Source organism: Caballeronia arationis (genome assembly GCF_001544975.2).
Taxonomy (GTDB): Bacteria; Pseudomonadota; Gammaproteobacteria; order Burkholderiales; family Burkholderiaceae; genus Caballeronia; species Caballeronia arationis.
Window position 1 is genome coordinate 1 of sequence record NZ_FCOG02000041.1, and the last position, 54,642, is coordinate 54,642.

The window sequence follows — 54,642 nt, forward strand, 5'->3', positions numbered from 1 at the left end:
AAGGAAGCGCGCGAGATCTACAAGATCGGCGTGCAGTACAAGGATGCCGACGAGACGCTCGCGCAGATGGGCATGGCGCCCAACCGCAAGGCTGGCATGAAGAACCTGCCGCTGCGCGCGGCCTGAACCCCGACACATGCGGGCGCGGCCTTGAACGCCGCGCCTGCACCTTTAACTCAACACTCCAAGGCGAAGGCCGGCAAGCAAGGCTTGCCGGCCAGAACAACAAACGGCCCGCTGCGCGCTAAAAGCGCATGACGCGGCCACACGCCTGATATCGGAGGAGACGATCTTGGATATTCATTGCATCAAGCCGGCCCCGAGCAGCACCGCTGCTCCGGCCATATCGCGCAAGTACGCGTGGATCGTGTTCGCGCTGACCTTCGGTCTGCTGCTGTCGGACTACATGTCCCGGCAGGTCCTGAACGCGGTCTTTCCCCTGCTGAAACAGTCATGGGGTCTGTCCGACACGCAACTGGGTTCGCTCAGCGGCGTGGTGGCGCTGATGGTCGGTCTGCTGACCTTCCCGCTCTCGGTGCTCGCCGACCGCTGGGGCCGCGTGCGCAGCCTGATTCTGATGGCGGCGCTCTGGAGCTTAGCCACGCTCGGCTGCGCCATCGCCACCAATTACGGCGAAATGCTCGTCGCGCGCGCCTTCGTCGGTCTCGGCGAAGCGGCCTATGGCAGCGTCGGCATCGCGCTCATTCTCAGCATCTTCCCGCCGCATCTGCGCTCCACGCTCACCGGCGCCTTCATGGCCGGCGGTGCGTTCGGCTCGGTGCTCGGCATGGCGCTGGGCGGCTTTGTCGCCGTGCACTTCGGCTGGCGTGCGTCATTCGCCGCGATGGCCTGCTTCGGCATCGTGCTGGTGATCGCCTACCGGTTGATGGTTTCCGACAAGCGCATTGCAGCCCGGTATCCGAACGCTCAGGCGACCGAGCACAACACCGGCGGCATGCGCACGAGCCTGCGCGAACTGCTGGCGGGCCTCTTCTCGACGGTCTCGGTGGTGTGCGCCTATGTCGGCAGCGGACTGCAGCTCTTCATCATGGGCGCGGTGATCGCGTGGATGCCCAGCTTCCTGAATCGCTACTACGGGCTGCCCGCAGACAAGGCGGCCGCCGGCGCGGCGGTGTTCGTGCTGCTGGGCGGAGTCGGCATGGTCGCATGCGGGATCGCCACCGACCGGATCTGCAGAAAGGTTCCGGCGCGCAAGTGGGTCACGGCCGTCGCTTATTGCCTGATCTCGTTCGTGTTGCTGTCAATCGGCTTCCGTCTCGACGCCGGGGCATTGCAACTCGTCCTGCTGGGCGCGGGCATTCTCGTGGTCGCGGGGACTTCCGGCCCGGCCGGGGCGATGGTGGCCAATCTCACGCCGTCGACGATCCACGCGTCCGCCTTCGCGACACTCACGCTTGCGAACAACCTGCTCGGTCTCGCTCCTGGTCCGCTCGTCACCGGCGCGATCGCCGACCGGATCGGCCTCCTGGGCGCCTTGCAGATCATTCCGCTCGTGAGCCTCGCGGCGATGCTGGCGTTCGCAATCGGCCGGTCGCGGTATGTACGCGACCTGAACCGCATCGACGCCTTGCGCGGACAAGCAGCGAAACCATGAGCCTTCACGGGGAAAACAGAGCCATTTCGTGAATATCGGCGCGGCCGGCCATCTGAACCCCGCTTCGGGACACGGCGAGTCGCCGCGCGCCGAGGAATTCGTGGCCGAGTTGAGCTGAAGCGCAACTACAGCAGCAATCACCGAATCCATTTCGATGTTGCGGGCATGCCGACGGCTGCTCGCAGATTGCAGGAACGCAAAAAATGTCTACTTACGAAAAAGCCGGCGCACTGGAAAATGACGTCAATAGCCTCAAACCCGGCCACGACCTGAAACAGGATCGAGCCTCCGTCGAGCGAGCCGGTGAATCGGCCGCGCACACCTGGGCGTGGGCAAGAACCACGGAAGTGTATGACTGGATAGACGCGCACACTCCCGCCGCCGCCACCAGCGCATGGCGTTGAGCGGGAAATCAGCGTGACCTGCCGCAAGGCAGGTCACCGTGCTGCGCCGTATCGCGCATCATGACGCTGCCGTTGTCCACGCATCAGCAGCGGCGTAACCGAACTCGCACACTATAATTCGGCTAACACCGAGAAGGACGCATCACAACGATCCCTGGCGCCCGCCCTAGCGGCAATGAGGTTACGCGATGAACCGCATCGTGAATCGACTGCTGGTTGCCGTTGTTGTCGCCTTGTTTATGTCCGGTTGCGCCACAACGCCGCCGGCCGATAGCGGGCTCACCTACAAGAGCCGCGCCGTGACCCGCACCGAAGGCGGACTGCGGGTATCGGCGTCGGTGCTATCGGCAAAGGAGAGCGCGTCCGTCTACGGCGTGCCGCTCGCGGATAAGGGGATTCAACCCGTCTGGATCGAGATCTCCAACGACGAAGCGCTTAATTACTTCCTGATGTCACCGGGCCTCGACCCGAATTTCTTCCCCGCATCGGAAGCAGCCGAGGCGTTCGGCAACAGCGATTCGGCGAGCGGAACCGGCGCACTCACCCAGCGCTTCCGCGACCTGGCCTTCCAGAACCCCATCCAGCCCGGCGAGACCAAGTCGGGATTCGTGCTGACCCATCTCGACGAAGGCGCCAAGCTCGTCCAGCTGGACCTCGTCGCGAGCGCGCGCGCGAGCACCTTCTCCATCCTAGTGATCGTGCCTGGCTTCTATGCCGACTACCACGTAAGCGAAGTCTTCCGGCGCGAGATGTATCCGCCCGACCAGATCGTGAACTACACGGATGACCAGGCGTTTCGCGCCGCACTCGAAGCCCTGCCGTGCTGCGCAACGAACAAGGATGGATCGAAGACCGGCGATCCGCTCAACCTGGTCGTCGTCGGCGGACTCGACGACGCTTTTCCTGCACTGGTGCGACGCGGCTGGAGCCCGACCGAACAAAAGTGGTCGGGCGCGATCATGCGTACGGTCACTTCCGCGCTGTCCGGCGATCGTTACGTCAATGCGCCCGTGAGCGACCTCTATCTGTTCGGCCGCGCCCAGGATCTCGCGTTGCAGAAAGCGCGCGACACCATTCACCAGCGCAATCATCTGCGGCTCTGGCTGAGCCCCATGCGCTACCAGGGCAAGCTCGTGTGGGTGGGCCAGATCAGCCGCGATATTGGCGTGCGCTTCACGTTTCATTCGCCGACGTTCACCACGCACAAGATCGACCCGGACGTGGACGAGGCGCGCAGAGCGCTCGGAGAGGACATGGCGTATTCGCAGAACCTCGTCGAGATCGGCTTCGTCAAGGGCGTGGGCGCCGCCCCGCAGAGCGCGCCGAAGGAAAACCTCACGACCGATTCGTACTACACCGACGGATATCGCGAGGTGCTGGTGTTCGACCGCCATCCCACCTCGCTTTCAGAGATCGGGATTTTTCCGTGGGAGGTGAACGCCAAGCCCAGCAACACTGAGCGCTCGGGAGCGAAGCAATGAGCGCCCCCCTCAGGTGGCATCGGGCATTGAAAAATACGGCCGCCGGCGTGCTCCTCCTCCTCTGTCTCGCCGCCTGCGGGACGTGGACGGCCCCCGCGAGCGTCGACGATGCGCCGCTGCGCAAGCGCGCCGTCAGCGCCACCAAGCAGGACGTGCAGGTGAGCGCGGCCGTGCTCTCATCGGAAGACAGCAAACGGATGTTCGGTGCCGACGTCAACAAGAACAACATGCAGCCCCTCTGGATCGAAGTTCAGAACCGGACTTCGCAACCGTTGTGGCTGCTGCATTCAGGAACCGATCCCGACTACTTCTCGCCGCTTGAGGTCGCGTGGTCGCTGCACACGCTGCTCGGTTTCACAACGAATGCCAGGATCGACAATCATTTCAACAAGCTCGGATTCAGGAATCCAATTCCTCCGGGCGAGACGCGCGTGGGAATCGTCTTCACCAACCCGGATCGCGATCCCAAGCTCGTCAATATCGACCTGTTCGGGAGCAAGACGCTGGTTCCCTTCTCCCTCTTCGTAAGCGTGCCCGACGACGTTCCCGACTCCCGCTTCGCGCTGACGCTGTTCCAGTATCGCGATACGGAGATCGCCGACTACCACGACCTAGCCTCGCTGCGTGCCGCGCTCGAACGGCTACCGTGCTGCGCCACCGATCAGCACGCAACGACCGGCGCGGACCCGTTCAACATCGTGGCCATTGGCAGTCTCGGCGACATCGGAGCGGCGCTGGTGCGGCGCAGCTATCGGCGCAACCTGCGCGAGAGCGATCTCGATCAATGGGCCTTCGGACGCAGACCGGATGTCGTCCTTCGCAAGGAGGCGCAGGCGGGCACGCCCGCGACTTCGATCCGCGCGTGGCTCACACCCCTTCGCTTCAATGGCGAGTTCGTGTACGTGGCGCAGGTCGGACGGCCGGTCGGCGGCCGCTTCGCGCGCAGCGGCACGACCGGCGACGTGTTGTATGGAGATGTCGACGAGGCCAGGAATTTTCTCGTTCAGGACATGATGTATTCAGGTGGCCTCGAAAAGCTCGGCTTCCTGAACGGGGTCGGTCCGGCACCGCAGGCACATCCCCGCACGACGCTAAACGGTGCGTTTTACCACACCGACGGATTGCGCGCCGTGATGTTCTTCGCAACGCGGCCCCTCAGTTTCACGAACGTCGAGATTCTGGACTGGGTGCCCTATCTGGACCCTCGCTCCGCAGCACGCAAGGAGAACAGTGATGCAGGCAAGTAGCGTCATCGCGCGATCATGCGGCGATGACGCTGCGCGGGCAGTTCGTTTCCTGCGTGCGCTTTGGAGTGCTAGTGTCAGAATCGTCGCGGTCGTGGCCTGCCTAGCGTCAGTCGCGTGTGCCACGAAGCCGCTCGCCCCCTTTTCGACCGATACGCCGCCGCTCGTGCTCGTTCCGGCATCGCAGGCTGGCGTGCAGGACAAGCGCGCGCGGTTCCGCGAGATCTACTGCGCGGTTCTGGAGGCGCACGGTTCCGCGCTCGCCGATCATCGTCCATGCGAGGATGCGTTGACACGCGTGGGTACCGAGCCCGCCGGCTCGGGTGCGCCCGTCGATCTGGGGCAATCCCGGCGGCATCTCATTGCGGTCGTGGTGGCGGGCGTCGGATACGATTGCTTCAAGCCGTGGCTGAACTCGCCGGGCACCGTCGTGACACACCTGCGGCAATTCGGTTACGACGCGATCATGCTCGACGTCGACGGGTTGTCGAGTTCGGCGAACAACGCACGCCAGATCCGCGATGCCATATTGGCCATGCCGCTTTCCTCAGACGCATCGCGGCTAGTTCTGATCGGTTACTCGAAGGGGGCGCCGGACATCCTGGAGGCGGTGGTCGACTATCCCGAGATCCGCAGTCGCGTGGCGGCAGTGGTGAGCGCGGCCGGCGCGATCGGCGGGTCGCCGCTTGCGAACGACGCCGAGCAATTCCAGGCGGACATGCTGCGATACTTTCCTGGCGCAACCTGCACGTCGGGCGACGGAGGTGCCGTGCAAAGCCTGCGACCGGCGACACGCCAGGCGTGGATGGCACATAACCCGCTCCCGCCCGACGTCCGCTACTACTCGCTCGCGACGTATCCTCAGCCGGAGCGCATCTCTTCGATACTCAAGTCGAGCTACGAGAAACTCGCGCGCATAGACGCGCGCAACGACAGTCAAATGATCTTCTATGACCAGATCGTGCCCGGCAGCACGCTCATGGGCTACGTCAATGCGGATCACTGGGCGCTCGCCGTGCCCATTGCGCGATCCCACGCGATGATCGGCTCGCTGTTCGTCACGCAGAACGAATATCCGCGTGAAGCGCTGACGGAAGCGGCCCTGCGCTTCATCGAAGAAGACCTCGCTACGTCCGGAAAGTAAGACGACGCGTCCGTATGAAAGCGCACACCTGATGCGAAACGGCGGCTTTTTCGCGTTCTGTGTGAATCCGACATACGTGGCGGAACTCAGCAGAAGTTCGGCGAAAAAAGCCTACGGGGAGCAGTTGCGCGGCGCCCCCAGCGGCTGCAAGATCGCCCAAAACGATAAATAAAAAAGTTCGTTGCGCTGAGTGAAAGCCGGGCCGTTCAACAAAACTGATAAATACGTGGGGACACCTCGATGCGCGAAATTTCTTACGAAGAACAAACAGTTAAATCAGGAAATCCGCTTGCCCGCTTCGCTCATCGAACTCGCATGACGATGGCGATCGATCTTGTCACCAATCTCTGTGCGACGAGCGGCACGGTTGTCGATTTTGGCGCCGGGCCGGGACTCTTTCTGCATACGCTGGGCGAAACGCGTCGCGACGTGACGCTCGTCGGCCACGATCCGTACATGGCGCCTGCTTTTCCGGAAGTCAGGTATGCAGAATCGCTCGATACGGTCGCGACGCAGAGTGTCGACGTGCTGACCGCGCTTGAGGTCTGCGAGCATCTCTATCGGAACGAACTCGACGCATTGCTCGACGACGCCGCGCGCATCCTCAAACCGAAGGGGGCGCTCGTCATCTCGGTGCCGATCATGTATGGGCTCGCGATAGCGCCGAAGGTGTCGAACTGGATGATTCGCAGCCGCTCGTTCAAGTCGGAATACTCGCCGGCGGAGCTGCTCAAGTCGATGGTGGGCATTCCCGTTTGCCGGCCGCAGAATCCGCGCACGACGCACAAGGGCTTTGATTTTCGCGAGTTGCGGGAGATCGTGAGCGAGCAGTTCTTTATCGATGCCGTGCATCTCAGTCCGGTGCCGCACACGCACTGGTGGCTTTCGTCGCAGTATTTCATGATCTGCCGGCCGCGGGCCAGAGTCTGAGCAAGGCTGCTGCGTTTCGATGCACGTTTCAATCCGGAATCCGCCGCCCGGGCGGAGCGGTCACTTTCTTTGCAGCTGCAGGGAAAGTGACCGCCGGAAGCAGCCTTGGCGGCCCAACGCTTCAGTGCCCGGCTGATTCCACCGCGCCGATTCCGGTTTCCGACCGAACCGTTTGCGCTTCGAACCCGGCCTTGTCGATGCGCGCCCGCGCGGACTTGTCGGTGACCGAGAACAGCCAGATTCCAAAGAAGCCCGCCGCCATCGAGAACAACGCGGGGGAAGCGTACGCAAAAGGCGCGCTCGCATAGTGGAACACGTCCACCCACACCGCTTTCGAGAGCAAGGTCAGAACCACGGCGGACAACAATCCGAGGAATCCGCCCACGGCGGCGCCTCGGGTCGTGCATCCCTTCCAGAGCACGGACATGAAGAGCACCGGAAAGTTGGCCGACGCGGCCACTGCAAACGCGAGCGACACCATGAAGGCGATGTTCTGCTTCTCGAACACGATGCCGAGTACGACCGCCACGATGCCGAGCACGACCGTCGTCATGCGTGAGACGCGCAATTCGCTTGCACTTGTCGCCTTGCCTTCCTTGAAGACGGTCGCATAGAGGTCATGCGACACAGCCGACGCGCCCGCCAGCGTCAAGCCGGCCACCACCGCGAGGATGGTCGCGAAGGCCACTGCCGAAATGAACCCGAGGAACACGTTGCCGCCCACGGCGCTTGCGAGATGCACGGCAGCCATGTTCGCGCCGCCGAGCAACTTGCCCCCGCCATCCTTGAAGACCGGATTCGTACCGACCAGCACGATCGCACCAAAGCCGATGATGAAGGTCAGGATATAGAAATAGCCGATCCAGGTCGTCGCCCAGAATACCGACTTGCGCGCTTCCTTGGCATTCGGCACGGTGAAGAATCGCATCAGGATGTGCGGAAGGCCGGCGGTGCCGAACATCAGCGCGATGCCGAACGAGATCGCGGAAATGGGGTCCTTGATGAAATTGCCCGGGGACATGATCGAGTCTTTCTTCTCGTGCACCTCGACAGCCTTGGCGAACAGCGCCTCGGGACTGAAGCTGAACTGTGCGAGCACCATGAACGCCATGAACGAGGCGCCGGCGAGCAGCAGACACGCCTTGATGATCTGCACCCAGGTCGTCGCGGTCATGCCGCCGAAGAGCACGTACACCATCATCAGCGCGCCCACGATCACCACCGCGATCCAGTATTCGAGCCCGAAGAGCAGCTTGATGAGCTGACCCGCGCCGACCATCTGCGCGATCAGATAGAAGGCGACGACCACCAGCGTGCCCGAAGCGGCGAACGCGCGGATCGGCGTCTGCTTGAAGCGGTACGCGGCGACATCGGCGAAGGTGAAACGCCCGAGGTTGCGCAGCCGCTCTGCCATCAGGAACGTGATGATCGGCCAGCCAACTAGAAAGCCGATGGAATAGATGAGGCCGTCGTATCCATTTGCGTAGACCGCGGCGGAGATGCCGAGGAACGAAGCTGCCGACATGAAGTCGCCGGCAATGGCAAGGCCGTTCTGAAAGCCCGTGATGCCTCCTCCGCCGGTATAGAACGCTGCTGCGGACTTGGTCTTCTTCGCCGCCCACTTGGTGATGAACAGCGTGCCGATGACGAACACGACGAACATGCTGATGGCGGTCCAGTTCGTCGCTTGCTGGACGGTCTGGCCGAGATCGCCGCCAGCGGCGAAGGTGGTTCCCGATAATGCGAGCAGGCTACCCGCGATGAAAATCCGTTGCGAATTCATGCGACCTCCTGCTTGATCTGTTCGGTGAGTTCGTCGTAGGTCCGGTTGGCGTGACGCACATACAGACCGGTAATCACCACAGTGAAGAGGATCACGAACAGGCCGATCGGAATGCCGAGAGTCATGACGCCGTTGCCGGTACGCGTGGCGAGAAACTCCTTGTTGAACGCGATCAGCAGCACGTATCCGTAATAGACGACGAGGACCGCAGCGGTCAGCGTCCATCCGAGCCGCGAGCGGTCTCTGACCAGTTTCGAGTACTGTCGGGTCTTCTTGATTCTGCGCACTTCGTCGTCAGTCATCCTTGTCTCCTATCGTATTCTCAGGCGATGCCATACGTCGCTCGACGATGGCCGGGGCCAATCCTCGTACGGGGAATCATGACGAAAACCCGCACCAAAATTTTCACCTTCAGCTTATGGGCCTGCGCTTACCTGTTTCTTACGGAGACGGTCTAATTGTTGCGGGGTATACGCGGAGTGTGAACGTTCGATCGATTGAGCGCGGAGCGCTCGATCAGACGTTCCGTACGAACGTACTAAGGCATGCTTGCTGAGCCGACGCCTTGCCGAACGTTCCTCGACATGCGCATCGCCGAGGAGTCGTGGTCAGCGAGTACGCCAGGTGAAGGGGCGTGAAGGATGGCCTTCACCGGTCACCAACCGACACCATCGTTCAGTGCCGCAGTTCCCGACGCTGGCACGTTCAGCGTTCGATTACCACCACCTGGCAAGTTCTCCCAAGTTACGCTGCCATCGGCATTCTTGCGGTAGTACTTGTATTGAACGCTCGTGGCCGCGCGCAGATTCACCGTATTGCTCCAGACCGGATAGCGGGCCGGATCCAGCGGCAGGCCGAGATCGGTGTTCCAGTTCCCGAGCATGGCGTTGTCGCCGGTGACGTACACGTATTGCCCCGGCTGCGTCACTGCATTCACATTGATCGTGACGCCAGTCTCGCCGCTCGACGGGGGCAGCACGCAATTGCCATAGCGCGCACATACGACAGCCGGAATATCGACCACCCTGCCCGCCTGAATCGATGCCAGCAGGCTGATGTATTCGCCCATTGCCCAGTTGAGCGGCGCCATCGAACCAGTCGGCGCACCTGCCGTCACGCTCGTCGGCGTCACCACCTGCCAGCTATCGGGCAGAGTCGTGGTCTTCGTCCAGATCTGCTCGGGAATGAAGCCCTCAGGCGTCGCGTAAGTCTTGATGCTGTCGAGGTAAGGGGCACCGCTGCTGCCGGTTCCGCTCCTCGCGATGCTGTACATGCCGCGCTCGGCGGTAAAGATGGGCCACGCGCGTCCGACGCCGGTTCCATCGAAGTTGCTTCCGTCGTTGTGTTCGCCGTAGCCGTCGAAGTTATAGCGGAACCACGCCTGGTTCGAGGCCTTTATCGTCGTCGCGAGAACGGCGTCATACGCGGCGAGCGTGCTTACGATCGCGGGATCATCGGCTCGTTTCACGCCCATGCGGACAAGTTCGAGGAAACCGCCATCGACCACCGCGCGCTCATCCCGCGTGCCGCCGCCGTTCTTGACGAGGTAGTTCTGTCCGGAGTCGGGATAGCTTGTCGGCTCATAGACCTGCGGGCCGCTGCCCGAACGCCCCATGTTCGCCGGATTGATGCGCACATAGTACCGACCGCTGCCGTAGAAGCCCGTGCTGGTGAAAGTCCAGCGCGTGACGTTCTGCTGCCAGTAATCCGCCGCGCTCAGGTATCTTCCCGCGCGCGCATTGTCGCCGTTCTCCCCGGCGATCCGCGCGGCGGCAACGAGTCCGGCGACTTCGGCTGCGATCGTCGAAGGCGAATAGCCGGAGTTCTCTTCCCAGCGATCCTGATAGGTCCACGGCCCCGTATCGAGAATGTAGTCCGCGGTCAGCCGGATCTGCGGCCACAACGGGTCATACACGCCCGGGCCCAGCCGCCACGCGAGCAGGATCGGCATCGCTTGCTCGTCCATCTGAGTGCCCTGCCAGTATGGCCAGCCGCTCACCCACGAATTCTGCGGAAAGCGGCCGACCCGGCTGAACCCTTGGGAACAGCCGTCAGCATCGTATTCGGCCGTGCCACAGTCCGTCTTCTGTTGATGGGTGTCGAACAGATAATGAACGACGGCGGCGGGTGTCGCCGCATCGCCCGCCGTGATCAGCGCGTTGGCAAACTTGAACAGATCGCGCGACCACACGAGATGATATCCGCCGAGGTTGCCGTCGCCCTGCGTCTCGCCCCAGGGCGTGCCGATACCCGCGATCATCGCGCCGTTGCTCCTGTCCTGCATGGTCTTGAGCGTCATCGCGGCAAGGTAGTACTCGTTGTCGGCGCTGCCGCCCTGCGTCGAGAGGCCCGAGGCGTAGGCATGCCAGGCGGCGTCGTATTGGGTGCGCAGCGCGTCGAGGTTGTCACCGAGCGTGGCGGCCGCCGTCTGCATCGCGTTCTTGGCGGACGTGCTGTCGAACGACAATACGACATCGAATGAAACGGTGTTGGCGTTGCCTTCGCCCGAATCCAGCCAGCCCATTTGCGCGACGTTGCCGGCCGTGGCCGACGAATAAGTCCAGTCCATCTTTCGGTCCGCCGTCGCGCCGCCGAGAAGATCGGTCCAGCCATCGCTTTGCGCGACAAAACCGTTCGAGACCATCGTCGTCGCGCCCTGCACTTTCCATGGCAGTGAAACGGCGAGCGCCGAATAGCGCGCGTTCCGGTTCGCGAGCAGCATCGTGCGGCCATCGACGGCGGTCGCGGTCCATGCGGTGTTGCCGGAACCGGCGTTGTCGATATGCGGCTTGGACAGCAGATACAGGTTGTGATCGCGCAGGTGCGTGCCGTTCAGTGCGCGGAAAGTCACGCGCTCGATCAGGGAACTGCGCTTCGGGTCGCTGTAGACAGTCTTGTCGACCTGCCAGTTGTGTGCGACGTTGCCGGTCGTCACTTGCCAGCTCATCGTATGCGGATCGGTCTGCGCGGCCGTGTATGACTGGAGCTTCTCCTCGTCGATGAACGAACCGGCGGCATCGCCGACCAAAAACTGCAAGTCGACCGATTCTGTCGTGTCGAGCACGGGGTAATAGACCTCCGACACGATGCCGCGATACCCCGTGAAATACACCTGCGAAGCGGATGTCAGCGCCGTACCGAGGAGTGACTTGCGCGCCGGGCCATGCAACGCGGTAGCGCCCGGACTGCCGAACGCCTCCCCGGACGTCTGTGCGTGCACCGCGCCAAGCATCAATGCGGCAAGCACCGCGAAACCCCACCGAAGCACGCGTTCGAGTTTCATGGTGTACCTCCTCGCGATGCTCGCGCGCTTGAATCATTCAACGCATCGCCGGGGCGTCGAATCTATCGTCCGATTTCCGGAGAGCCTATCGCGTACTTCAAGCGTCGAACCTGGTCGAGATGAAAGATGAAGGACGGCCGGGACCGGACCAGGAGCATCTTGAGATCGGCACTGGTCGTCGACCGGATGAAGGTGTCCGTGGCATTGACCAACCGGCTAAGCGAGTCCACCTCGCGATCGAGGTACGCTTCGTCGAATCCCCGCGCGTCGGCTCCGTTGAGTCTCGCGAGGTCGTCATTATTCTCTTTCGTTAGCGCATCGCTTGTGCCACTTCGTTGCAGGTTGGCCGCGAGTCTCTGCGTCAGTGCGATGATTTCCTGATTGACCTGCCCGTGCTCGGTGACGATCCGCCTTGCGAAGGCCTGCACGCTTCTTGAGCGGGTTCTGCGCAACGCCGACTCGCCTGCTGCGATTTCCCCCTGATTCGCCACGAACACGACGCCAGCGATTTGTGCATCGGACAGACGTTCCGCCTGCCCGAACGCGTGACTCGTGCATACGAGAAGAAACAGCAGCACCGTGCCAGTGCGTGTGACTTTCATCCTAGACTCCGTAAAAGGCCCGCCATGCGCAGGATGAGACTATTGCGGCATGCGTCCCCTTTGAGGCTTTCCAATTTACCTCAAAACCGGTCGGGCTTACTTTCTGGTCAAAAGAGCGTGGTCTGTCCCGTATCATCCTGCCGCGCGTTGCTGACGGGCCGTCCTCCAACGATCCGGAGAAAGGCGTCCCTGGAGCACCCGGGTGTCCGCAGTTCTCCGCGTCCGGCCAGCGACACGTAGAGTGCGACAGCATACGCCTGGCAGTTGACGGATCGCTCCGGATTGAACTCGATGTCGCTGAATGCCGAAAAGCCCTCCAGTTGCCGAATCAGCGCGGGGTTCTGCATCAAGGCAGTGATGTAGAGCCAGTCGTAGAAGGCGGTCTGCGGCTCCAACGGCCAGTCCACACTTGCAAACCGGAATCCGGTCAGCCGACCCGAACTCTGGAGACGCTCGTCCCGCTTCGCATCGCGCGAAGACATCGCAAAGATGTCGACGTATGGACCGCCGTGCTCAAACACCTTGCTACCCTGAAACGCGCATTCCACGCTGAGACTCTGCGGATGATCCGGCGTTCTCAACGTAAGGTTGAATGCACTCAGGGCCGTGCCCAGTTTCTCCCTTGATTTGCTCGAAATATCGAGGATCCTGCTGACACCCGCTAACTGGCGTCCAGCAGCGTGAAGCGAATCGATCGATCTCTGCCTCTGCGAAAGGGACAGCCCCGCCAACCACTCGAACGTAACACCGACCGTACGGACCAGCAAAGGGCCATCGAAGCTTGGAATGAAGATGGGACGCTGCGCCATGCGATCAGCTGCTCCATTTCCGGGCGTAGCCGCGCGAAGCAAACGGACCGGTGTCTCGGTCGAAAACCGCACAGCGGCGGTCACCGACGAAATGAGCACAAACGGCCTGCACTTCGTGGCTATCAAAGGCGACGCCCTCGATGAACTGAGGCTCGATGGTTTCGAAGACGAGCACTTCCGCCTGTGGGTCCGTTGGATCGAAATCCATCAACTTCTGCTCTTGCCGCGTCGGGAGATCTTCGACTGGATCAAACATGCCGCGAAACGCGCTCGCGTTCATGAGGCTTGGAAGCGGCAGCGTCCTGACACGGTGGTCGGAAGCATTGCGCTGACAGAACCCACAGTTCTTCTTCCACAGTATGGCGGGATCGATAAGCAGGACCACCCACTCTTCATCTGGATGCTTCTGCCGGTAGCTGTAGAACATCTTGTGGTTCGGAAACGCGATGGAAAGGGAGATAGCGTCAGGGCGGCCGTCCAGGCGGACGACGTCGTTGACGCGCGGCTTGATGCCTGCATCTTGCGCCTTCACGATCGAACGCAACCCGTGCTCGAGAATGGACTCGAGATTACATGCGCGTGTGAAGTGTGCAAGCAGCGGCACCTTCAATCCGATCACCGTTTCCTCGATCTCGCGCCGCAACTCGCTGCGTGGCGATGGGTCCGCCTGCGCGAAGGCACGATCCGCCAGGTGCGTAGGTACACGATGAATCAATGTCTGGACGGTGGGAGAATCGAACCTCAAATCGAGCCGGGAGGGAGCGTACGAAGGCGGTTTCTCCAGCGCCGAACGTCCTTTTTCGATGTTGGCGATATAGCGCCATTCGAGTCCGGCCTCGAAGCATCGAATACGCGTCAGGATGTCCTGGCAATGCGCATCACGCATTTTCTCATCGAACATCCTGCGCAAGTCTGGCCTCTGCAAACGGCCGAGCACTGCTTTGAGGAACATCGAATAATCGTCGATGGCCATCGTCAGCTTGCGCCGGATGCTCTCGTCGATCGCCGGGTCGGGATGCGTTGGGGGGAAACTGAAATCCGCGCAGGCAATCTGCACGGGCCGCTCTTCGGGCTTCGCATCACGCGATTGTCGCCTGCGCAGCGTCCCGCCTATGCTCGCGTAGCGCTCATCGTAGAGTTCCTTGAACTGTGCGTCCTTCGACAGTTCCCGGTAGAGTTTGAGCTGACGCTCGGCCTCTTCCAAGGCACTCTCGATGTACATGCGCTCGATGTCACATGCGCTTAGCACCGGAGAGGTGGCGTCTTGCACCGCTTGCTGAAGAGTGACGTAGTCGTTCAGTTCGTGCAGCGCGTCGTTGACCTTCCCGAGCACGCTTTTACGCGGGCGGCCATTCAAACACCCACCAGACTTCGCGTCCGACTCGATGACCGGCGGCGCATTAGAAAGCAGTGAATCCCCGTAGATGCGCTCCGAAGGCTCGAATCGAGCGGACGCTGCATCGGCCCGCGCCTTGACATCGGCATCACCCGATACGGACGTCCCCTTCTCTGCGGTGGATTCAGACGGCTTGATCAGGACGAACGTAATCCAGACAACGAGTAACTGGAGAATGATGAGAGGCGGCCAGAACAGATTCACTACCGTAAGAACGGTCCAGATCAGGCAGGCCGCCTGCAGCCGTTTCGGTGCCAGAATTCGAGTCAGGATCAACGTCCCGATGATGGTCAACTGATACAGCAATATCGGCACGTTTTACTCCGAAGGTGCGGTCTTTTTATTCAGGTCAATGGCGAGGTCCGCTTTTCACCCGCTCGCGTCAACTTCCTGCTGGTCCTTTTTTTGGTTTATCCAGACCGCCCGGGCATGACACCTTACGAGCGATCCACATGTCGTTTACGGCAGCAAAGGAGATTTCTTGACGGCATTTTCAAAACGGCGTCCTCATCCGATACGAATACGCACTGGTCGGCGTCACATACCGGGCCTGAGCCATTCGAAGATGTATCCATGACAATTATTTGATTGCAATTGTCTCTGTGAATAACATGTCTTCATCGCCCATTCGACACGCACCGAGCACGACACCATGCACATCGCCATTCTCACCTTCGAAGGCTTCAACGAACTCGATTCGCTGATCGCGTTCGGCATTCTCAACCGCATCAAAAAGCCAGACTGGCGCGTGTCGATCGCAACCCCGCACGCGCGCGTCAAATCGATGAACGGCGTGGTGATCGAAGGACAGATATCGCTGCGTGAGGCCAATGCGGTTGACGCGGTCATCGTGGGCAGCGGGTTGCTGACGCGTGACGTCGTCGCCGATGAAGCGCTGATGGCGCAGATGCAGTTCGATCCGACGCGTCAGCTGCTGGGTGCGCAGTGCTCGGGCACGCTCGTGCTTGCTAAGCTCGGGCTGCTCGGCGGCGTTCCCGCATGCACGGACCTGACGACGAAACCGTGGGTCGAGGAAGCCGGCGTTGCCGTGCTGAACCAGCCATTCTTTGCCAGCGGCAACGTCGCGACCGCCGGTGGCTGCCTTGCGTCGCAGTACCTTGCGGCCTGGATCATTGCGCGCTTCGAGGGCGTCGAGGCAGCCGCGAATGCCCTGCATTACGTGGCGCCTGTCGCCGAGAAGGAAGACTATGTTTCGCGCGCGATCAAGAATATCGCGCCGTATTTGCAGCAGGCAACCGCGTCCATCTGAGACCGCCTTCGCGTCGTCTTTGCCGCAGAATTCTGGCCGGCGGATCGGGCAAGCCGGCCTAACGACGCGCTGGCACGCGAACACGTCAGCCCCCGCGATACGTCGCGTCGATGCTGTCGCTCGGGGCGCGCCGGCCCGATTGCGAATGGCCCGTTTCGTCGCCGCCGACGCCACCGCTCATCCCGTCGACCGCGCTGCCCTGGCCTTCTTTCATGACCTTCGTGTGAGCGGTCTGCGCGTGGTGCCGTACTGGCACTCCGGTGCATTCGCGACCCTGGGAAGCCTGGCCGTAACTGCCGGCAAAGCAGGGAACCGCCAGCGATGCGGCACTTGCGACCAACAGGACGGCGACGGATTTCGCTTTCATGACGACTCCAATAAGCTTTTTGAAGATTCGAATGCACCTGGATAAGGTCCATTGCGGAGCGCCGTGCTCGATGTCGACCGCGTGGTCGTCGCAGCGCCCGCTGCTCTCAATGCAGAGGCTGTGCCAAGCTGCGGCCGCTCACCCTCCGCGCGACCCTAACCGGTTGAAAACAAACAACATCGTCGGCGACCATGAGGACTTTCACAGCGAGGCCGACGAGCCACACTGTCTGCGCGCCCACAACGCTTTTCGAGCCGGCTGTATGCGCTCACCCAACACGCTCGAATGGCGGAATTCGACTGAATGACGTCCGCACTTCTGTAAGGCCGACCACAGATCGCAGGCCCGCTGTTATGCACAATCGAAGCGATATGCCGGCTACTCGACGGCTAATAGCCAAAGCGAATCTGGAGAAGCAATGGGTTGGAAAAGCCTGCTGACGGAAATGCCGGTCTGGTTGATCGGCCGGTTCTACCCTCCGCGACATGACCCGCATCGCGACACGCCGCGCGAGATCCTCGTGCTGCGCCCGAACGATTTCGGCGAGTTGCTCACTACGACTCCGCTCTTCGAAGCGCTGCGCAAGCGCTTTCCAAAAACGCGTCTCATCGCGGGCGTGGGCAGCTGGGGACGACCCATCCTCGAGAACAATCCGTTCATCGATGAAATCGTCGACATCGACGCGCCCTGGAACAACAAGCTCGTCGAAGACCGGTCGCACGGCAACGTATTGCGCTACCTGTGGAAGTCGCCCCAGGTTGCGGCGCTGCGCGCGCGAGGCGGTTTCGATGTCGGCATCGACGTGCTCGGCAGTTACATGGGCGCATTGCTGATGATGCGTCTGGGCGTGCGATATCGCATCGGCGTGCGCGGATATCGCGGCGGCCATAGCGCGTGCCAGGAGTACATCGATTTCGCGAGACGGCAATGCGGACGCGCCGCGCTCGCGCAGGCGGAATTACTCGGCGCGACCGGGCTGCCGGAAGCGCGCCCGCAGCTATTCCTGACCGAAGACGAACGCGCCCACGCAGCGAAAATCTGGAAGGCCGCCGTGCCGGGCCAGCGCACCGTGCGCCTGCTCGTCGGCATCGGGGCCGGCGTGCCGACCAAGGTGTGGGACCCGCGTCAGGCCGGCGCCGCGCTCGCGCAGATCGCCCGGGCACTCGAAAGCGCAGGCGACACTTGCGACATCGTGATCGTGGGCAGCGAGGCCGACAAGGCACGCGCCGCCGAGGCGATAGCCGCAGCCGGCCCGGGCGTGCCCGTCCGCTCGATGGCGGGCGCTGTGCCAATGCGGCTCGTTTTAGCCCTCGCCGAAGAGGCCACCGCCGTGCTGACGAACTCTTCCATGCTGATGCACGTCGCCGCCGCGTTTCGCCGGCCGACCGTCGCGGTGATCGGCGGCAGCATCACGCGGCCAACGGTTCACGACGCGATCTGGGGTTATCCGGAGCACTATCGCAGCGTGTCGCCGGACCATTACGTTGCAGACCAGCATGCAAGGAACTGGCCGAGCGTCGAACGGGTCGTGCAGTCCGTGCTGGAGTCGGTCGGCACGCAGCGAACGCGCGTCCGCGCTCCGGTGTGACGGCGCGGCGTCGCTTGAACCGATCCTGCGGAGCACATGAAAGCATGCCTGGCCACGCGCGTCGGGAACACTCTGCTGGTGGTCGGAGAAGATGCTTCGGATGATGCCGGCGTTACGCCTTCGTCGAATGTCGCCGAGGGCCAACTAGGCCCGCGCCTTCGTTGCAAAATACTCCGCAGCCATGAGCCTGAAGGCCGTGACCGCGGGATTGTCCTGATCGGAGCGCCACGCCATGCTCATTTCGGCCTGCATGGAATTGTTGGCGATCGACCTGAACTCGACGTTGTCGTAGTGGAAACGTTGAGCCGAGGCCGGAAGGATCCCAAGGCCGAGTCCGGCACGAATCAGGGAGAGGATGGTCGGCGTCTGGTCGATGTATTGCGCAACGTTAAGATTCACGCCCTCGTTCGTGAGCATGCCCATGATACGGTCGTAGAAGTACTTCCCGTGCGTGGGTGAATGCATGATGAACGGCTGGCCGTCGAGTTGCTTGAGTTCGATCTGCTCATAACGGCACAACGCGTGTCCCTTGGGAAGCGCGACGATCAACGGCTCTTCATCGACCAGAAGAAACTCCAGATTCTGTCTCGAAGGCAAAGGCCTGAGAAAGCCCAGATCGATTGCATTCGCGGAGAAGGCTTCGATCTGGGACACGGAGATCAGTTCGAGCAGCACGACGTCGATATCGGGCAGTGCGCTACCAGCCGCAACCAGCAACTCGGGAATCAGCTCATAACCGGCCGCGCCGGTGAACCCGATTCGCACGCGCCCGGTCTTCCCCTTGCTCGCGCGCCGGACCGCGCTCTCGGCCTGCTCGGCCAGGCTGAGCAGGCGCGTCGCGTCTGCGAGGAACACGCGTCCTTCCGTCGTCAGCCTGACCGTGCGGCCGATGCGCTCGAAAAGCTTCACGCCCAGATTGTCTTCGAGCAAATGGATCTGCCTGCTGAGCGGCGGCTGAGTCATGTTCAGAAGCGCCGCAGCGCGTCTGAAATTCGATTCGGTCGCGGCAGCAACGAAGCAACGCACTTGTCCAAGATCAAGCATTCTCAGTCGACAGGAAGGTCATGGTCGACGGACATTATAGGGGCGAAGGCTTCGCGGCGCGGCTTGATTGCGCCTCCTCTCACGTCGTCAGGCTGCCCTCGGGTCGCTCGCCCGCCAGAGCCTGAGCCAGACTTGCGAGCACCATCTCGCCCATCGCGGTGCGCGACTCCACCGTGGCGCTCGCACGATGCGCCTGCAGCACCACGCGATCCATGCCGAAAAGCACGGACGGGACGTTCGGTTCGTCGACGAACACATCGAGGCCCGCGCCTGCAATGACGCCGTTCGTCAACGCTTCGACCAGATCTTCTTCCACGACCAGCTTGCCGCGCGCGATGTTCACGAGATAGCCGTCTTTCCCCAGCGCATCGAGCACGGCGGCGTTCACGATGCCGTGCGCCTTGTCGGCAGCGGCGCACAACACGAGGAAGTCACAGCCGCGGGCGAGCGACAAGAGGTCGGGAACGAACTGATGGGGCAGGTCCTCCATGCGGCGCAAATCGGTGTAGGAAACCGGACAGTTGAACGCGGACACCCGCTGCGCAATGGCGCGGCCGACCTTGCCCATGCCGACGATTCCGACGCGCTTGCCGCTCAGGCGTCGGGACAGCGGCAGCGCGCCCGGATGCGGATTCCTGACCCAGCTTCCCGTCTTCACGAATTCGTTGCCCGCGCAGATCTCGCGACAGACGGCAAGCATCAGGCCGATGGCGAGGTCGGCCACGTCTTCGGTCAGCGCACCGAACGTGCCGGTGACGGGAAGACCGCGTGCACGCGCAAAGCCGAGATCGACTGCATCCGTTCCGACGCCGTTCACCGCGATGACCTTCAAAGCCGGAAGCCGTTCGATGAGCTCGTTTGAAATACCCGTGTGCCCGCCGGTTATCACGCCCTGGATCGAAGCGCCGTGCTCTTGGATATAAGCGTCCTTGTTGTCCTGTTCGAACAGGCGATGCACGGTATAAAGCTCGCGCAGTTTGTCGTTGATGGCCGGAACGAGGATGGGATTAAGTTGCAAGATGCTCGGTTTCAATTGAGGCACTCCTTGGGATCGAAGATTGCGCGGATGCGCTGCACGCACGCCTTGAAGCACGTGGGCCATCGCAATGTGGGCGGATGATCGTCTTTTTCCGCAAGCGCGTCCAATCCCAAAACGCTATCAGTTGATCCACGAGTCGGCGTGTCGTATCGATTCAATCCGAGCATCAGGTAATAGCAATAAAAGATTAGACGGCATATATCCGAATCGCCACAATTCGAAGCGTCGGAAATCAAAAAATAATAAAAGCCCTCATAGCCCAGATCCGGAGACAACAGCATGAATTCAAGTCGCATCACATTCCCCTCCTGCATCGATGCCCCTTCGCTCGGGACATCGCCAGCCTTCGAGCCTTGCCGGAAACGCGCCGACTAGATTCAGCGCCACACATCGAGGCTGTGCACTTTGCGCAGTCGGCTTGCTCGCACGACGAAGACGGCATCCGCGCTCGCGGCGATGCGTCGCCGACGCCGGGCTATCGGGAGGAATTCAAATGAACAACGCTGACGGCGTGGCCATCTCCGCGAAAGCGGAGCCCCTCACGGAGAAACGAACCCGCCATCGATGGGTGGTCATGGGGCTCATATTCTGCATCTGGGCGATCGCCTGCGCCGACCGCGCGAACTTCGGCATCGCCTTGCCATACCTGAAGAAGGAATATGGCATCACCAATACCGAGGCGGGACTGATCGTCAGTCTGTTCTCGTTCGCGTACGGCTTCGTGCAGATTCCCGTCGGTCTCATCTACAAGCGGCTCAGCGAAAAGACGACCGGGTTCCTGTTCTCGATCTTCATGATCCTGACCTCGATCTTCACGGGCCTGATGGGCACGACGTCGTCCGTGTTCCTGCTGCAGGCGTACCGTGTCGGCCTGGGATTGTCGGAAGGACCGCTTGGGATCGGCTGCACAAACGTGATCAACCGGTGGTTTCCCGCGAAGGAAAAAGGCACGGCGACCGGCCTGTGGATTGCCGCGTCCAAGCTGGGTCCGCTGATCGTGCCTTCGGTCTGTATCGTCGTGATCCAGTTGTGGGGATGGCGGGAGATCTTCTATGTCTTCGCCATCCCCGGCATCCTCTTTGCCATCGTATGGATGGTGCTGGTGACGAATTCGCCCGGCGAGAACCGCTTCTGTTCCCCCGCCGAGCGTCAGTACATTCTCGACGAGACGCCCGCGAACGGCAGTGACACGAAATCGGCGCGCGCCGCCCGCGCAACGCCAATGCCCTATCTCGACGCGATCAACCGCACGAAGCAGGTTCCGCAACTGGAGACGATTCGCCAGGTCTTTCGCTCATGGAATATCCTGGGTGTAGCGATCGGCTACGGCTGCATGATCGGCATCAGCAACATCTTCATGTCCTGGATTCCGACCTATCTCGTCACGGTCAAAGGGTTCGCTTCCGTGAAGATGGGCTTTCTCGCATCAGCACCGTTCATTGGCGCCGTGGCAGGCAACATGCTCGGGGGCGTGATCTCCGATCGCCTGCTCGGCGGCCGGCGCAAGCCGATGATGATGCTGGGCGCACTCGGCACCGTCATCATGATGGTGCTGCTGATCGATGCGCCGGATAGCGTCGCTTATCTCGGTGTGACGCTCATCATGTCGGGGCTCATGCTGGGTATCGGTTTCGCAGGCTACTCTGCCTATCCGATGGGCCTCGCGACCAAATCGACGTATCCGACTGCATTCGGCATCGTCAACTGCGTCGGCCAGATCGGCGGCGCCTGTGCTCCGCTCGCGGTCGGCATCCTGCTGGATCGCTATAGCTGGACCAGCGTGTTCCTGTATATGGTCGGGACGGCCGCACTCTGCCTGGTGCTGCTCCTGACCGTTGCCGAACCGCTGGCAGTTCAGGCAGACGGCACGAAAGCGCGCAAGCGGGGCTAGGAAGCGCTACCCGAAAATCCGCGCCCATGCCGCCCGAAGACGGCGGGCGCGGTCTTCGAAGAGATATGAGCCAGCCAGGGTCAGCAGACCCGAAATCACGCCCGTCACGACAGCCTCGGCATAGGGAATGCCGTAGTGATTCACATGCGAATAGGCGTCGCCCAGCATGGTGAGCAGGCCGACCACGAGTGCATTGCCGTATCGGTGAGCGTAGAGCTTCGACGCCGGCGTGAACGTCAGGACCACGGCCAGGATTCCGGTAAAGAGCCCGGTCTGCAATGCTACCGTCCAGTGCCCCAGGCTCAAGACATTGCCCCAGCTTCCCGGCATGCAGGTCATGCATGCACTGGTCGGCTGCCAGAAGCGCTGGACGAACAGCCTGACGCGGCGTTTCCAATCGCTCGACATCGTGTATTCCCCATCGATGCTTGTGTCATCGCGGACCATCTTCCATTATGGATCGCGAAGCCGCATCCCGGACGCCAAACCACAGGCGGTGTGCGCCACCCAGAAACATTGAAGGCGGCAGGGATATTTCTAATTCTCGCGCTTCCGGAACCATGGGATAACCGTTCGAGCATCATCGAACTGAAAGCCGGTGGCAGATGAGCTATCGTCGATGTCGCAGTCCTCGCAAGTGTCCGTGGCCGCTTGCGAAGGAACCCCGTGCGGAACGTGGCAGCGCGGAAATCTACAGAACAATACGATGAGAATCCGAGCGACAGGACTGGTGATCCGCCATAGCGCGGTCTTGATGGTCAGGGAATACACGGGCATGTGGCTGCTGCCGGGCGGCTCCGTCGCGCACGACGAGTTGTCCATCATTGCGGCCATCCGCGAGTTGTATGAAGAAACCGGAGTCGAGGCGCGAGCCGCCGCGTTCCTCTTCGAACATGTTTCGGCGCATCACGTGCATCACGTGTATCGCATGGTCATTCCGGACCATGCTCGCGTGCGGTCGGGCCTCGAGGTCGATTCGGTGCAATGGGTCGATCATCGCGAATTGTTCGACTGGCGCACGACGCCCGGCACGCGTGCCATCGTGGCGCGTGCGTTCTCGAAGGCGCCCGTGCTCGGCTAGCGCGGCGGGCCGATTGCGCAACGCGATGCCAGCTGGATCGGCTTCATGCCGTCCAGCGCATCGCGTTTGCCGTGCACGTTCGGAAGCCCGTCTAGTGATGGGCCCGCGCCTTCGCTGCGGCGTTGATCCCGCCCGCGATGAACGTACGTGCATGGGTCGCCAGATCCATGCTGTCGTCCCACAGGTTGCGCCAGATCGCCAGCGCGTTGGACAACTGTTCGTTCACGACGGTCGACGAAAAGCTCTCGAACGTGACCACGCCCTGATAGTCGATCATCGCGAGCGCGTGGAAGAACTGCGCGAAGTCGATCGTCCCGGAGCCGAGATAACCCCGGTTACTTTCGCCGATGTGAACGTAGCCCAGGCGCTTGCCGCACGCGAGCACCGGCTGCATGAAGTCCGACTCCTCGATGTTCATGTGATACGTGTCGAGATGCACGACGACGTTCGGCGCGCCGACATCGTCCAGCATGGCGAGCGCCTGCGATGCCGTGTTCAGCAGATTGCTTTCATAGCGGTTCACCACTTCGAGCCCGAGCGTGACGTTCTTCTTCAGCGCAAAGTCGGCGATACGCTTGAGCGAATCCACCGCATTGCGGCGGCCCTGCGCGGTAAGCGGCTGTCCGTACTTCGCCATCGCGCCGTACAGGATGCCGCCGAAGTAATTGCCGCCGAGTTCCGCGGTGATGCCGATGCCCTCTTCCAGCAGCGCGAGGCCGCGCGCGACCGTCGCCGGATCGTCGCTTGATACGTCGGCGTCCAGCGTCAGGCCGCGCGAGCATCCGATCTGAAGTCCGTACTCCTGGAGCAGATCGCGGGTCATCGCAAGATCCATGACCTTGGGCCCGTGCAGCGACAGTTCGACGAGGTCGAACCCGGCCTCCCTGGTCTGGCTGATGACCTTGCGCGTCGACTCCGGCGTCAGATCGCCGGCCCATACCAATGCGTGAACACCCAGCGTATTCATTGTGCGACTCCTCCCGAAGCGGTCACGCGTCTGCGGACCAAGGACTGAAAAAAACCGTTCGCCCACGCCCAGCGGATGAGCATCACGGCAAGCAAGAACACGCCCCACAAGGCCGTGGCGAGGTGCTGGTTGGCGCCGAGCAGGTTCAGGCCCGATGCGATCACCTGCAGGATCACGAGCGCGATCACGACCGGCACGACGCGTCCGAAGCCGCCAAACGGATCGACGCGGCCAAGGAAGCAGGCCAGCACGGCGATCAGCAGGAACGCCTCACCATGACCGACGCGTACCGAGTTGAAGCGCGCCGCCATCACCACGCCGGCAACGCCGCACATCAGGCCGGACAGCATGTAGATGCGCGTGACTGCACGCGTCGTGGCGATCCCCGAATAGCGGGTGGCCTCCAGGTTCGAGCCGATCATGCGTGTGGCGAAGCCGAGTCGCGAACGCGTCATCACGACATGCCAGAGCGCCGCGCATCCGGCGAAGATCCAGAGCGGGATCGGCACACCGAACAACAGGCCATTTCCCATCTCGCGCACGAAAGGCGGGAAGCCGGAAATGTCGCCGCCGTGCGTCAGGAATTCGCCCAGCCCGCGCAGGAAGATCATCATCGACAGGGAGACGAGGATCGGACTCGCGCCGGTGCGCGCGATGATCGCGCCCATCACCCAGCCGGCAGCGGCGCCCGTGGCGAGCGCTGCGGCAATCCCGAGCGCGATGGCGCCTGCGCCCGCGTCCGCGCCGCCTTGCGAGTGGAGCACCCACGCCATCGTCAGCCCGGCGATATTGGCGGTGAAAGTCACTGCGAGATTGAAGCCGCCCGAGATCAGCGGCATCAGCATCGCGAGCGTGAAGAGCCCCAGTTCCGGCAGTTGAAAGGCCACCGAGACGAAGGTGCTGGCGGAAAAGAAGCGATCGGAGGCAAAGCTCATGACCGCGATCACGAAGGCGAGAAATCCGAGCAGACCGACGACATCGGGAGGCACGATCGGCACGCCGGAGCGTTGAGACGACAGGAGTTTCATGATCTTGCCTCCGCGCGTGGCGAATTGAACCGCGATCCGACGAGCTTCGCAAAGCCGCCGCTCGACATGGTGATGGCAATCAGGATGATGGCGCCGATGATCATCTTGAACGCGTACGGCGAGATGCCGAGCAGGTTCAGCCCGTTCGCCGTGATGGCGGTCAGCAGAATGCCGAGGATGGCGCCAAGGATCGTGCCGCGTCCGCCGCCAAGGCGCGCGCCGCCGAGCACCACGGCAGCGAGCACATCGAGTTCGCGGCCGTACAGCGCGTTGGGCACCACTTCCTGCACGTAGTGGGCCTGCATGAGCCCGGCGATGCCGGCCATAATCCCCAGCCAGCCGAACGCGACATAGTGCATCGTGCCGATGTTGATCCCGACCCGGCGCGCCGCTTCCGGGTTGTCGCCCATCGCATAGAGTTGCCGCCCCGTGGTCGTGCGGCGCAGCAGGAACCAGGTGGCCGCCACCATGACGACCATCACCGCGACAGGCAGCGCGAGATCCGCGACGCCGCTCGACGTCTTCAGCTGGATCAGCGAAACGCGATGCGTCCACCAGTCCGGCAGGTCGTAGATCGAGACCCCGCCCGTCAGGAACATCAGGCCGCCGAAGAACACGTTGAAGGTCGCAATCGTCACCACGATCGAGACGATGCGAAACCGGTAGATGATCGTGGCATTGATGGCGCCCAGCAAAAAGCCGAACACGGCCGCCGCGACGAAGCCGATCGCCCAGTTTCCGCCGCCGAGCTGGATGACCGTCAGCGCGGTCAGATACTGGACCACGGACGCGCCCACCGCGAACGAGATGTCGATGCCGCCCGCGATGAGCACGACGAGCAGCCCGGCGGCGAAGATGATGTTGACCGAGCTCTGGTTGAGCAGATCGAACAGGTTGGGCAGCGTGAGAAAGGTCGTCGTCGAGACGCTGAGACCGATCATCATCGCGGCGATGAGCAGGATCAAGAGCGCCTCGACCGAACCGATCCCCCATTTGCGCAGATCAGGCATGGACGTCTCCTTCGATCCGGTCCATCGTGGTGGCGCCCGGCGTGTACTCCGCCACGATGCGTCCATTGCGCATGTGCAGGATACGGTCCGCGTTGAAGTAGACCTCGGGAATCTCGTCCGAGATCAGGAGGATCGCCATGCCCTGTGCCGCGAGCTGATGGATGATCGCAAAGATTCCGGCCCGGGCGCCCACGTCGACGCCGACCGTCGGTGAATCGAGAATGAGCAGCTTCGGGTTGGTCGCGAGCCACTTGGCGAGCACGATGCGCTGCTGGTTGCCGCCCGAGAGCGTCGACACCGCGTCCTCCGGCTTGCCGATCTTGACGGCCAGCTTCCTGATCCAGTCGTTGATCAGTGCGCCGCGCTTGGCCGGATCGATCAGATGCGTCGGGCCGAGCAGGTTGTCGAGCACGGCGGCGATGGTGTTGTCGCCGATCGACTGGGGCTGCACCAGTCCAAGCGAGAGACGGTCTTCCGACACATACGCAATGCCCGCGCGGATCGCCTGCCGGTTGGAGCGCAGCGACAATGCTTCCCCATTGAGCCGGATCGAACCGGAACTCGCTGGCGACATGCCGAAGAGCGTCAGCGCGAGTTCGGTTCGTCCCGCGCCGAGCCGGCCGGTGAGGCCCAGGATTTCCCCTTTCCTGATTGAGAGCGACACGCCGTCGTATTCGCCCCGACGCGTCAGGCCGTCGACTTGCAGCACGACGGGCGCCGCCGAGAGATCCATGCTCCGCACCGCATAGTCGAACGTGCGCCCGGTCATGAGTTCGGTGAGCCGGGTTTGTGTCATGCCGGCGGTCGGGAAGGTCCCGACGTACTGCCCGTCGCGCAGGACGGTCACGCGCGTGCATACGTCGAGCACTTCGGCTAGCCGGTGGCTCACGAAGACGACCGCGATCCCGTCCGCCGAAAGTCGCCGGACGACCGCGAGCAGCGCCTCGGTCTCGGCATGCGACAGCGAGGCGGTCGGCTCGTCCATGAACACGAGGCGCGCGTCTGCGACGAGCGCCCGCGCGATCGCGACGGTCTGTCGCTGAGCGATCGACAGCGTCCGCACCGAGCGGTCGAGGTTGATTGCGACGCCAAGGCGCTCCAGGATGCGGCGCGCCGCGTCCTTCATCTGCCGGTAGTTCACGAGGCGCGGACGCGGCCCGAGATTCTGTTCGAATGCGATGTTCTCCGCGACGGTCATCTCGGGAAACAGTGCGAGGTCCTGCCAGATCACCTGGATTCCGAGGTCGCGCGCCTTCGCCGGATCGAGTCCTTCGATCGACTGGCCGTCCATCAGCATCACGGCGCCGGCTTCCGGCTGATAGACGCCGCTGATGACCTTGATCAGCGTGCTCTTGCCGCAGCCGTTTTCGCCCGCGAGGCAGACCACCTCGCCCGGCATGATGTCGAACTTCACCGACTGCAGCGCTTTCACGCCACCGAATATCTTGGAGATGTTGTCGAGCTTGAGCAGTTCGGCGCGACCGGCGTCGACGGGAATCGCCGCACCACCCGCCAGGTCCGGCTGCAACGCGTGGTGATCCGGGGAAGCTGCTGTGGTCATGGGAACGCTCCAATGCTGCCGAGTTGCGGGCCGCCTGATCCGACGCACGGTTTGTCAGTGAAGAGCCGTCGTGCGGCTCTTCACGCATTCCACCAAGACGTTGCGCTCAGAGACCCGACTTCGCGAGGTCGTCGACCGTCTTCTCATTGAGTTCGACCAGTTGGTCGACGATCAGGTTATGACCATCGGGATGAACGACGCCGAGACCCGGAATATTCGTGCCGTCCTTGATCGGCTCGCCCTTCGCGACCATCACGCCCAGCGTCACGAACACTTCGCCCGCCTGCTTCGGATTCCACATGTAGCCGCCGGTCAGGACGCCGTCGTGGACGAGACGCTTGCCCTGTCCCGGCGAGAACGGCCCGAGCACGAGCACCTTCCCTTTCGCCTGCCTCTCCGCGACTGCGCGCGCCGCCCCGATTGGGCCTTGACTGCCGAACGCGAGGATCGCCTTCAGGTTGGGATGGGCGCGCATCAGATCGAGCGCGGTCTTGCGCGACGCATCCACGTCCTCCGCGACGCCATAACGGTCGCCGACCAGTTTCATGTCCGGATAGTTGGCCTTGAGGTAAGCGATGGCCGCGTCGGCCCACGCGTTGTGAAGCGGCACGGTCAGTGATCCGACGAAGACCGCGTATTCGCCCTTCCCGCCCAGCGCGGTGGCCAGCTTCTTTGCGTACGCTTCGCCGAAGCCCTTGACGGACGCGAGTTCGAAGTCCCAGTCGGCGTTTTTCTGCTTCGGCGACTCATGGGTGATGACCTTGATGCCCGCTGCCCGCGCCCGCTGCAACGCCGGCTCCAGTACCTCGGCATCGTTCGGCACCACGCCGATCACGTCGACCTTCTGGGCAATCAGGTCCTCGATTGCGCGCACCTGGAGCGCCGGGTCGGCACTCGTCGGGCCCACCATGAAGGCTTTCACGCCGAGCTTCTCGGCCTGCTGCTTGATCCCGGCGTCCATCGCGTTGAACCAGGGAATGCCGCCGATCTTCACGACCACGCCGATGACCGGCTTGTCAGGCGAAGCCGAAGCGAGGCCGGCTGACAGCGCGAGCGCAACGACTCCCGCAAACAGGGTGCGTACGAGTTTCTTCGACATTGTCTCCTCCGCTGAACCGCTGGCGACCGTCGCCGAACGGCCAATTTGGGTGGTGGGAAGTTCTTGCTGCCTGCTGAACCTAACGTGTTTGCTAAATCCATTCAGCATTCAGTGACACGGATGCTGAATCCATTTAGCATAGGGGTCAATCGGGTAAATACCCTGCCATCGAGCCTGCGCCGGACGGTGTCCGGCTTCTGTAAAGTGAGAACGGGCGTGCTTTTGGAGTGAACGGCAGATGGTCCGCAACAAGTCAGGACGCAAGTCCACGATTTACGACATCGCGAAGGCGACGGGATCGTCGACGTCCGCCGTGAGTATGGTGCTCAACGGCACGTGGACGCGCTACCGCATCAAGGAAGAAACCGCCAACCGCATCCTGGCGAGCGCGCAGCAACTTGGCTACAACGTCAACATGAAGGCGCGCGGGCTGCGGCTCTCGCGCTCGGGACTGGCGGGCATGATCCTGCCGCACTACCGGAACCGTTTCTTCGCGGGGCTCGCCGAGACCTTCGAGGAGCAGGCGAGAAGCCGCGGACTGTGCCCCATCGTCGTCAGTACCCAGCGCGATCCGTCAGTCGAGATGAGCGTGACCGAGACCCTTCTCTCGCAACGCGTCGAAGTGCTGTTCATCGCGGGCGTGCGCGATCCGTCTCCGCTCAACGCGCTGTGTCAGGCGGCCGGGATCACCTGCATCAACGTGGACCTGCCCGGCGCCGACGCGCCCTCCGTCGTCTCCGACAACCGTGGCGGCGCCCGCGCGCTCACCGAGGCCCTGATCGACAAGATGATCGCCCGGGGTGCATCGCCCGAGGAACTCGTGTTCCTCGGCGGAGTCGTCGACGAATACGCAACGGACATGCGCATCGCCGGGTTTCGCGATGCCTTCGCGGCCCGGGGTTTGGAACCTGCGGCCGATGCCGTCGAGTGCTTCGGCTATGACGCATCTTCTGCGCGGCAAGCCGTCGCGCGTCGCTACGAGGCTCTCGGCCGGCTCCCCGATGGCCTGCTGATGAACTCGATCACCGCGTTTGAAGGACTCGTGCAGTTCGCATCACGCCTGTCGCGGGAAGACTGGCATTCGGCGGTGGTCGGCTGCTTCGACTGGGACCCGTTTGCCGCCCATCTGCCCTTCGAGGTGACGATGATGCGTCAGGACGTGGAGAGGATCATTTCAGAAGCCTTCGCGCTGGCCGATGCGCATGACGGAAGCGCCTCGTCCGACCACCCGCTCGTGATTGTGCCGACGGGCTTCGGGCCGATGTCCGGCGAGGAGGAAAGGACGATCGAGACCGCGTGACTCGAGCCGTCCAGGTGACGGCTCAAGGCTTCGCTTCTTGTTGGAACCGGTCAAAGCTCCTGACGAGTCGGCCTGAAAAGGATCTCGTTCACGTCGATATCGGGGGGCTGGCCGATCGCGAACGCGACGGCATTCGCGAATGACTCAGCCGGGATCGCGTTTTCCTCATAGAACTTCCTGACGTTCTCGGCGACGTCCGGCTCGGTGACACTGCTCGGAAGCTCGGTCGCCACCGCGCCGGGCGAGATCACGGTCGTGCGAATGTCGTAGGGTTTGACTTCCTGACGCAGCCCTTCGGAAAGCATCAGGACGGCACTCTTGGTCGCCGCATAGACGGCGCTGCCCGGGCGGACCTTGTGTCCGGCCACGGACGACACATTGATGATGTGCCCCGCCTTCTGCTGCTTCATGTAGGGCAGCGCCGCGCCGATTCCGTACAGCACGCCCTTGATGTTCACGTCGATCGTGCGATCCCAGTCCTCGACCTTGAGACGCTCCAGCGGCGAATGCGGCATCAATCCCGCATTGTTGATCATCACGTCGATGCGGCCGAAATGCTCGACCGCGGCCGCGACCAGTCGCTTGACGTCGTCGAAACGGGTGACGTCCGTCGTCACGGCGAGCGCCCTGCCGCCGCTCGCGATTAAGGCGTCCGCCAGCGACTGGATGCGCCCGGCACGCCGCGCTCCCAGCACGACGCACGCACCCTGCGCGCTCAGATGCCGGGCGGTCGCCTCGCCCGGCCCGCTGCTCGCGCCCGTAATGACGACGACTTTTCCTTCGATGTTGTTGCTCATGGTTTCGGTTGCTCGCTTACGTTGAACTCTATCGCAGACGCTTGAAGATCAGCGATCGACGCGTTGCTGGAGATGCGCCGGGTAGCGGTCGCCCACCACCTTGATCTGCTGCAGCGCGCTTTCGATGGCGGACAGGTCCTCAGCCGACAATTCGACCGCAGCCGCGCCGACGTTCTCTTCCAGACGATGCAGCCTGGTCGTGCCCGGAATCGGCACGATCCACGGTTTTTGCGCGAGCAGCCAGGCCAGCGCGATCTGCGCGCGCGTCGCGCCTTTGGTGTCCGCGATCTTGCCGACCACCTCGACGAGACCCGCATTCGCCTTGCGGTTTTCCTCGGAGAAGCGCGGCACGACGTTGCGGAAGTCGGTCTTGTCGAACGTGGTGTTGGCGTCGATCGCCCCGGTCAGGAAGCCCTTGCCGAGCGGGCTGAACGGCACGAAGCCGATGCCCAGTTCCTCGAGCGTCGGGAGCACGGTCGTTTCCGGCTCGCGCCACCACATCGAGTACTCGCTTTGCAAAGCGGCCACGGGTTGCACGGCGTGAGCGCGGCGAATCGACTGCGCGCCCGCCTCGGACAGGCCGAAATGCTTGACCTTGCCCTCGCGGATCAGATCCTTGACGGTGCCGGCGACGTCCTCGATGGGCACGTTCGGATCCACACGATGTTGATAGAACAGGTCGATCCGATCGGTCTTCAGACGCTTGAGCGACGCCTCTGCCACGGCTCGAATGCGCTCCGGACGGCTGTCGAGAGGCTGCTTCGAGTCTCCGTCCGTGAAGCCGAACTTGGTGGCGATGACCACCTGATCCCGAAACGGCGCGACCGCTTCGCCCATCAGCTCTTCGTTGACAAACGGGCCATAGCACTCGGCGGTGTCGAAGAACGTAACGCCCCGCTCGAAGGCCGCACGGATGAGTTCGATACCCTGTGTCTTCTCGGTCGCCGGACCATAGCCGAAGCTCAGCCCCATGCAGCCGAGGCCGATGGCCGACACTTCGAGACCGCTGTTTCCGAGTTTGCGCTTTTGCATACCGTTTCTCCTGTCGACCAGAGTTAGCGCTTTAGCGCTTACTCTGGTCCCATGCAAGATGATTGCTGTCGACCAGAGAAGCATAGACTCGTATGCCATGCTCAACAATACGGCTACAATTGCATGAGGTATTGAGAAAAATTCACATATGTCGCGCGCAAGCTTGTCCGAACTCACGGTCTTCGTCGCCATCGCCAATCAGCGCAGCTTCAGCGCGGCAGCGCGCGTGCTGGGCGTGTCGCCGTCCGCGCTCAGCCACACCATACGTGGACTCGAAACGAGGCTCAACGTGCGATTGTTCAACCGCACGACTCGCTCGGTCGCGCTGACCGAAGCCGGCGAGCAGCTCCTGCGACGCGTCGGACCCGCTATCGCCGATCTCGAAGACGCCGTGAACGAAGTCGCGTCCGAACGCGACCGTCCTTCGGGTTCGATCCGCATCAGCGCGTCCGAATCCGCAGCGAAGTCTCTGGTACGGAACGTATTGCCGGACTTTCTCGCGGCCTATCCGGACATCCACGTGGAGTTCGTCGTCGACACGCGACTCGTGGATATCGTCGCCGACGGCTTCGATGCCGGAATCCGGGTCCTGCAGGACGTGCCCCGCGACATGGTCGCGATCCGCTTCGGGCCCGACATGCGGTTCATCGCGGTGGCATCGCCGGGGTATCTCGCGCATCACAAGCCGCCGAAGGCGCCGCATGACCTGACGAAGCATCGGTGCATCCGTTTCCGGTTCGAAAGCGGCGCGCTCTATCGCTGGGACCTCGAACATCGCGGCAAGAGTGCGAGCATCGACGTTCAGGGCCCGATTACGCTCGGTAATCTGAACCTGATGGTGGAAGCCGCATTGGGCGGAATCGGCGTCGCCTGGGTGCCCGACTATCTGGCCGAAGAGCACCTGGCCTCGGACCGGCTCAGGCAATTGCTTCCCGAGTGGAGTCCGGCCTTTCCGGGCCTCTGTCTTTATTATCCGGCGAACCGGTTCCCTCCGACCGCGCTCAGACTGTTTGCGCAAGCGGTGCGCGAGTGGGCCGCGCGGTGCTAGTCGTCTACGGCGCGGCAACCGTCGACGCCCCCTGCCATTGAAGAAACGGATGCCTGGCGCCCGCCGGCATCACCCAGGTTCCATTGGGGCCGAAGTTCCAGGTCGGACCGAAGCTGGCGGGTTGCCCCATCTGCAACGTCGTCAGGCCATGCGCAGCGGGCACTGCCGGTCCGCCATTCCTGGTGCCGCTCGTGGCTTAGCGTCATCCCTTTGCTTCGCGTGCCTTCTTCAGGCACTTGGCCAGACCTTCCGCATCGATGCCATAGCGCTTCATCAACTCCCTGACGCCGCGGTCTTCAAGCAGGCAGCGAATGACGTCGCCACAACACCCTTCGCCATCCTTGCCCGATCCGGAACGCGGTGGCGGATCGTCGCCTTGCGCCCAGACGCCGACCGTGCGCACCTGTTCGCGCATGAACGGCACGCCTGCGAAGCTCCTGCCACGCGCCACGTACCGGAACGTATAGACACCTGCGACCGGCGCGTCGGTCTGTGTAACGAATGCTCCGGGCGCGGCGGGATCGAGCTTCACCGTGCTCGTCGCCCCGCCCGGATCGGTCGCTTCCACGACCACGAAAGCCGGCGTGTCGAGCGGCAGGTCGAGTTGACGCAAGGTCACGCGATGATCGATGACCGTCGCGGGCACCGCTCGTCGCGGGCTCGTATCGGCGGACATTGCAAGCGACGACTGCGCCTGCACCGTGACGCTGAACGGCACGCCATGCGAGACGAAGCGGCTGCGATCGACATCGAGGTCGCGCTGCACGTCGCCGATGCCCGGCCCCGTTGCCCCGCCGAGCGCGAGCCGCGCATACCAGCGGCCGGCGTGCGCCGAATGCGTGGGCCAGATCGCCGGCAACGAGAGCCGGTAGGCATCGAGCCCCGTTCCGGGCACGAACGCCGAATCGACGAGCGACGATACCGACAGCGGATCGATCAGTTCGCCCGCGGGCGTCTCGACGCGAAAGTCGAGATAGCGCCGCAGCGGCGAAAGCAGGACGACATCGGCCGACGTATCGGCTTCGGTCAGGTCGAAGGGAATGCGCACGACGTCGCGCCCGCTCACATAGCCTTCCGGATCGACGACGATCTGGCTGTTCACCACGCCGCTCAGAATCTGCAGGTAGTACTTCGCAACGCGAAACTGCTCGGACGCGCCAAGCGGCCCGGTCAGCATCAGATAGCCGCCCGTGTTGCCCACGAGCTTCGAAAGCGCCACCGGGTTCAACTGCCCGACCGTCCCGAGCCCGATCGCATACACGCGGTCGTCGATCTTCGAGGCAATGTCCGCGATGAACTTGGCGGTGTTTTCCTCGCCGTCCGTGAAGACGACGACCGCCTTCTTCGCGTACCCGGGCGTGCCCGCGAGCGTGTCGTGCGCAAGTTCGACGCCGTCGCCGATCGACGTGCTGCCTGCCGGATTCGTGAGGTGACTCGAAATCGCGCTCTTGCCCTGCACGCGACCACTGCCGAAGCCGAGCGGCCCCGCCTGCGTGACGGCGAGCCGCAATGCCGCGTCCTGATCGAATGCAACGACGCCGATGCCATCCGTATCGCCGAGCAGTTCGACGAAGGTCGGCGCGGCATCGTGCAACACGTCGATGCGCTTCTTGCCCGGAATGCCCGATGGATCGTCCATGCTGCCCGAGCGGTCGAGGACGAGCATCGACGCGACGTTCGGCTTGACGATTGCATTTGCCGTGATCGGGATGACCCATTGCGCGCCCGTCTGCGGGCACGAAACGGTCACGCTTCCGGCTGCGCTGGTGCCCGCCGCGCCCGCCTTGTAGCTGACCCAGAGGCGCACTTCGCGCGCGGTGGCATCGGGCGCGGAAGGCAGCGAGAGCGACCCGCCGAACGGCAAACCGAGCGTGCCCGGCCCCGAGGTAAGCGCAGGGCCGGCGGTCACCTGAAGCGTAAGCGCTTGACAGGTCTGCACGGAAAACACGATCGCACGCGCGGTCTGGGTGCCGGCCGGAATATCGACGAACGAAAGCCGCGTGTTGAGCGGACCGACCGCGACGATGCCGCCGGCACACGGCGCCGCGCTGCAGAAATCGACGAGCGCCGCAGAGATGTCGTCGATGATCAGTTCCATCTCGCTCCATTGCGGATGAAAGCGCGTGCCCCACTCGATCACGAAGCCGTAGGTCTTCCCCTTCGCCGGATTCTCCCAGTGACGCGCGTAGACGTAGTCGTCGCTCGCACCGGAAGTCGGATAGAGACCGTATGACGGCTCCGCCGTGTAGTTGCGTCCGCGCACCGCCGTAATCGCGGCCTTCATCCGGTTCGCAAGCGAGGCGGCCACAGCTTCGTCGTCGCCCGGGATGTACTCGGCGTACACGTCGTTGCGCACGCCGCGCTTGCCGTCCCATGCGGCGTTGCGAAAGTTCATCGCCGGATCGTTCGACTGGTTCTGGTCGTCGCCCCAGTTGTAAAGAATGAGTTCCGAATAGCTGTGGACATCGATGAACCAGCGCGTGCGTGGCACCGCTTCGACGAGCCATTGCACGTTGCGCGTCTCGGGCTCCGAGAAGGCGCCCGTGCCGTGATAGGTCTCGTCGCCCGGATCGGCAGACGCGCCCGGCGAGGACGGCGCCATCTTGCTCGCGAAGTCCCACAGAAAATCGTAATTGCGGTTGATGTCGACGCCGATAAGGTCCGGGTCGCCGCCGCTCGATGCCGTGTTGCGGTTCTTGCGCCAGCCGTCGAGTATCCCGGCATCGTGTTGCTGGCTATACAGGCGGCCATCGGGATTCACGAGCGGATAGACCACGAACTCGAGCGCATTCACCATGCCCTGAATCGCCGCAGCCGTGAAGCTCTTGCCGCCGTACTGCAGGCCTGCGTTATTCGTATACGCCGAGAGCAGGTCGGTCGCGAAGTTGATCAGGATCTCGCAACTTCCCCATTCGCGCGCATGCACGCCGCCGATCATCATGACGGCATCGCGCGTGCCGAAGCCACCGTTCGAGATGCGCAGCGCATGGCTCGTGCGTCCTTCGATCGACGGGTTCGGTAACGAGACGAGGCTTGACAGCGCGGGATATGCCGTCGCCAGATTCGCGATGGCCGATTCGACTTCGACGATGTTGAGATAGCTCATGATGGCTTCCTCAACAACTTGCCGCGCCCCACGGGCAGCACGGACGGATCTTCAAAGCGATTGCCGCTGCCGACATCGGGCAGGCCTTCGTCCGCCATATCCGAGGGATCGGCGATGATCTCGAGCCGCACGGCATCGCTGCGCTGCGCTTCCTTCGCGGTGCTGCCCTTCATCAGCACGTGCGCGGTCGCGATGCCCTCCTTGTTCACGCGCGGACCCGCGCACGCAAACTTCATTGGCGTGGATTCGATGAAGCGCTTAAGTTCTTCCGGGCTGGTCGCGATCAGACGCACCTGCACCATCGGGTCGTGGGGTTGAGGAGGCGGGCTCGAATCGCCTGGGGCCGCCCTCTTGCGGGCGGTCTTGCGAACTGCAGACGTGCCGGTCTTCTTCCCCGGATTCGATTTGCTGACCATGCGGACCTCCGATCGTCATCGTGAAACGCAGGCGCGGCGGATGTCGTTCGGATGAGCGGCGGCCATCGAAAGACGGCCTTGCAAGCCTGCGACGTGGGCGGCGGCCATGAGCGGTGGCGCCCGCGTTGAAAGAAAGCTTAGGCAATTCGATAGACCACCGAAAGGATTGCATCTAGCCGATAGCGGACGTTTTCCATCTTGCGACGAGCGGCAGATGACTGTTGGGCAACCCACAGTGCCGCACAGAAGAGCTTGCCGCAGCGGTTTCGCCGACTATCTTTAGCTTACATCGCAATTCATTCTCGCTTACACGAGGGTGCTTGCGGGACAGCAGCCGATCCAGCCGGACATCACGACGATGGTCCGTGCCCGAAGCCATGATGCGCCGCGATGGCAACGCAGGCGAGCGCATTGCCGAACGACTCGAAGCCGCAGTGGCTGCATGCGCTCGAACCGCAACATCCACGCGGAGTACTCACGATGGCCGTCTTGTCTTCCCCGATCCCGCCACTTCCCGACTATCTTCCTCCCGCAACCGAAACCCCCGTCGATGACACTGCGCGCGCATCGCTCGCCGCCGATGGCATACTCGGTTCCGGCGTGCTCGGTCCCGTGGTCACGCAATTCCGCACCGTGCGCTGCGGCTGCTGGCTCCTGAACACCGTCCCGCGGGCTCACGGCGTGTCATGTATGACGGCACACTGCGCGTCGAGTGCCACAACGCGGGCCGCACCGCGAGCGGCGATCTTTACCAGCGCACGGTGCGCATCCTGACCCTGCCGCCGATCGACCCGATTCCTCCCCTTGTGCCAATACCGCCATTCGACCCTGTACCGGTGCCGCCCGGGCCCGTCGAGAATCCGGGATCGATGAGCGACTTCGGACCGTTGCTGCCCATCCTGAGCGGCGCGCCGAACCCCGCCAACGGCATCCCGATCCTGCGGCGCTCGCGCTATCGCTACTACGTGCGCGTGACGTCGTTGCCCGAACTCTTCTATCGCGGCGCGGGGTTCACGCTCGGCTTCGAGTTGTGGCGATACACCGCGCCGAACGGCTGGGCGCTCGAATCGACGCTCAGCGCACGCATGATCCGCATGGCTGCGCCGACCGGCTATCCGTCACCGTCCGACTACGCAGAGGGCGATGTGAAGAACGCGACCGGTTCCGTGGTCGGGCGGCTGACGATGGGCTGGCTGAGTCCGTACTACCGCCGGTGCTCCGTCGAGATCGACACCGTCAGCGGCTCCGAGCAGCCCACGACCGACGCCGCGGGCCACACCTGGCAGAGCGTGATGGACGAACTCGGCTGGCAGGTCGACGTGCGCCTGAGCGACACCAACGTAGCCGAGCCGAGCGGCGACTCGTGGTCGGATGCCGAAATGCACGCGGCCATGCTCGCAAGCCGCGATGCCGTCAATCTCGACCGCGAATGGCGCTATCACGTGCTCGCCGTGAAGAACATCGACTCGACACCGCGCGGCATCATGTACGACGCAGCCGGCACCGATTCGAACAACGTGCCGCGCGAAGGCATCGGCATCCCGTCGCACTGGACCATCGATCCGGGCTGGGGCACGGTGAGCGGCCAGCGCTTCGGCACGGCGTCAGCGCCCTACTTTCGCACGGCGATTCACGAGATCGGCCACGCGTTGGGACTCGTCCACAACTTCGCGGACTTCGGCTTCATGTGCACGAGCGACGTGATCGCGGCGGGGGGCACGCCCTCCAATCCGTTTCCGAACAACATCCAGTGGTCGTATCACACGGACAACCTGAAGCAGTTGCGCCACTACCCCGATCCGTTCGTGCGGCCCGGCGCGGTGGCCTTCGGCGGCGCTTCGAGCACGACGCCCGCGATCACCCCGACCGATCTCGAAGTCGACGTGGACGGCCTCGCGCTCGTCGTGACGCCGCTGCTCGGTGAAGTGCCGATCGGCGCGCCGGTGCGAGTCGGCATCGGGCTCGTGAATCGCAGCGCGCAACCAATGCGCGTGCCCGCCGATCTCAGCCTGAAGGGCGATTTCGTCAGCGGCGAGGTCGTCGATCCGACGGGCAACGCGCGCTCGTTTCGCACCGTCGTGCGCTGCATCGAGGACCATGCGTTCATGCTGCTTCAGCCCGGCGAGTCGATCGAGGATTCGATGACGCTCATGCGCGGCTCCGAGGGCGCGCTCTTCGCCGTGCCGGGCGTACATGAAGTTCGTGTCGAGGTGCACTGGGACGCGGAGGAAATGATCGCCCGCGTCGAGGGCGGCACGACGGTCATGGTTACCGGCGCGGCCGATGCGGACCACGCGGCAGCCGCGCACGCGGTGCTTGCGACACCCGACGCGCATCTGGTGCTCGCGATCGGCGGCGATCATCTGATCGACGGTATCGCGGCCATCCAGACCGCGCTTGCGTGTTCCGTCCTGCGGCCGCATTTCGCTGCCGTCGAGGCGAAGCGCGTCGGCCGCCGCTTCGGGCATCGCAAGCCGGACGTGAAGGCGGTGGCAGCCCTCATCGACGACGATGTCGTGATGAGCGGTACCGAACTCGGCAAGCTCGCGGCCATCGTGCAGAATGACGCGAAGTCCGGCGCAACTGCGAAGGGGCTCGCGAAGACGCTCAAGTCGAAGGCGAAGAAGGTGACTCTGTCGAGCGCGGCGAGAAAGAACGTCGATGCGCTCTGAGTCGTTCTCTGGCGCTGCGTTGCGCGCCCGCCGCCGATGATGGCGGCCGGTGCGCTGACGCGCACGTTGGCGCTGGCAACGACGCTCTTGCTGGGAGAGGCGGCGATGGCAATCGATGACGCGAGACTCGTCGGTGTGTGGCGCAAGGCGGGCGCCGGGGAATGCGCGAGCCAGTACGCCGCGCGACTGCGCTTCGAGCCGAACGGTCTCTACTTCGGTGAAGCGGAGCCACCCGGCGCATTTACCTGGTGGGACGGCGGCACGTGGCGGGTGCCCGCGCCGGGGCGTCTCGCGCTGTCGATCGCAAACGATGCGGTGGTCGAATACGCCTATGCCCTCGACGGAGACGACATGCTCGTGACGGACGCTTCGGGTTGCGAAGTGGGCTACCGGCGTGAGCGTTGAGCGCAGCAGCCGGTGGACAGGACATTGACGCTGCGCACCCGCAAGGCCGCGACGGCGTGCGAACGCTTATTTGTGATCCTGAATAGCCGCCGATTCGCCGAATAGCAGCCGAACTACGCCTCAGATGGACCGATTGGGATCACGGGTACGGCGCTAAACTGGTTTCCGTGGTGCAGAACAACGCACCACGCGGAAAGAAACAGCAGTCGACTGAGCAAACGGTCTTACCTTCAATCCTTAACCGTAATGCAGTGACGTATCAGGTTCGATCCGAAGTTGTAGCAGCAGCACTCGCAGTAGCAGTAGTCGCAGTTGTTTGCAGAAAGCTGGACGTACCATGAGCCTTTGTAGTCGTTTCCGAAGTAGCAGTAGTGGTATCCGATGCCAGTAGCGACGCAACGCAGCAACGAAGTTTCGCTGTGGCCGTAACGCAATACTCATCGGAGTTGTCAGCAGCAGACGAAGACGCATGGCCCCGCACCGGTTCGACCGGGCGGGGCTTTGCCCTTTTCAGCGCTGGAACGCAAGCAACCGGCGCAGTCAGTAAAGCTGCGCGAGTCCCGAGCGAATCGACTCGGGGAGGTTCGGCTCGGCGGCAATGCGCGCGAGGAAGTGCGCATCGTCGGCGACGGTCAGCGAATCGAGTTCGATCGCACCGAGCAAGGTCGAAAGCGGCGTCGACTTCGACGCGGCCGGCGCCAGCTTCGGCCCGGTGAAATCGTGCGGTCCGTCGAATGGCAACCGTGGCCGCTGATCCATTCCCGTATCGCGAATCTCGTCGAGCGCGAGCGTCCAGACGACCGGACGCGGCGCATCGAAGGCAACGAGCCGTTTGGCAGGCGGACTGGTCCCGGCCTTCTCGATCGCGCGAGCGAGGTCAGGCAGTCTGCTGAAGGCTCGTTTGAGGGTTTTCGTCGCCGCGGCGAGTGACACCTTCGCGACATCGGGATCGCCGCTCGCCTGCTCCAGATACAGCTTGCGCGCCTGCCCTCCTACCTTCAGCGCCTCGCCTTCGACGCCGAGTGCCTTCATCGTCGCCGGGAGGCCGTAACGCGGGACGCCGTTGATCATCACGAGCGTGATCGACGTCTCCTTCGCGCGGATCAGCGCTTCGTATGGATCGCCGGCATTCCCCTCGATGATCAAGAGGTCCGCGCGCCGGCCCGCTTCCAGCGTTCCTAGCGCGCCCTGCCACTTGAGGATGGCGGCCGCGTCGCGAGTCGCCATTGCGACCAGATCGCGAGCGCTGAAGAGACCATCGAGCAGATGCTGCGAATAGAGCCATGCCACCTTGAGTTCGCCAAGCAGGTTCTTGCTGCCCGACGGCGACCAGTCGCTGCCGATGCCGATCCGCACGTTTGCCTTGCGAGCCGCATCGACATGCGCGGTCGCGCCATAAAGCAGCAGGTTGCTGAGCGGCGACCAGACCATCGACCCGCCAAAGCGCGCGAGCGTCTTGAAGTCGGCGGGAACGAGCCCGGCCGCGTGGATCGCGGTCAGCCGGTCGTTGATCGCCCATTCGCCCGGCGCGACTTCCAGCGCCAGAAAGTGCTTGCGCGCGACGGACTCGGTGGCGTTCGCAGGCGTGATGCCCTCGGCGAGGTGCAGCAGGTAGCAACTGTCTTCCTTCTCGAGCCGCGCCAGGAACGATCTGGCGTCTTTCGCGTCGACGTCCGCGATGCGTGCCTGCGCTTCCGATAACGCCGGATCGTCGGTCTGTTCGACATTGCGCAGGATGCCGCGGTAGTAGCGCTGAACGCCCGCGTTGCTGTTGAGCATGATGCCCTGGCTCGTCGTCACGCCGCCAAGCATGCATTTGCATTCCACGTATCGCACGAGCGGCGCGAGCAGCGCCGCCTGCCCGCGAGCATCGCGATACTCACCGACGACCGTCATCGGGCCGCTGATGAGCCTTCGGTAATCAGGATGTCTCGGCCATTGTCCGCGGTCGCCGTAAAGCTGTGGCACCGGGCTCCACAGCGGCAGCGCGTTGTAGCTCAGATGATTGTGCAGTTCGATGAGGCCGGCAAAGATCGTGCCGCCCGTCTCTACGATTGCAACGTCCGCGAACCCGGCGGGACTGCCGGCGCTCCTGTTTCGCACCGCGACAATGCTGCCCTTGTCGATGTAGACGACCGCGTTCTTTTTCACCGTGAAGCGGTCGTCCATCGTCACGACCCGGCCTGCCAGCGCCAGTCTGGCTCCATCGAGTGGATCGACGGGCCCGGGCTTGGGCGCTTTCAGTGACCGCGCCCGGTCAGCAGCAGTCTCTACGACTTGCGGCTTGTCCGGAGCCAGCGGATACCAGCGGCGCGCTGCCTTTGCCATGTGAGGACTCCCTTGGACATCTTGACCACGATGTTAGGGCAATCGGCAAAGGCATGCGCGCCGTCGCGCGCGTGCGCCTTAGCGCATGCCGCCGCTCGCGACCAGATGCTCGCCCGTGAGCCAGCGCGAGTCGTCCGATGCCAGGAACACGGCGATCGAAGCTATGTCATCCGGCTGGCCGAGGCGGCCAAGCGGAGTCTGGCTGAGCGCCGACGTTTCGAAGTCGGACCCGATGATGCCCGCGGTATGCGTACCCTCGGTGACCACCACGCCCGGATTGATGGAGTTCACGCGAATCTTCCTTGCACCGAGTTCGCGGGCCAGCACGCCCGTGATCGCATCGACGGCGCCCTTCGTGCCGCTATAGACGGCGCTGGCCGGCGGCGTAATGGTGCTGACGACCGAACTGACGTTGACGATGCTCGCGCCCTCGCCGAGATGGCGCGCGGCGGCCTGCGTCGTGAGGAGAACGCCTAGAACGTTGGTATTGAACTGCTTGTGGAAATGCTCTTCCGTGATTTCTTCGATCGGCGAGAACTCGTAGATACCCGAGTTGTTCACCAGAATGTCGAGGCGTCCGTACGTTTCGATGGCTGCGTTGATGATGCCTTGCGCATCAGCCGCCTTCGACACATCGCCACCGACCGCGACAGCACGGCCGCTGGCGGCGGTGATCGCCGCGACGACGGCATCCGCGCCTGCCTTGCTGCTTGCATAGTTGACGACGACCGATGCGCCTTCGGCTGCGAGTGCCTTGGCGATAGCTGCTCCGATGCCCTTCGACGCGCCCGTGACGACCGCTACTTTGCCTGCGAGTTTGCTCATGATTCTTTCCCTCAATAGACTGCTTACGGAACATGACGCTGAACCAGCCGTCCTGCGATGGTGCAAATGTAGTGATATCTTCGGTCGCGATAAAGCCGCCCGGAGCGAATTGATTGGCTGGATTTCACGAACAATCGAAGGACGGCCGCGGCGCATCGGCCTGTAGCCCATTGGTGCATGAGCTTACTTAACGCAGGAAATGTCGTGGTTTCGGATTCAATTGACCCGGCGATCGGCTTTCTTTCGCGTTCCGCGCACCGGGGATATTGGACCAAAGCCCAATACATGTTCTTCGACAAGCGTCTTACGCTAGGAATAGCGTGGAATGGAACTGCGCACGCGGTTGCTGGTTCCGGAAGACCGGCCGCGTGCGCGACCGGATGACGACGAATGCGGCCCGACCCCACCGACCCGGGGCGCTCCGGCTATAGGGGTCTTTCAACCTGACGATGGAGAAAAGGAATGCAAAGACGAGACTTCATGGTTCAGTCGACGGCCGCGTTGGCACTGGGCGGGCTCGCGCTTGCCGGATGCACGACCACGACGAACAAGGGTGACCAGAAAACCGCAGGCGACACCGATGAGCGCCGTTCCATCGACGCCGATGTCGACGCAACGATCCAGCGCCTGTACGCCACCGTTCGCGGCTCGCAGGAACTGGTCGCGAAATCGCGCGGCATTCTGGTGTTTCCGTCGGTGATTCAGGCCGGGTTCGTCATCGGCGCGCAATACGGCAAGGGGTCGCTGAGGGTCAGCGGCGCGACGGTCGGCTACTACAGCACGACGTCGGCCTCGTTCGGCTTTCAGGCCGGTGCGCAGTCGAAGGCACTCATCTTCCTATTCATGACGCAGGAAGCACTCGACAAGCTGCGCAATACCGACGGCTGGTCGGCGGGCGTCGACGCTTCGGTTGCGCTCGTCAAGGTAGGAGCGAACGGCGCAATCGACTCCACGACCGCGACGGCACCCGTCGAAGCATTCGTCCTGACGAATGCGGGCCTGATGGCGGATGTCTCACTCGCGGGAACGAAGGTTTCGCCTCTCAAGATCTGACGAAAGCGCGGTGCTGAAAAGCCTTGGCGTGTGCTGCACGGCAAGGCACCCGGCCTTGCGGCTTCGCATGAGGTCCGGGACGCTGGCGCCTGCGGCGCGGGCCGGGTGTTGTCCGATGGCAGGAGGTGTCAGGTGACCGCTGAACACGACCGGCTCGATCAGGCTCGCAGCCGAGACGCGCCGTGGAAGGCATGGGGCCCCTATCTGTCGGAGCGGCAATGGGGAACCGTGCGCGAAGACTACAGCGACTCCGGCGACGCCTGGAACTACTTCAATCACGACCAGGCTCGCTCGCGTGCGTATCGATGGGGTGAAGACGGGCTCGCCGGCATCTCTGACGACCAGCAGATCCTCTGCTTTGCGCTGAGCCTCTGGAACGGCAACGACCCGATCCTGAAGGAAAGGCTCTTCGGTCTCACCAACAGCGAAGGCAATCACGGCGAAGACGTCAAGGAATATTATTTTTACCTCGATTCGACGCCGACACATTCGTACATGAAGTACCTGTACAAATATCCGCAGTCTGCGTATCCCTATGCCGATCTCGCCGCGACGAACAGCCGGCGCGGTCGCCAGGACTTCGAATATGAACTGATGGATACCGGCGTCTTCGACGACGATCGCTATTTCGATGTCTTCGTCGAATATGCGAAGGCGTCGCCCGAAGACATCCTGATCCAGATCACCGCGTTCAATCGCGGTCCTGCATCCGCCGCGCTGCACCTTCTGCCGACGCTGTGGTTTCGCAACGTCTGGTCGTGGGGCGAGGAAGCGTTGCGGCCTTCTCTCAGGCAAGCCGCGGCGGCGGAGGATGCCGGCTGCGTCGTTGCGGCCGTTCATCGCGAACTCGGCGCGTGGTCGCTGTATTGCGAAGGCACCGCTGCCCTGCTCTTCACGGAGAACGACACCAACACCGAGCGCCTCTCCGGCATGCCGAACCGGACGCCCTTCGTCAAGGACGGTATCGACAGCACCGTCGTGCACCGTGCCGAAGGTGCGGTGAATCCGGAGAAGCGCGGGACGAAGGCTGCCGCCCACTATCGATTCGACGTGAGCGCCGGCGAATCCCGCACCGTTCGACTGAGGCTTCGCCGCGAAGCGCCGGAGCAGGCGCCATCCGTCGAAGCGGCGTTCGGCGACGCTTACAGCGACACCCTGAACACCCGTCGCAAGGAAGCCGACGACTTCTATGCCACGGTCATTCCCGCTTCGCTCGACGACGACGCAAGGAACGTGATGCGTCAGGCGCTCGCCGGGATGATGTGGTCCAAGCAGTTCTATTACTACGATGTCGACCGATGGCTGACCGAGCGCGGCGCCGACCCGTTCAATCCTCAGCGGCGCTCGCCACGCAACGATCACTGGCATCACATGTTCAACGCGGACATCGTCTCGATGCCCGACAAGTGGGAATACCCGTGGTACGCGGCGTGGGATCTGGCGTTTCATGTGCTCGCACTGACGCTTGTCGACCCGGACTTCGGCAAACAGCAACTCGACCTGATGCTCCGGGAACGCTATCTGCACCCGAACGGACAGCTCCCCGCCTACGAGTGGAATTTCGGCGATGTCAATCCGCCGGTGCATGCGTGGTCGACCATCTTTACGTATCGTCTCGAAGAGTTCCGTCATGGTCAGGGCGATCTGGTCTGGCTCGAACGCGCGTTCCACAAGCTTCTGCTCAACTTCACATGGTGGGTGAACCGCAAGGATCGCGAAGGCAATAATGTCTTCGAAGGCGGCTTTCTCGGACTCGACAACATAGGCGTTTTCGACCGCAGCGCCCCTCTGCCCACGGGCGGCTATCTGGAGCAGGCGGATGGCACCGCATGGATGGCGCTCTTCTGCGAGAACATGCTCGAAATCGCGGCGCAACTCGCGTTGCAGAACCCGGCGTACGTGGACATGTGCGTCAAGTTCGTATCGCACTTCCTGTGGATCGCATCGTCGATGTTGCGCGCCGGCCAGGGCACCGGCATGTGGGACGAAGAGGACGGCTTCTTTTACGACGTGCTGCGCCTGCCCGACGGCCGCTCAGAACGGCTCAAGGTGCGCTCGATGGTGGGACTTCTGCCGCTTTGCGCCGTCACCTCCTTCGATGGAGCACTGGTCGAGCGCGAACCCGAAGCATTCCAGAACCTCAAGCGGTTCATCGACGCGCGCCCGGAGATCGTCGCCTCCATCCACGACCTGACGGCGAAGGGCGTCGGCGGCCGGCGGCTTGCGGCCATTCTGAACGAAGACAAGCTGCGCCGCGTGCTCGCGAAAATGCTCGACGAAAACGAATTCCTGAGCCCGTACGGCATCCGCTCGCTGTCCCGCCATCACGCAGATCATCCGTACACGTATCGCGCGGGCGGGCAGGAATACCGGGTGTCGTACTTGCCGGCGGAATCGGATACAGGCATGTTCGGCGGCAACTCCAACTGGCGCGGTCCCGTCTGGATGCCGGTGAACGGCCTGATCATCCGCGCGCTGCTGCAGTATTTCACCTTCTATGGAAACGACTTCAAGGTGGAATGCCCGACGAACTCCGGGCATTTCATGACGCTCTACGAAGTGGCCGAGGAAATCACGAACCGGCTCGCGCGCATTTTCCTGCGCGGCCCCGACGGCCGCCGGCCGGTTTATGGCGGCACCCGCAAGTTTCAGGATGATCCGCACTGGCGCGATCACATCCTGTTCTACGAATACTTTCACGGCGACAACGGCGCGGGACTCGGCGCGAGCCACCAGACCGGGTGGACCGGCATCGTCAGTCGCGCGATGCACATGTTCGCCACGACCACACCCGAGCAGCTTCTGAAGATGGGCCGGGTCGCCGCATTCGCCGAGACGCCGGTTGCCAAGCCAGAATGACGCTCGCTTACAGGGAACCATCGGCTCAGCCGATGCTTCTGATCTGAAATAGCGATTTTACTTCTGTATCCGCGCCTCCTAGCATCCAGGGATCGGCATCGTCGGCTGGGCGACGCCCACCGCCGACGCCCGTCCAGGAGGCAGACATGGAACACGGCGCTCGCACGCAAGACGAGAAGCTCGAAGTGAAGACAACCACGTGCTATATGTGCGCATGCCGCTGCGGCATCCGCGTGCATCTGCGCGATGGCGAAGTGCGCTACATCGACGGCAACCCGAATCATCCGCTCAACCAGGGCGTGATCTGCGCGAAAGGCGCATCGGGCATCATGAAGCAGTATTCCCCCGCGCGTCTCACGCAACCGCTGATGCGCAAGCAGAACGCCGAACGGGGCAGCGCGCAGTTCGAGCCCGTCTCGTGGGACGTCGCGTTCGCCACGCTCGAAAAGCGCCTCTCACACCTGCGCGCCACCGATCCGAAGAAGTTCGCGCTCTTCACCGGCCGCGACCAGATGCAGGCGCTGACCGGTCTCTTCGCCAAGCAGTTCGGCACGCCCAACTATGCGGCGCACGGCGGCTTCTGCTCGGCGAACATGGCGGCGGGCATGATCTATACGATGGGCGGCTCGTTCTGGGAATTCGGCGGCCCCGATCTCGACAGCGCGAAGCTCTTCCTGATGATCGGCACGGCCGAGGACCATCACTCGAATCCGCTCAAGATCGCCCTCTCGAAGTTCAAGCGCGCGGGCGGACGCTTCATCGCGATCAATCCGATCCGCACGGGCTACGCCGCAATCGCGGACGAATGGGTGCCGATCCGCCCGGGCACCGACGGCGCGCTCTTCATGGCGCTGATCCACGAACTGATCGCCGCCGACGCTTACGACCATGAGTTCGTCGCGCGCTTCACGAACGCGGCCGAGTTGCTCGACGTGAACGAAGCGAGCGACCGCTTCGGTCTCTTCGTCAAGAACCGCCAAGCCGACGAAGGCAACCCGCTTTTTCCGCAGAATCACATGTGGTGGGATCGCGCGAGCAATCGTGCAGTGCCGCATCACGCGCCCGACGCGGAACCCGCGCTCGATGGCCGCTATACGCTCGACGATGGCACGCCGGTGCGTCCGTCGTTCGCGTTGCTGAAGGAGCGCGTCGCGGACTGCACGCCGGAGTGGGCCGCCGAGATCACCGGCATCCCCGCCGCGACGATCCGGCGCATCGCCGCGGAAATGGTGCAGGTGAGCCGCGACCATAAGATCACGCTGCCGATCCGCTGGACCGACGCATGGGGCAAGACCCACGATACCGTGACGGGCAACCCGGTCGCCTTCCATGCGATGCGCGGGCTCGCGGCGCACTCGAACGGCTTCCAGTCGATCCGCGCGCTTGCTGTGCTGATGTCGATGCTCGGCACCATCGACCGGCCGGGCGGCTTTCGCCACAAGGCGCCGTTTCCGCGCGCGGTGCCGCCGTCGGCAAAACCGCCGAATCATCCCGATCAGGTGAAACCCAACACGCCGCTAGCGAACGGTCCGCTCGGCTGGCCCGCCGCGCCAGAAGATCTCTTCATCGACGACGCGGGCGGGCCGGTGCGCATCGACAAGGCGTTCTCGTGGGAATATCCGCTCGCGGTCCACGGGTTGATGCACAGCGTCATTACGAACGCGTGGCGCGGCGATCCGTACCCCATCGACACGCTCATGATCTTCATGGCGAACATGGCGTGGAATTCGTCGATGAACACGATGGAAGTGCGCCGCATGCTCGCCGACAAGCACGAGAACGGCGAGTACAAGATTCCGTTCATCGTCGTGTGCGATGCGTTCCAGTCCGAGATGACGGCCTTCGCCGATTTGATCCTGCCCGACACGACGTATCTGGAACGGCACGACGCGATGTCGATGCTCGATCGCCCGATCTCCGAGTTCGACGGTCCCGTCGATTCGGTGCGCGTGCCGGTTGTGCCGCCGACGGGCGAATGCAAGCCGTTCCAGGAAGTGATCGTCGAACTCGCGAGCCGTCTCAAGCTGCCCGCGTTCATGACACCAGAAGGCAAGCGCAAGTATCGCGACTATCCGGACTTCATCATCAATCACCAGACGGCGCCGGGTTCGGGCGTCGGCTTCCTGATCGGCTGGCGCGGCAAGGACGGCAAGGATGCGCTCGTGGGCGAGCCGAATCCGCGTCAGTGGGAGGAATATGCGAAGCACGACTGCGTCTTCCATTACAGGATGCCCGAGACATTGCAGTACATGCGCAACTGCAACGGGCCATATCTGCAATGGGCCGTCGAGAAGGGCTTTCGCAAGTTCAAAGAGCCGATCCTGATCCAGCTCTATTCCGACGTGATGCAGAAATTCCGCCTCGCCGCGCAAGGGCGTACGAAGGGGCGGCAGCCGCCGGATCATCTGCGCGCGCGCGTCGAGCAGTATTTCGATCCGCTGCCGTTCTGGTATGCCCCGCTCGAACGCGATTCGACCGATCTCGCGCGCTTCCCGCTCGCCGCCGTCACCCAGCGGCCGATGGCGATGTATCACTCGTGGGATTCGCAGAACGCGTGGCTGCGGCAGATTCACGGCGAGAACATGCTGTACATGAACCCGAAGATGGCGCGCGAGAACGGCATCGAGGACGGCGGCTGGATCTATGTCGAATCGCAATGGGGCAAGGTGCGCTGCATGGCGCGCTATAGCGAAACGGTCGAGCCCGGCACCGTGTGGACCTGGAACGCGATCGGCAAGGCGGCGGGCGCGTGGAATCTCGGCGCCGATGCCAACGAATCGCAGCGCGGCTTCCTGCTCAACCATCTCATCACGGACGAACTGCCCGGCGCGACCCCGAAAGACGCGCGCTATTCGAACTCCGATCCGATCACGGGACAGGCCGCGTGGTACGACGTGCGCGTGCGCGTCTATCCCGCCGAGGCCGACGCCGATCACACGCTGCCCCAGTTCGCGCCGATGCACGACGTGCCCGGCATGACCGGCGTGATCCAGCGTGTGGTGCAGACTTACTTCGCGGGGCGCGGCGAGTTCGCGGCGCGCCTTCGCAACACCGTCAAGCGCAACTGACGAGGAGACCAACATGACCCAGATGGCGCTCGTAATCGACCTGAACGTCTGCGTGGGATGCCACGCATGCGTGACGAGCTGCAAGGAATGGAACACGTCGGGCGAGGCAGGCAGTCTCGCGGATTTGCGTCCGTACGACGCCGATCCCTCCGGCACGTTCTTCAACCGCGTGCAGACCTACGAGGCAGGCGAGTTTCCGCTCGCCGACACGATCCATTTTCCGAAGTCGTGTCTGCACTGCGAGGACCCGCCGTGCGTGCCCGTCTGTCCGACCGGCGCGAGCTACAAGCGCAAGGAAGACGGCCTCGTGCTGGTCGATTTCGACAAGTGCATCGGCTGCAAGTACTGCGCGTGGGCTTGCCCGTACGGCGCGCGCGAACTCGACGAAGAGCGCAAGGAGATGACCAAGTGCACCCTTTGCGCGGACCGCATCTATAACGAGGCGCTTCCCGAGCGCGACCGCAAGCCCGCGTGCGTGCTGGCGTGCCCGACGTCGGCGCGGCTCTTCGGCGATATCCACGATCCCGAGTCGGTGGTCTCGAAGGCGATTCGCGAGCGCGGCGGCTATCAGCTGATGCCCGAATGGGAGACGAAGCCGGCCAACCACTATCTGCCGCGTCAGCCGGTGAGTTCGTGCGGCAGTGGCGGCTCGTGTTCGTGCCAGCCGGAGAACGCCGAATCCATGCCGATCGACATGCAGATCGAGCGCGGCGAAATCAACCTGGCGTCGATGGCAGTGCGTGTCTGACCATTTTTTTTGGAGCAACACATGAAACCCGCATTTTCAGTCGTGTTTCTCACGACCTTGAGCGGCGCCGCGCAAGGCCTGCTTGTCGCGCTTGTCGGCGTGGAGGCAGCGCTCCGGCTCGGCCTGTTGTCGGCAAGTGCAGCGCCTTCGCAGATGTTCTTCATCGTCGGCGCGGCGATTGCAGTCGTGCTCGGCGGGCTTGGGCTGCTCGCGTCGTTCTTCCATCTCGGGCATCCCGAGCGCGCCTGGCGCGCGATCGCAATGTGGCGCACATCGTGGCTCTCTCGCGAGTGCCTCTGCCTGCCCGCGTTCCTCGCGTGTGCAGCGGCGTATGGCGTCGCGCACTGGTTCGGCTCGCCGTGGTCGCTCGCGATCGGCGTGCTTGGCGTCATCGCGTGCGGCGCGCTCTTCGTCTGCACCGCGATGATCTATGCGTGCCTGCGCTTCCTTCAGGAATGGGCGACGCCGCTCACGATGGTCAACTTCGTGCTGCTCGGCTGCGCGTCGGGCTTCACGCTCGCGACCGCGTGCGCCGCGTGGCTCGCGCCGACGCTGACCGCCGCGCTGGCCGCCTGCGCATGCACGCTCACGCTCGCGGGCTGTGCGAGCCGCGTCGCTTCATTGAGGCGCAATGCGCGCCTGCGCCCGAAGTCGACGGTGCAGAGCGCGACCGGCATCAAGGGGCCGAACGTCGTGCAGAAATCGCGTGGCTTCACGGCGGGTGCTTTCAATCTGCGCGAGTTCTTCCACGGACAGACGCCGCAAGCGCTGCAGCGGATCAAGTGGACGTTTCTCGTCGGCGCGTTCGCTGTGCCGTTCGTGCTGATGGTGCTGGGAGCGGGCGCTTCGTCGGTCGGAGTGTCGATCGCGCTGTTTTGCGCGGCCTGCGTGACGCAGTATTCGGGACTTGTCGCGGAGCGCTGGTTCTTCTTCGCCGAAGCGCGGCATCCGCAGAATATCTATTACGCGCGGGCTTCGTGACGTACTGCCCGGTTATGTTGCGTGCAACATAATCGGGCAGCACCATTCGAATCTAGGCGGCAGGAACAAGCAGCACCTTCGCCGAAGCCGCAAGCCCTTGATGCAGATCGGAAAACGCCTTCGCACCTCCGGACATCGGCCGCTCTTCGAGCCATTCGAGCGAACCGAACGCGCCTTCATGCAGCGCTTTCACGGTCGCGCGCAGACCGCGACTTCGGCATGATCTCCGGCTTCGCGCGCCATAACGACCGCGCACACCAGCGCATCGAAGGCTTTCGCGACGAACTCTCGCGCGCCGGCTTCCGGCTGCCGGAGGCGAACGTCATCGAAGAGCCGTTCGGTTTCGACGGCGGACGCGCCGGCCTCAAGCATCTGATGCAACTCAACTCGCGCCCGACGGCCGTCTTCTGCGGCAACGACCTGCTCGCGCTCGGCTGCCTGTTCGAAGCGCAGTCACTCGGCAACGCGGTGCCACAGCAGCTTTCGATCGTCGGTTGCGACAACCTGCCGATCTGCTCGCAGATCACGCCGGGCCTCTCCACCGTTCTGCTGCCCACATACGAACTGGGCCAGCGCGTTGCCACGGCGCTGCTCGACTGGCTCACCCTTGATCGCATGCCGGAAAGCGAATGCCGGCTAATCGAACTCGTCGTGCGCGGCACGAGCGCGCCGCCTGCCTCATGACGCATCGGCGGCGAGCTGCTTCAGTTGCGCATGGAGCGCTGAAGGAATCGTGATGCCGTCGCGCGCCGCATGTTCGGCCACGTCGTGTCGCCGATAGCCGGGCAGGCGCACGCCTTCATCCGCGAGCATCAGTTCGATCAAGGTCTCGATGCGCTCCAGATAAGTATCGATGCCCGCGAGCGCGCCCGGATCGATGATCCAGAACAGATGGCCGATGCGCGAACGCGCGCCTTCGGCGGTCAGGAACGATCCGGCTTCGGCGCCGAACTGCGCGCCCGACAGCGCCGCCGCCAGCAACTCCACCATCAGCGCGAGCATCGCGCCCTTCGCGCCGCCGAAGGGCAGCATCATGCCGGCGAGCGCGGCGTGCGGATCGGTTGTCGGCTGGCCATCGGCGGTCGTCGCCCAGCCTTCGGGGATCGGCTTCCCGTCGCGCGCCGCGACCATGATCTTGCCGCGCGCGACTTGCGAGAGCGACAGGTCGATCATGAGCGGCCGGCCCTTTGCACGCGGAAACACGGCCGCGATCGGGTTCGTGCCGAAGAGCGGCGTCTTGCCGCCCCACGCGGGCATCGACGCCGGCGCGTTGCTGAACGCCAGCGCGACGAGCCCTGCCTCGCCAACCGCTTCGAGGTGATATGCGCCCGCACCGAAGTGATGGCTGCGCACGATGCTCGCCGTCGCCGTGCCGAACTGCCGCGCGCGCTCGATACCGGTCGCGATTGCCAGATCGCAGGCGGCGAACGCAAGGCCGTCGGCGGCATCGACGAGAAACGCGGCACCTTTGTCCTTCGCGATTCGCGGCACCGCCAGCGGATCGACACGGCCGTTGCGCAGTTGCGCGACATACATCGGCAGGCGTGCGACGCCGTGCGAAGCGAGCCCGTGCAGGTCCGCGTAGATGAGCGCGCGCGCGGTGGCGACCGCGGTCTCGTGCGTGGTTCCCGCCGCGAGCAGCGCGGACTGCGCGAAGATCGACAGTTCGGCGGCGCTGAAAGTGCGAAGGCCCGCGTCGCTCATTTTTGGCCTTCCTGCATCGCCTGATGTGGCGGAAGCTGCATGATCCCGCCGACTTCGTCCGACCGTTCCTGCGGCTCCTTCTCACGCGGCGCCGCCAGCACGGCGCGCGCGGTTTCCACGTCGAACACGCCCTCCCAGCGCGCGACGACGAGCGTCGCCACCGCGTTGCCAATCATGTTCACGAGCGCGCGCACTTCGTTCAGCACGCGGTCGATGCCGATGATGAGCGTGATGCCCGCGACCGGAATGATGTCGTGCGAAGAGAGCGTCGCCGTCAGCGCGACGAGTGCCGCGCCTGCGACTCCCGCTCCGCCCTTCGACGTCACCATCAGGATCGCGAGGAGGCCGATCTGCTGCATCAGCGTGAGATGCGTGTTGGTCGCCTGTGCGATGAAGAGCGAGGTCATCGTCAGATAGATCGCGGCGCCGTCGAGGTTGAACGAATAACCTGTCGGCAGCACCAGCCCGACGACCGACTTCGGGCAGCCGAGCCGTTCGAGTTTCTCCATCAGGCGCGGCAATACCGATTCGGTCGTCGAGGTGCCGAGCACGATCAGCAATTCCTCGCGCAGGTAGCGCAAGAGCGGCCAAAGACCGACACCCGCCCAGCGGCAGGCAGTGCCGAGCACGATCGCGACGAACAGGATGCTCGTGATGTAGAAGCACAGGATCAGCATGCCGAGCTGCTGCAGGCTCGCTATGCCGTACTTGCCGACCGTGAAGGCAATCGCGCCGAACGCGCCGAGCGGTGCCAACCGCATGATCATCTCGACGATGCGCATCAGCACGTCGCCCAGTTGCTCGATGCCTTGTGCCAGGAACTTGCTGCGATCGGACATGATCGACAGCGCGACGCCGAACAGGACCGAAAAGAGCAGCACCTGAAGCAGGTCGCCGCGCGCGAACGCGCCCACGACTGAGTTCGGCACGATCTGTTCGAGAAGGCCCGCCTTCGCCTGCGTGTGGGCTTCGGTCACGAAGTGCGTGACTGCGCCGGCATCGAGCGTCTTCGGATCGACATTCAGGCCCGCGCCCGGATGCACGACGTTCGCGATGACGAGGCCGAGCAGGAGCGCGATCGTCGTTACCACTTCGAAGTACAGGATGGTCTTGAAGCCGACGCGTCCGACCTGCTTCAGGCTCTCCATCCGCGCGATGCCAATCGACACCGTGCAGAAGATCAAGAGCGTGATCAGCATCTTGATCAGGCGGATGAACGTGTCACCGAGAGGTTTGAACTGGACGCCGAGCGACGGCGCGATATAGCCGACGAGAATGCCGGCCGCAAGTCCGATCAGGACCTGCACGTATAGATGCTTGAGCACGCGCAAGATGGTGTCTCCTCCACTCGCTGCTGCCAGAAGTTGGGCGGCCGCGCTGCGCGGCACGCGTCGCTTCTCTGAGCGGCGTCGTGCCGGCGCGCGCACCGGACGGGGACTTCGATTGCCTTGCTTCTATCGATGATGCGATGTTGCGTGATCCGGTCAGGCGCTTTCGAACAGACGCGTGAGCACGAACTCGCGATGACCGAGCGTTTCCGCCGAGGTCCAGCGGCCGTTCGCGGTGGCGAGCATGCATTCGAGCAGGCGGTCGCCGGACTGGTCGAGATTCTGTTCGCGCTGCAGGATGCCCGAGACGTCGACGTCGATATGTTCGCTCATCGT

General features: G+C 63.3%; 46 protein-coding genes and 2 pseudogenes. 21 read left to right on the forward strand and 27 right to left on the reverse strand.

The features are described 5' to 3' along the window. The 7 genes and pseudogenes from AWB81_RS44220 to AWB81_RS22820 form a co-directional block, all read left to right on the forward strand. Positions 1–126: pseudogene (locus AWB81_RS44220) on the forward strand (3-keto-5-aminohexanoate cleavage protein); the annotation flags it as partial. Positions 127–292: 166 nt separating this feature from the next. Then, positions 293–1,615: an MFS transporter gene (locus tag AWB81_RS22800; RefSeq protein WP_062638819.1), complete on the forward strand. Its 1,323-nt coding sequence runs from the start codon at positions 293–295 to the stop codon at positions 1,613–1,615. Between the two features lie 203 nt (positions 1,616–1,818). Beyond that, entirely contained in the window at positions 1,819–2,019 is a 201-nt protein-coding gene (locus tag AWB81_RS44840) for a hypothetical protein (RefSeq protein ID WP_143753728.1), read from the forward strand. 188 nt (positions 2,020–2,207) lie between these two features. Continuing rightward, a complete protein-coding gene (locus AWB81_RS22805) occupies positions 2,208–3,500 on the forward strand; it encodes an LssY C-terminal domain-containing protein (protein ID WP_062638820.1) in 1,293 nt (430 codons plus the stop codon). Beyond that, on the forward strand, positions 3,497–4,747 hold the full coding sequence (locus AWB81_RS22810; protein ID WP_062638821.1) for an LssY C-terminal domain-containing protein: 1,251 nt from the start codon (positions 3,497–3,499) through the stop codon (positions 4,745–4,747). Before AWB81_RS22805 ends, AWB81_RS22810 begins: the two co-directional genes overlap by 4 nt. Beyond that, a complete protein-coding gene (locus AWB81_RS22815; protein WP_235025871.1) occupies positions 4,734–5,888 on the forward strand; it encodes a lipase family protein in 1,155 nt (384 codons plus the stop codon). Before AWB81_RS22810 ends, AWB81_RS22815 begins: the two co-directional genes overlap by 14 nt. Before the next feature lie 315 nt (positions 5,889–6,203). Continuing rightward, positions 6,204–6,818 (forward strand): class I SAM-dependent methyltransferase, encoded by a 615-nt coding sequence (locus tag AWB81_RS22820; protein ID WP_235025872.1) that lies wholly within the window; start codon positions 6,204–6,206, stop codon positions 6,816–6,818. A gap of 121 nt (positions 6,819–6,939) precedes the next feature. On the opposite strand, the gene AWB81_RS22825 is transcribed toward AWB81_RS22820, so the two are convergent. The 6 genes from AWB81_RS22825 to AWB81_RS22850 all read right to left on the reverse strand — a co-directional run bounded on the left by AWB81_RS22825 (position 6,940) and on the right by AWB81_RS22850 (position 15,006). Continuing rightward, entirely contained in the window at positions 6,940–8,601 is a 1,662-nt protein-coding gene (locus AWB81_RS22825; protein ID WP_062638822.1) for a cation acetate symporter, read from the reverse strand. Continuing rightward, positions 8,598–8,903 (reverse strand): DUF485 domain-containing protein, encoded by a 306-nt coding sequence (locus AWB81_RS22830; protein ID WP_062638823.1) that lies wholly within the window; start codon positions 8,901–8,903, stop codon positions 8,598–8,600. Before AWB81_RS22830 ends, AWB81_RS22825 begins: the two co-directional genes overlap by 4 nt. A gap of 353 nt (positions 8,904–9,256) precedes the next feature. Continuing rightward, positions 9,257–11,884: a glycoside hydrolase family 15 protein gene (locus AWB81_RS22835; protein WP_087135130.1), complete on the reverse strand. Its 2,628-nt coding sequence runs from the start codon at positions 11,882–11,884 to the stop codon at positions 9,257–9,259. A gap of 62 nt (positions 11,885–11,946) precedes the next feature. Continuing rightward, positions 11,947–12,462: a DUF4142 domain-containing protein gene (locus AWB81_RS22840; protein ID WP_235025873.1), complete on the reverse strand. Its 516-nt coding sequence runs from the start codon at positions 12,460–12,462 to the stop codon at positions 11,947–11,949. Positions 12,463–12,593: 131 nt separating this feature from the next. Next, complete coding sequence (locus AWB81_RS22845; protein ID WP_062638825.1) at positions 12,594–13,295, reverse strand: DarT1-associated NADAR antitoxin family protein; 702 nt, start codon at positions 13,293–13,295, stop codon at positions 12,594–12,596. Between the two features lie 4 nt (positions 13,296–13,299). Then, positions 13,300–15,006, reverse strand: a complete 1,707-nt coding sequence (locus AWB81_RS22850) for a DarT ssDNA thymidine ADP-ribosyltransferase family protein (protein ID WP_062638826.1) — start codon at positions 15,004–15,006, stop codon at positions 13,300–13,302. Between the two features lie 337 nt (positions 15,007–15,343). On the opposite strand from AWB81_RS22850, the gene AWB81_RS22855 reads away from it, so the two are divergent. After that, positions 15,344–15,961, forward strand: coding sequence for a DJ-1/PfpI family protein (locus tag AWB81_RS22855; RefSeq protein WP_062638827.1), 618 nt, complete (start codon positions 15,344–15,346; stop codon positions 15,959–15,961). An 85-nt stretch (positions 15,962–16,046) separates the two neighbouring features. Here the strand turns inward: AWB81_RS22855 and AWB81_RS22860 are convergent, their stop codons facing one another. Further along, on the reverse strand, positions 16,047–16,328 hold the full coding sequence (locus AWB81_RS22860) for a hypothetical protein (protein WP_062638828.1): 282 nt from the start codon (positions 16,326–16,328) through the stop codon (positions 16,047–16,049). 418 nt (positions 16,329–16,746) lie between these two features. On the opposite strand from AWB81_RS22860, the gene AWB81_RS22865 reads away from it, so the two are divergent. Further along, the gene (locus tag AWB81_RS22865) at positions 16,747–17,916 is read left to right on the forward strand and encodes a glycosyltransferase family 9 protein (protein WP_062638829.1); all 1,170 of its coding nucleotides are present in this window, start codon (positions 16,747–16,749) and stop codon (positions 17,914–17,916) included. Between the two features lie 144 nt (positions 17,917–18,060). Here the strand turns inward: AWB81_RS22865 and AWB81_RS22870 are convergent, their stop codons facing one another. The 3 genes from AWB81_RS22870 to AWB81_RS22880 all read right to left on the reverse strand — a co-directional run bounded on the left by AWB81_RS22870 (position 18,061) and on the right by AWB81_RS22880 (position 20,298). Then, entirely contained in the window at positions 18,061–18,960 is a 900-nt protein-coding gene (locus tag AWB81_RS22870) for a LysR family transcriptional regulator (RefSeq protein WP_062638830.1), read from the reverse strand. A gap of 79 nt (positions 18,961–19,039) precedes the next feature. Further along, positions 19,040–19,993 (reverse strand): 2-hydroxyacid dehydrogenase, encoded by a 954-nt coding sequence (locus tag AWB81_RS22875; RefSeq protein WP_062638831.1) that lies wholly within the window; start codon positions 19,991–19,993, stop codon positions 19,040–19,042. Beyond that, on the reverse strand, positions 19,990–20,298 hold the full coding sequence (locus AWB81_RS22880; protein WP_144444164.1) for a hypothetical protein: 309 nt from the start codon (positions 20,296–20,298) through the stop codon (positions 19,990–19,992). Before AWB81_RS22880 ends, AWB81_RS22875 begins: the two co-directional genes overlap by 4 nt. Before the next feature lie 194 nt (positions 20,299–20,492). Here AWB81_RS22880 and AWB81_RS22885 point away from each other — a divergent pair, with 194 nt between their 5' ends. Continuing rightward, positions 20,493–21,890 (forward strand): MFS transporter, encoded by a 1,398-nt coding sequence (locus AWB81_RS22885; RefSeq protein ID WP_062638833.1) that lies wholly within the window; start codon positions 20,493–20,495, stop codon positions 21,888–21,890. A gap of 6 nt (positions 21,891–21,896) precedes the next feature. On the opposite strand, the gene AWB81_RS22890 is transcribed toward AWB81_RS22885, so the two are convergent. Then, the gene (locus AWB81_RS22890; protein WP_062638866.1) at positions 21,897–22,298 is read right to left on the reverse strand and encodes a hypothetical protein; all 402 of its coding nucleotides are present in this window, start codon (positions 22,296–22,298) and stop codon (positions 21,897–21,899) included. A gap of 298 nt (positions 22,299–22,596) precedes the next feature. Here AWB81_RS22890 and AWB81_RS22895 point away from each other — a divergent pair, with 298 nt between their 5' ends. Beyond that, on the forward strand, positions 22,597–22,971 hold the full coding sequence (locus AWB81_RS22895; RefSeq protein ID WP_159938924.1) for an NUDIX domain-containing protein: 375 nt from the start codon (positions 22,597–22,599) through the stop codon (positions 22,969–22,971). Between the two features lie 91 nt (positions 22,972–23,062). On the opposite strand, the gene AWB81_RS22900 is transcribed toward AWB81_RS22895, so the two are convergent. From AWB81_RS22900 to AWB81_RS22920, 5 genes are all read right to left on the reverse strand, one after another. Beyond that, positions 23,063–23,938: a sugar phosphate isomerase/epimerase family protein gene (locus AWB81_RS22900; RefSeq protein ID WP_062638835.1), complete on the reverse strand. Its 876-nt coding sequence runs from the start codon at positions 23,936–23,938 to the stop codon at positions 23,063–23,065. Continuing rightward, positions 23,935–24,966: an ABC transporter permease gene (locus tag AWB81_RS22905; protein ID WP_062638836.1), complete on the reverse strand. Its 1,032-nt coding sequence runs from the start codon at positions 24,964–24,966 to the stop codon at positions 23,935–23,937. The genes AWB81_RS22900 and AWB81_RS22905 overlap by 4 nt, the downstream gene beginning before the upstream one ends. Beyond that, entirely contained in the window at positions 24,963–25,976 is a 1,014-nt protein-coding gene (locus tag AWB81_RS22910; protein ID WP_087135132.1) for an ABC transporter permease, read from the reverse strand. Before AWB81_RS22910 ends, AWB81_RS22905 begins: the two co-directional genes overlap by 4 nt. After that, entirely contained in the window at positions 25,969–27,537 is a 1,569-nt protein-coding gene (locus tag AWB81_RS22915) for a sugar ABC transporter ATP-binding protein (protein ID WP_062638837.1), read from the reverse strand. Before AWB81_RS22915 ends, AWB81_RS22910 begins: the two co-directional genes overlap by 8 nt. 106 nt (positions 27,538–27,643) lie before the next feature. Beyond that, complete coding sequence (locus AWB81_RS22920) at positions 27,644–28,636, reverse strand: substrate-binding domain-containing protein (RefSeq protein WP_062638838.1); 993 nt, start codon at positions 28,634–28,636, stop codon at positions 27,644–27,646. Between the two features lie 238 nt (positions 28,637–28,874). Between AWB81_RS22920 and AWB81_RS22925 the strand changes: the two genes are divergently transcribed. Beyond that, positions 28,875–29,936, forward strand: a complete 1,062-nt coding sequence (locus tag AWB81_RS22925; RefSeq protein ID WP_062638839.1) for a LacI family DNA-binding transcriptional regulator — start codon at positions 28,875–28,877, stop codon at positions 29,934–29,936. Between the two features lie 50 nt (positions 29,937–29,986). On the opposite strand, the gene AWB81_RS22930 is transcribed toward AWB81_RS22925, so the two are convergent. Further along, positions 29,987–30,733 carry an SDR family oxidoreductase gene (locus AWB81_RS22930; protein ID WP_062638840.1) on the reverse strand — a complete coding sequence of 249 codons (747 nt, stop codon included), beginning with the start codon at positions 30,731–30,733 and terminating at the stop codon, positions 29,987–29,989. 48 nt (positions 30,734–30,781) lie between these two features. Next, complete coding sequence (locus tag AWB81_RS22935; protein WP_062638841.1) at positions 30,782–31,765, reverse strand: aldo/keto reductase; 984 nt, start codon at positions 31,763–31,765, stop codon at positions 30,782–30,784. A 148-nt stretch (positions 31,766–31,913) separates the two neighbouring features. Here AWB81_RS22935 and AWB81_RS22940 point away from each other — a divergent pair, with 148 nt between their 5' ends. Beyond that, positions 31,914–32,813: a LysR family transcriptional regulator gene (locus AWB81_RS22940; RefSeq protein ID WP_062638842.1), complete on the forward strand. Its 900-nt coding sequence runs from the start codon at positions 31,914–31,916 to the stop codon at positions 32,811–32,813. Positions 32,814–32,817: 4 nt separating this feature from the next. Here AWB81_RS22940 and AWB81_RS45800 read toward each other — a convergent pair whose 3' ends face one another. From AWB81_RS45800 to AWB81_RS22950, 3 genes are read right to left on the reverse strand one after another with little or no spacing between them, the layout of a single operon-like run. Next, positions 32,818–32,976: a hypothetical protein gene (locus tag AWB81_RS45800; protein WP_159938925.1), complete on the reverse strand. Its 159-nt coding sequence runs from the start codon at positions 32,974–32,976 to the stop codon at positions 32,818–32,820. A 39-nt stretch (positions 32,977–33,015) separates the two neighbouring features. After that, positions 33,016–35,919 (reverse strand): M14 family zinc carboxypeptidase, encoded by a 2,904-nt coding sequence (locus AWB81_RS22945; protein WP_062638843.1) that lies wholly within the window; start codon positions 35,917–35,919, stop codon positions 33,016–33,018. Then, positions 35,916–36,335, reverse strand: a complete 420-nt coding sequence (locus AWB81_RS22950; protein ID WP_087135133.1) for a hypothetical protein — start codon at positions 36,333–36,335, stop codon at positions 35,916–35,918. The genes AWB81_RS22945 and AWB81_RS22950 overlap by 4 nt, the downstream gene beginning before the upstream one ends. Positions 36,336–37,021: 686 nt before the next feature. On the opposite strand from AWB81_RS22950, the gene AWB81_RS22955 reads away from it, so the two are divergent. Both AWB81_RS22955 and AWB81_RS22960 read left to right on the forward strand, forming a co-directional pair. After that, the gene (locus tag AWB81_RS22955) at positions 37,022–39,007 is read left to right on the forward strand and encodes a zinc metalloprotease (RefSeq protein WP_062638847.1); all 1,986 of its coding nucleotides are present in this window, start codon (positions 37,022–37,024) and stop codon (positions 39,005–39,007) included. A 105-nt stretch (positions 39,008–39,112) separates the two neighbouring features. Then, on the forward strand, positions 39,113–39,412 hold the full coding sequence (locus AWB81_RS22960) for a lipocalin/fatty acid-binding family protein (protein WP_143753724.1): 300 nt from the start codon (positions 39,113–39,115) through the stop codon (positions 39,410–39,412). A gap of 540 nt (positions 39,413–39,952) precedes the next feature. Here AWB81_RS22960 and AWB81_RS22965 read toward each other — a convergent pair. After that, positions 39,953–41,740 carry an amidohydrolase family protein gene (locus tag AWB81_RS22965; protein ID WP_062638850.1) on the reverse strand — a complete coding sequence of 596 codons (1,788 nt, stop codon included), beginning with the start codon at positions 41,738–41,740 and terminating at the stop codon, positions 39,953–39,955. Positions 41,741–41,818: 78 nt separating this feature from the next. Further along, a complete protein-coding gene (locus tag AWB81_RS22970; RefSeq protein WP_062638852.1) occupies positions 41,819–42,565 on the reverse strand; it encodes a glucose 1-dehydrogenase in 747 nt (248 codons plus the stop codon). Positions 42,566–43,027: 462 nt separating this feature from the next. Here AWB81_RS22970 and AWB81_RS22975 point away from each other — a divergent pair, with 462 nt between their 5' ends. From AWB81_RS22975 to AWB81_RS22995, 5 genes are all read left to right on the forward strand, one after another. Then, positions 43,028–43,618: a BPSL1445 family SYLF domain-containing lipoprotein gene (locus AWB81_RS22975; RefSeq protein WP_062638853.1), complete on the forward strand. Its 591-nt coding sequence runs from the start codon at positions 43,028–43,030 to the stop codon at positions 43,616–43,618. A 132-nt stretch (positions 43,619–43,750) separates the two neighbouring features. Further along, on the forward strand, positions 43,751–46,477 hold the full coding sequence (locus AWB81_RS22980) for an MGH1-like glycoside hydrolase domain-containing protein (protein ID WP_062638855.1): 2,727 nt from the start codon (positions 43,751–43,753) through the stop codon (positions 46,475–46,477). Between the two features lie 146 nt (positions 46,478–46,623). Then, positions 46,624–49,545, forward strand: a complete 2,922-nt coding sequence (locus AWB81_RS22985) for a molybdopterin oxidoreductase family protein (RefSeq protein WP_062638858.1) — start codon at positions 46,624–46,626, stop codon at positions 49,543–49,545. Positions 49,546–49,558: 13 nt separating this feature from the next. After that, a complete protein-coding gene (locus AWB81_RS22990; protein ID WP_062638859.1) occupies positions 49,559–50,293 on the forward strand; it encodes a 4Fe-4S dicluster domain-containing protein in 735 nt (244 codons plus the stop codon). Positions 50,294–50,314: 21 nt separating this feature from the next. Further along, positions 50,315–51,274, forward strand: coding sequence for a dimethyl sulfoxide reductase anchor subunit family protein (locus AWB81_RS22995; RefSeq protein ID WP_062638860.1), 960 nt, complete (start codon positions 50,315–50,317; stop codon positions 51,272–51,274). A 52-nt stretch (positions 51,275–51,326) separates the two neighbouring features. On the opposite strand, the gene AWB81_RS45805 is transcribed toward AWB81_RS22995, so the two are convergent. Then, entirely contained in the window at positions 51,327–51,467 is a 141-nt protein-coding gene (locus tag AWB81_RS45805) for a hypothetical protein (RefSeq protein ID WP_159938926.1), read from the reverse strand. Positions 51,468–51,493: 26 nt separating this feature from the next. Here AWB81_RS45805 and AWB81_RS23000 point away from each other — a divergent pair, with 26 nt between their 5' ends. After that, on the forward strand, positions 51,494–51,958 hold the full coding sequence (locus tag AWB81_RS23000; RefSeq protein WP_087135134.1) for a substrate-binding domain-containing protein: 465 nt from the start codon (positions 51,494–51,496) through the stop codon (positions 51,956–51,958). Here AWB81_RS23000 and AWB81_RS23005 read toward each other — a convergent pair. From AWB81_RS23005 to AWB81_RS23015, 3 genes and pseudogenes are all read right to left on the reverse strand, one after another. Further along, positions 51,953–52,978, reverse strand: coding sequence for an Ldh family oxidoreductase (locus AWB81_RS23005; RefSeq protein ID WP_062638861.1), 1,026 nt, complete (start codon positions 52,976–52,978; stop codon positions 51,953–51,955). The genes AWB81_RS23000 and AWB81_RS23005 overlap by 6 nt on opposite strands. Then, the gene (gene dctA / locus AWB81_RS23010) at positions 52,975–54,303 is read right to left on the reverse strand and encodes a C4-dicarboxylate transporter DctA (RefSeq protein WP_235025875.1); all 1,329 of its coding nucleotides are present in this window, start codon (positions 54,301–54,303) and stop codon (positions 52,975–52,977) included. The genes AWB81_RS23005 and dctA overlap by 4 nt, the downstream gene beginning before the upstream one ends. A 159-nt stretch (positions 54,304–54,462) precedes the next feature. Then, positions 54,463–54,642: pseudogene (locus tag AWB81_RS23015) on the reverse strand (UxaA family hydrolase); the annotation flags it as partial.

Coding starts and splice junctions, on each gene's coding strand:
- AWB81_RS44840 (WP_143753728.1), top strand. CDS start 1,819: ATGTCTACTTACGAAAAAGCCGGCGCACTGGAAAATGACGTCAATAGC.
- AWB81_RS22805 (WP_062638820.1), top strand. CDS start 2,208: ATGAACCGCATCGTGAATCGACTGCTGGTTGCCGTTGTTGTCGCCTTG.
- AWB81_RS22810 (WP_062638821.1), top strand. CDS start 3,497: ATGAGCGCCCCCCTCAGGTGGCATCGGGCATTGAAAAATACGGCCGCC.
- AWB81_RS22815 (WP_235025871.1), top strand. CDS start 4,734: ATGCAGGCAAGTAGCGTCATCGCGCGATCATGCGGCGATGACGCTGCG.
- AWB81_RS22820 (WP_235025872.1), top strand. CDS start 6,204: ATGACGATGGCGATCGATCTTGTCACCAATCTCTGTGCGACGAGCGGC.
- AWB81_RS22825 (WP_062638822.1), bottom strand. CDS start 8,601: ATGAATTCGCAACGGATTTTCATCGCGGGTAGCCTGCTCGCATTATCG.
- AWB81_RS22830 (WP_062638823.1), bottom strand. CDS start 8,903: ATGACTGACGACGAAGTGCGCAGAATCAAGAAGACCCGACAGTACTCG.
- AWB81_RS22835 (WP_087135130.1), bottom strand. CDS start 11,884: ATGAAACTCGAACGCGTGCTTCGGTGGGGTTTCGCGGTGCTTGCCGCA.
- AWB81_RS22845 (WP_062638825.1), bottom strand. CDS start 13,295: ATGGCGCAGCGTCCCATCTTCATTCCAAGCTTCGATGGCCCTTTGCTG.
- AWB81_RS22855 (WP_062638827.1), top strand. CDS start 15,344: ATGCACATCGCCATTCTCACCTTCGAAGGCTTCAACGAACTCGATTCG.
- AWB81_RS22860 (WP_062638828.1), bottom strand. CDS start 16,328: ATGAAAGCGAAATCCGTCGCCGTCCTGTTGGTCGCAAGTGCCGCATCG.
- AWB81_RS22865 (WP_062638829.1), top strand. CDS start 16,747: ATGGGTTGGAAAAGCCTGCTGACGGAAATGCCGGTCTGGTTGATCGGC.
- AWB81_RS22870 (WP_062638830.1), bottom strand. CDS start 18,960: ATGCTTGATCTTGGACAAGTGCGTTGCTTCGTTGCTGCCGCGACCGAA.
- AWB81_RS22885 (WP_062638833.1), top strand. CDS start 20,493: ATGAACAACGCTGACGGCGTGGCCATCTCCGCGAAAGCGGAGCCCCTC.
- AWB81_RS22890 (WP_062638866.1), bottom strand. CDS start 22,298: ATGTCGAGCGATTGGAAACGCCGCGTCAGGCTGTTCGTCCAGCGCTTC.
- AWB81_RS22895 (WP_159938924.1), top strand. CDS start 22,597: ATGAGAATCCGAGCGACAGGACTGGTGATCCGCCATAGCGCGGTCTTG.
- AWB81_RS22900 (WP_062638835.1), bottom strand. CDS start 23,938: ATGAATACGCTGGGTGTTCACGCATTGGTATGGGCCGGCGATCTGACG.
- AWB81_RS22905 (WP_062638836.1), bottom strand. CDS start 24,966: ATGAAACTCCTGTCGTCTCAACGCTCCGGCGTGCCGATCGTGCCTCCC.
- AWB81_RS22910 (WP_087135132.1), bottom strand. CDS start 25,976: ATGCCTGATCTGCGCAAATGGGGGATCGGTTCGGTCGAGGCGCTCTTG.
- AWB81_RS22915 (WP_062638837.1), bottom strand. CDS start 27,537: ATGACCACAGCAGCTTCCCCGGATCACCACGCGTTGCAGCCGGACCTG.
- AWB81_RS22920 (WP_062638838.1), bottom strand. CDS start 28,636: ATGTCGAAGAAACTCGTACGCACCCTGTTTGCGGGAGTCGTTGCGCTC.
- AWB81_RS22925 (WP_062638839.1), top strand. CDS start 28,875: ATGGTCCGCAACAAGTCAGGACGCAAGTCCACGATTTACGACATCGCG.
- AWB81_RS22930 (WP_062638840.1), bottom strand. CDS start 30,733: ATGAGCAACAACATCGAAGGAAAAGTCGTCGTCATTACGGGCGCGAGC.
- AWB81_RS22935 (WP_062638841.1), bottom strand. CDS start 31,765: ATGCAAAAGCGCAAACTCGGAAACAGCGGTCTCGAAGTGTCGGCCATC.
- AWB81_RS22940 (WP_062638842.1), top strand. CDS start 31,914: ATGTCGCGCGCAAGCTTGTCCGAACTCACGGTCTTCGTCGCCATCGCC.
- AWB81_RS22945 (WP_062638843.1), bottom strand. CDS start 35,919: ATGAGCTATCTCAACATCGTCGAAGTCGAATCGGCCATCGCGAATCTG.
- AWB81_RS22950 (WP_087135133.1), bottom strand. CDS start 36,335: ATGGTCAGCAAATCGAATCCGGGGAAGAAGACCGGCACGTCTGCAGTT.
- AWB81_RS22955 (WP_062638847.1), top strand. CDS start 37,022: ATGTATGACGGCACACTGCGCGTCGAGTGCCACAACGCGGGCCGCACC.
- AWB81_RS22960 (WP_143753724.1), top strand. CDS start 39,113: ATGGCAATCGATGACGCGAGACTCGTCGGTGTGTGGCGCAAGGCGGGC.
- AWB81_RS22965 (WP_062638850.1), bottom strand. CDS start 41,740: ATGGCAAAGGCAGCGCGCCGCTGGTATCCGCTGGCTCCGGACAAGCCG.
- AWB81_RS22970 (WP_062638852.1), bottom strand. CDS start 42,565: ATGAGCAAACTCGCAGGCAAAGTAGCGGTCGTCACGGGCGCGTCGAAG.
- AWB81_RS22975 (WP_062638853.1), top strand. CDS start 43,028: ATGCAAAGACGAGACTTCATGGTTCAGTCGACGGCCGCGTTGGCACTG.
- AWB81_RS22985 (WP_062638858.1), top strand. CDS start 46,624: ATGGAACACGGCGCTCGCACGCAAGACGAGAAGCTCGAAGTGAAGACA.
- AWB81_RS22990 (WP_062638859.1), top strand. CDS start 49,559: ATGACCCAGATGGCGCTCGTAATCGACCTGAACGTCTGCGTGGGATGC.
- AWB81_RS22995 (WP_062638860.1), top strand. CDS start 50,315: ATGAAACCCGCATTTTCAGTCGTGTTTCTCACGACCTTGAGCGGCGCC.
- AWB81_RS23000 (WP_087135134.1), top strand. CDS start 51,494: ATGATCTCCGGCTTCGCGCGCCATAACGACCGCGCACACCAGCGCATC.
- AWB81_RS23005 (WP_062638861.1), bottom strand. CDS start 52,978: ATGAGCGACGCGGGCCTTCGCACTTTCAGCGCCGCCGAACTGTCGATC.